Below are 55,843 nucleotides of genomic sequence, written 5' to 3'. Positions count from 1 at the left end.
GGGCATGGGGGAGGAGTCGGTCGCGGGACAGCCGATCGAACGGTTCGGCGAGCCGGAGGAGGTCGCCTCCATGGTGCTCTTCATCGCTGCGGATGCGACCTTCTCGACCGGCACCGAATTCGTCGTCGACGGCGGCGCGACCGCCGGCGTCGCGACGGTGCTGCCGGCGAGCGGCCGGGGACCGGACCGAGGGAGATGACACCGTGCCACTCGACGCGATGATCACGACGGCGCGACAGCTGGTGGCTCCCGGGAAGGGGATCCTCGCGGCCGACGAGAGCACGCCCACGATGACCAAGCGGCTGGCCGCGGTGGGCGTCGACTCCACCGACGACAACCGCCGCCGCTACCGGCAGCTGCTGTTCGCTGCGCCGGGACTCGCCGCCCACATCAGCGGGGTGATCCTGTTCGACGAGACGACCCGCCAGCAGGACGACGACGGACGGCCGCTCGCCGACCTGCTGCGCGACCAGGGCGTGATCGCCGGCATCAAGGTCGACCGGGGGACGACGCCGCTCGCCGGCTTCCCCGGCGAGGTGGTCACCGAGGGCCTCGACGGTCTCCGGGCGCGGCTCGAGGAGTACGCCGCGATGGGCCTCCGCTTCGCGAAGTGGCGCGCCGTCCTCCGCATCGCCGACGGACGGCCCACGTCCGCCGCGACGGAGGCCAACGCGCACGCGCTGGCCCGGTATGCGGCGCTCACCCAGGAGGCCGGGCTGGTGCCGATCGTCGAGCCCGAGGTGCTGATGGACGGCCCGCACACGCTCGAGCGGTGCGCCGAGGTCACGACCGCGGTGCTCCGGACCGTGTACGACCAGCTCGCCCGGCAGCGCGTCGTCCTGGAGGCCAGCCTCCTCAAGCCGAACATGGTCGTCTCGGGCACGGAGTGCCCCTCGCGGGCCGACCCGGCCGCGGTGGCGGAGGCGACGATCCGGGTGCTGCGCGACGCCGTGCCGGCTGCCGTCCCGGGGATCGTCTTCCTCTCCGGCGGGCAGACCGACGAGGAGGCGACGGCGAACCTGGACGCGCTGAACCGCACCGGGCCGCAGCCCTGGGAGCTGAGCTTCTCCTTCGGACGTGCGCTCCAGGCGCCGGTGCTGCGCGCCTGGGCCGGTGACGACGCGCACGCGGACGCCGCCCGGGCCGCGCTGCTCCACCGTGCCGCCATGAACGGCGTCGCCCGACGGGGCGCCTACCGCGCGGACCTGGAGATGCCCGCCGCGGTCGGGCGCTGAGCCGCGGGCGGCACCTCGGGCTCGCTCATCCGCGGGGATCTCACTCCTGGCGGATGAGCCGGGGACCCGGATGCCCGGGCAGGGTCGGCGGCGGCGTCCTCCCCCGAGGACGCGGGAGGAGGATTCGGATGGAAGCGCGGCCGGTCGACCTCGTGGTCGTCGCATGGTCGGAGGAGGCGGCGGCGGAGCGCGCGGTGCACGAGCTCCGGGTGACCGGGATGCCCGGGATCCTCGGGATGCTCGCGCTGGCCGTCACCGTCGACGGCGAGCTCCGGACGAGGGAGGCCCAGGGGCGGGTGGGCGCCGTCGGCGCGGTGCTCGACGCCGGCCTCGGCCTCATGACCTCCGGTATCGGCTGGCTGCCTCTCGACGGCGCGGCCGCGGCCCGTGCGGACGAGGCGCGGGACGGCGGGGTCCGGGGCGACGGGCTGCGGGCGCTGGGCGAGCGCATGGCCCGGCGCTCGTCGGTCCTCCTGGTGGTCGTCGTGGACGGACGGGGCGTCACCGTGTCGCAGGGGTGCGCGGGCCTGCCCCTGACCTCGGACCGGACGGCGATCGATCCGGGCCTCCTCACCCGGTGGGCCACCCCTCGTGCCCGGGTCCCGGCGCCGCGGCCACCGGTGGACTCGCCGGTCGCGATCCGGACGAGCGGCGCGGTCATGCGGCTGCGGGACAGCGTTCACGCGGGGTAGCGGGAACGATCCGGCCGTGACCCCGCCGGATCCGCGCCGCCACCCTGGACGGGACGTCCGCCTCTGCGCCGGGGCGCCGGCGGGGATCACCGTGGGATGACGGGCCGAGTCGCTCGGCCGATCGGGAGGAGCCGTCCATGACCGCGCCGCGCACGCTCCGAGCGGACGATGCCCGCGCACCGCAGCGGCCACGCGACCGCAGCGCGGCCGGGCTGCTGCTGCTCGTCTCGGGGGCGGCGGTGGTGCTCGGCATCATGACCGCCGAGGCGCTGTACCCGGCGCGCTACGAGGTCCACCGCAACACCGTCAGCGACCTCGCCGCCATGCGCCCCGAGGACGTCGTCCGCCAGCCCTCGGCGGCCATCTTCAACACGACGATGATCGTGTGCGGCGTGCTCATCGTGGCCGCCGCCGTCCTGCTGCACCGCTCCCGCGCGGGCCTGCTCCCGGTGCTCGCGGTCGCCGGTCTCGGCATCGGGATGGTCGGGGTCGGGCTGTTCCCCGGCAACACCGTGATGGCCGTCCACCAGCTGGTCTCCATCGCCACGTTCCTGTGCGGTGGCCTGGCCGCGATCCTCACCGCCCGGCTGTCGGCCCGGGCGCTGCGCCCGGTCCACCTGCTCCTCGGCGGCGTCGCGCTGGCGTTTCTGATCGGGTACCTCGTGCTCGGCGACGTGGGGCCCTTCGACCGGCTGGGGGAGGGCGGGGTGGAGCGCTGGATCGTCTATCCGGTGGTGCTCTGGATCGTCGTGTTCGGCGCCGGGCTGGCGGCGTCCCCCTCCGACCCGCCCGCGGCCTGATCGCTCCCGGGCACGCCCACCTCGACGAGGGCCTGGCCGAACTCGGCGTGCAACGCGGTCACCAGTGCGTCCGCGTCGGGCACGACCGCGGGGTCGGTGCCGAAACCGATGGTCACCTGCCCCGCGTAGCTGAAGATCGTGACGGTGAGCGCCTGGTTCATGCTGGTCGGCGCCCAGCCGACCACCCCGGCCACCGGGGCGCCCGCCAGGTCCATCGTCGTGCGCGGTCCGGGCACGTTGGTCAGCACCCCCACGGCCTTCGCCCCGAAGAAGCGGTTGACCAGCGTCCCGACGGGTGTCGGGCTCAGGGCGATGGTCCGGCTCAGCGCGTAGGTCACCTCCGGCTCCCAGGAGTCGCGGATGCGCGACACGGCGCGGTGCACGTCACGGAGCCGGTCCCGGAACCCGGCCGGCCCGTGCGGGAGCGGCACGAGCACCAGGGCGAAGTGGTTCCCCAGCTCGGCCCGCGGCTGCTGGTCGGCCGGTTGCAGGTTGACCGGGACCATCCAGGCGATCCGGTCGTCGGCCGGCGCCGGCGGACGTGTCCCCGGCACCTGCGCGAGGTGCCGGGCCAGTGCGCCGCAGACCAGGGCGGTGCAGACGTCGTTCACCGTCGTCCCGGTCTTCTTCGCCACCGCCTTGAGCGCCGGCAGGGGGAGCGGATCGCTCCAGGCGACCGCCTTGGCGATGCCCGGGTGCCCCTCGAGGGCCGACCGGGGATTGGTCCACAGCCCGACCGTCAGCACGCCCACCGCGGTGTTGAGCAGCGTGGCCACCGGCCCCACCCGTCGGCCCGGGAGCGGATGCAGGATGTCGGGACGCCCCACGCGCGCGGACAGCTCCGGCGGGTGACCGTCGGGGGCGTCGAGCAGCCCCAGGAGCAGTTGGGTCGAGCGGATGCCGTCGGCGATCGAATGGTGCATCCGTACCACCATCGCGCTGCCGCCCTGGTAGCCCTGGAGCAGGTGGATCCGCCACATCGGGTGCGCCGGGTCCAGCGGGGTGCTCCGCTGCTCGCCGACGAAGCGCTGGAGTGCGGCCCGGCTCCCTCCCTCGGGCGCGGGGGCGACGACGAGGTGCCGGTCGAGGTCGAAGGCTGCGTCGTCGACCCACGAGGCCCAGCGGAGGGGGCCGCCGTGCACGACGGGTCGTTGCCGCAGCACCGGGTGAGGGTCGAGCAGTCGCGCGCGGACCAGGGCGCGGAACCGGTCCGGGTCCACCTCGACGGTGGTCCAGAGCAGCGACGTGACCACCATCGGGTTCTCCGGCCGGTCGAGGGTCAGCCAGAACGAGTCCTCGACCGCCATCCGCCGGCCGGTCATCCGAAACCTCTCCCCACCACTCCGTCCATCCGTCGACAGTGCCCGTCGCGGCCGTTCCGCGGGCGGGGCGGGAGTCCCTGAGGCGGGGGACCTTGCGCCCTGCGCAGGGACGCACGGGAGGACCGACGCTGGGGGGACAGCCACCTCGAGGAGGCGTCATGAGCACGGAGGACCGAGCGCCGGGAACGTCGGACGCCGGACGGAGGCGGGTCGCCGCCGAGCCGCTGCAGATGACCGAGGCCGAGAAGGCGATCGCGGAGTGGGAGGCCCGCCACGACGTGGCGTCGCGGGGGCACCGGGCGGCGCCGGACCTGGTGCAGCACTACCTCGCCCACGAGCGGCTGGAGCACCCCGCCTCCCCGAAGCGGGACGCGGCCCGGGCGGCGAGTTCCCCGCAGCCCGCGCAGCCGGTGGCGCAGCCGGAGCCGGGTGCCCGGGACAGCCGGTTCCGCGGACTGCTCGGCAAGCTGTTCCGCCGGGGATGAGCCACGGCGCACCGGCCGGTCCTGACCGATCGGCCCGTGACGAAGGAGATCCCATGTCGCCCGATGCCCGCCGGCTCGGTCAGGTCTGCTGGATCGACCTGTCCACCCCGGACGTCGATGCCGCCGCCGTCTTCTACTCGAGCCTGCTGGGCTGGCGGCTGGAGTCGGCCGACACCCCGCTCGGCCGGTACGTCAGCGGGGTGACCGACGCAGGGCCCGTGGCGGGCATGATGGCGCCGCCCGCGGCGGACGGCGAGGGCGTGCCCCCGGCCTGGACCGTCTTCTTCGGGGTCGCCGATGCCGCCGCAGCCTTCGACCGGGCCGGGAGTCTCGGCGCCACGGGCCTGCAGCCTCCGACGGAGGTGCCCGGTGGCAGCCTGATCGCCGTGGTCTCGGATCCTGCGGGTGCGGTGGTCGGCCTGATGGAGTCCCGCGGGAGCGACCCCCTGGGGTGGGGCCGCCCCGGTGCAGCCGCGTGGGTGGAGCTGCAGAGCCGAGCGGTCGACGCGAGCGTGGCCTTCTACGGCGATCTGCTGGACTGGACGCCGGCGCCCGAGGACGACGGCTACCGGATCCTCCATCGGCAGGGGCAGCCGGTGGCCGGGGCGATGGCCATGCCCCCCGAGGTCCCGGCCGAGGTGCCCAGCTACTGGCTGGTGTACTTCGCGGTCGACGACGTCGACGCCGCCGTCCGCCGGGTGGAGGAACTCGGCGGCAGCGTGGTGGTGCCGACCATGACGGTGCAGGAGATGCGGTTCGCCGTGGTGGCCGACCCCGCCGGTGCGGTGTTCGCCCTGCTCCGGACGTCCGGCTGAGTTCGCCCGGCCCATCCCGCGGGACGGGCCCACCTGCCCTCTCGGACAGGGCCCTCGGTGCCCGCGACGTGCCCGTTGGCCTCCGGCGCCGCCGGCGGACGGGGCAGAAGCTGGGTACCTGGTCGCGAGACAGGAGGCAGCCCGTGACCGAGCCGACCGATCCGCTGTCCACGATCCCCCCTCCGCGGCCGGGCACCGAACCGCTGCGACGACGCGGGCTGGTGCTCGGCGCCGGTGCGGCGCTCGGCGGTGCCTGGGCTCTCGGGGTGCTGTGCGCGCTCCAGGACGTCGAGGGCTACGACCCCGCGGAGCAGGACGTGATCGTCGGCACCTCCGCCGGTTCGGTGCTGGCCGCGCTGATCGCCTGCGGTGTCCCGCCCCGGCGGCTGGCCGAGCGGCTCGCGGGCGGCGCGGCCGAGGTCGAGGGCACCGAGCCGGTGAACGCGCTGGACGTGGACGACCAGGTCCACCGGACCCTCGGCCACGTCCCGCTGCCCATCCCGCTCCCCGGCAACCTCGCCCTCGTGGCGCGCAGCCTGGGCCGCCCCGGCCGGCACACCCTCATGACGGCCGCCGCCGCGCTGGCTCCGCGGGGGCGCGGCAGCCTCGCCCCGGTGGGTGAGCTCGTGGCCGAGTTCCAGCCGGCCGGGGGCTGGCCGGTACGGCCCCGGACGTGGGTGGTGGCCATGGACTTCGACTCCGGCCGGCGGACGGTGTTCGGCCGGCCGGGTGCGCCGCCGGCGTCCCTCCCGGTCGCGGTCATGGCCTCGTGCGCGGCACCCGGCTACTTCCCGCCGGTCCCCGTCGCAGGGCGCCGCTACATCGACGGAGGAGGCGTGTCCGTCACGAACGCCGACGTGCTCGTGCGCGAACACCTCGACGAGGTGCTGGTGCTCGCCCCGATGGCCTGGAGTGGTTCCGACCCCCGGTGGGGACGGCTGGCCCGGCTCGACGGCGGGCTGCGCCGGTACGCCACGGGCCGCCTCGAGCGCGAGGTCCGCCGGCTGGAGGAAGCCGGCAGCCGGGTCCGGGTCGTCGTCCCGACGCCGGAGGACCTGATCGCCATGGGCCCGAACGTCATGAACCCGGAGCGCCGGACCGCCGTCTTCGAGACCGCGTTGCGCACCACCTCGGCGAGACTCCGTCAGCCCCGTGCGGTGAGGTACCCGGTCAAGCCCCCCACGGTCGCGACCTCGGCGTAGGCGTCCTCGGGGATGTCCACCGCAGTGCGAGCGGCGATGGTCTCCAGCACCCGGAGGAAGTCCAGGGAGTCGAGCTCGAGGTCCTCCCGCAGCCGCGCCCCCTCCGTGAGGTCCGTGGGATCGACGTCGGGCGCGATCTCCCCGATGGCGGCGCGCACGGTCTCCTGGGCTTCCTGCTCGGTCACAGTTCCTCCGGTTGCTGGAGCAGTTCGTCGATCCGGCCGAGGAAGCGGCCGCCCCCCAGCCCGTCGCTGACCCGGTGGTCGGCGGAGAGCGTGGCGGTCACCGCGTGCCGCACACCGAGCAGCCCGCGGTCCGCGAACGGCTGCTCGACCACCCGGCCGAATCCGACCATGGCGACCTGGGGCGGGTAGATCACGCCGAAGACGCTCTCCACGCCGAGGTCCCCGAGGTTCGTGACCGTGATCGTCGGCGCGCTCATCTCGGCGCGGGTCAGCCGTCCGCCGCGCGCCCGCGCGACCAGGTCGCGCAGCCGGTCCATGAGGACGTCGACCGGCAGCGTGTCCGCGTCCAGGATCGCCGGCGCGACCAGTCCGCCCGTGCGCAGCGACACGGCGACGGCGAGGTGCACCGACTCGCTGGGCCGGTACTCCCCGTCCTCGAAGCTGCCGTTCATCCCGGGGACCTCGTGCGCGGCCCGGGCCGTCGCCTTCAGCAGCAGGGCGGCGGGAACGAGCCGCTGGGTCACCGGCCGTCCGGCGTTGGCCGTCCGCATCCAGTCCATCGCCGCGCGCAGATCGATCGTGGTGGTCAGGTAGTAGTGCGGGATGGTCTGCTTCGACCGGGCCATCAGGTTGCCGATGGCCGTGCGCATGGTGGCGGCGCGATCCGGCGGAACCCGGACGGCGGCCTCCTCCGGGCTGTCCACCGCTGCGGCGGCCGGTGCAGCCGCGGTGGACGGGCCCGCAGCGGTCGCTGCCCCGCGCACGTCGGTCTCGGTGATCGCGCCGCCCGGCCCGGTCCCGTGGACGGCGGCGAGCTCCACCCCCAGCTCGGCGGCGAGGCGCCGGGCCAGGGGAGAGGAGCGGACCCGGTCCGGACCCGGCCCGGCCGCGACGGACACCGTGGCCGCCGGGGATGCGGGGGAGGCCGCTGCGGCCGCCCGTTCGACGTCGACCCGCCTGATCGCTCCGGCCTTTCCGGTGCCGCGCAGTTCGGCGAGGTCGACACCCAGCCGGTGGGCGAGGTGGCGCACCGGCGGCGTGGCGTTCGGCGCGTCGCCGGCGTGCGGCGTCAGCGGCGGAGACGGGGCCGGGAACGGCTCCGGCGGGGCGGGCTCGGGTGGGGGAGCGGGCAGCGGGGGAGGCGTCGGCTCGTCCGGAGTGCTCGGCTCGGGCGGTGGCGTGGGCACCGGTGGCGTCGTCGGGGCCGGCGGCACGGGTGGGATGGTCGCGGTTGCCGCCGCGTCGCCGATCAGGGCCAGGAGGGCGCCGACGGGGACGTCGGTACCCGCCTCCACGAGGAGTTCGGTGACGACCCCGTCGCTGAAGGACTCGACGTCCATCAGCGCCTTGTCGGTGTCGACGGTGGCGAGGACGTCGCCGCGGTGCACGGTGTCGCCGGGCTGGACCAGCCACTCGGTGATCCGCCCGTGCTCCATGTCGGCGCCCAGCGAGGGCATCCGGAACTCAGCCACCTGCGTGCACCGCCTCGCGGGCGGCGGCCACCACCCGCTCGGCGGTGGGCAGCGCGGCCAGTTCCAGGTGCCGGGCGTAGGGGATCGGGACCTCGGCGCTGCACACGCGCCCGACCGGGGCGTCCAGGTCGTAGAAGAACCGTTCGGTGATCCGCGCGCTGATCTCGGCCGAGAGGCTGCCGCTGCGCCAGCCCTCGTCGACGACGACGGCCCGGTGCGTCTTGGTGACGGTCGCCGCGATCGCGGCGTCGTCCAGCGGGCGCAGCGTCCGCAGGTCCAGCACCTCGGCGTCGATGCCGTCGGTCGCGAGCCGGTCGGCCGCCTCGAGCACCATGGGCAGGGTGCCCCCGTAGGTGATCAGGGAGACGTCGGCGCCGGGTCTGCGGACGGCGGCGGTGTCGATGTCGACCGCGCCGGCGTCGTCGTCCAGTTCGCCCGGGACGGCGTAGAGGGTGCCGTGCTCGAAGATCAGCACCGGGTCGGGGTCCTGCAGAGCGGTCCACAGCATGCCGCGGGCGTCGGCCACGGTGGCCGGGGCCAGGATCCGCAGCCCGGGGATGTGGGCGTACCAGCCCTCGAGGCTGTGCGAGTGCTGGGCGGCCAGCTGGCGGCCCGCGCCGGTGGTCATCCGGATCACCAGCGGCACGCTGAACTGGCCGCCGGACATGTGCCGCAGGGTCGCCGCGTTGTTGATGATCTGGTCCAGCGCCAGGAGGCTGAAGTTGACGGTCATGATCTCGACGATGGGGCGCATCCCGCCGAGGGCCGCACCGATGCCGGCGCCGGTGAACGCCGACTCCGACAGCGGCGTGTCCCGGATCCGCTCCGGCCCGAACTCCTCGAGCAGCCCCAGGCTGACCGCGTAGCAGCCGCCGTAGTGCCCGACGTCCTCTCCCATGAGGAAGACCCGCTCGTCACGCTGCATGGCCTCGCGGATCGCCGCCCGCATCGCCTCGCGGTAGGTGGTCTTCACGGCGTCGCCGGCTCGGTGTAGAGGAACCGGGTGAGCTCCTCGACCGGCTCCGGGGTGCCCGCCTCGGCGTAGGCCACCGCCTGCTCCATCTCCGCGTCCACCTCCTGCTGCATCGCGGTCCACTCCTCCTCGGAGAGCCGGTCCTCGGCCTGGAGGGTCGCGCGCAGGGTGGCGATCGGGTCCCGCTCCACCCAGCTCGCGACCTCCGCCTTGTCGCGGTACCGCTCCGGGTCGAACATCGAGTGCGCCCGGAACCGGTAGGTGCGCAGCTCCAGGAAGTGCGGTCCGCCGCCGCTCCGGACGGCGTCGACGGCCCGGCGGGCGGCCTCGGCGACGGCGAGGGCGTCCATGCCGTCGGCCGGCCAGGCGGGGATCTCGTAGGCGGCCGCCTTGAGCGCGAGGTCGGTCTGCGACTCGGTGTACCGCAGCGCGGTACCCATCGCGTACAGGTTGTTCTCGCAGACGAACAGCACGGGCAGCTGCCACAGCGCGGCCAGGTTGAGGCTCTCGTGGAACTCGCCCTCGGCGACCGCGCCCTCGCCGAAGAAGCACGCGGTGACCCGGCGGCGGCCCTGCATCCGGTCGGCCAGGGCGAGGCCCACCGCGACCGGCAGGCCACCGGCGACGATGGCGTTCCCGCCGTAGAAACGGGTGGCGGCGTCGAACAGGTGCATCGACCCGCCGCGGCCGCGGCAGCAACCTTCCTGCTTGCCGAACATCTCGGCGAGGATCGAGTCGGCGGACACGCCCCGCAGCAGCGCGTGGCCGTGCTCGCGGTAGGTGGCGACGACGGCGTCGTCCGGCTCGAGGGCGCTCATGACGCCGGCCGCCACGGCCTCCTCCCCGATCTGCACGTGCAGGAAGCCGCGGATCTTCGTCGCGCTGTAGAGCTCGACGCACGTCTCCTCCAGGCGCCGGACCCGGAGCATCCGCCGTAGCAGGTCGTGCGCCTGGTGCTGGTCGGTCATCGTCCGGCCTCCAACGTCGAGAGGTCGCCCTCGGGCAGCCCCAGCTCGCGGGCGCGCAGCAGGCGGCGCAGGATCTTGCCGCTCTTCGTCTTCGGCAGGCTCTCGGCGAAGGCGATCTCGCGCGGCGCGACGGCCGCACCCAGCCGCTTGCGGGCCAGCGCCAGGATGCTCAGGCGGAGCTCCTCGGACGGGACGTGCCCGGGACGCAGCAGCACGAACGCCTTGACCACCTGCCCGGCCACCGCGTCCGGGACGCCGATCACGCCGGCCTCCGCCACCGCCGGGTGCTCCATCAGGCAGCTCTCCACCTCGAACGGGCCGATGAGGTGGCCGGAGGACTTGATGACGTCGTCACCGCGGCCGACGAACCAGTAGTAGCCGTCGGCGTCCCGGCGGGCGAGGTCACCGGTGAGGTACCAGCCACCGGCGAAGCAGCGCCGGTAGCGCTCCTCCTCGTCCAGGTGGCCGCGGAACATCGACGGCCAGCCCGGCCGGAGCGCCAGCTCGCCCTCGACGTCGGGGTCGGTGACCAGCACCGCGACCCCGTCCTGGATCACCGGCGCGCCGTCGGCGTCGCGGGCCACCAGGCCCACCTCGACACCCGGCAGGGGACGCCCCATCGATCCGGGCCTGATCTCGGTGGCCACCAGGTTGGCGATCATGATCCCGCCGGTCTCGGTCTGCCACCAGTTGTCGTGCACCGGCAGCCCCCACGCCTCCTGGCCCCAGACGACCACCTCCGGGTTGAGCGGCTCGCCGACACTGGCGACGAACCGCAGCGCGGAGAGGTCGTGCGCGCGCGCCCGCTCCGTCCCGGCGCGCATCAGCATCCGCAGCGCCGTCGGGGCGGTGTACCAGACGGTGACCCGGTGCTCCGCGAGGAGCCGGTACCACCGGTCGGCGTCCATCTCGGCCTCGTCGACGAGCGCGGTCACGCCGTGCACCAGGGGGGCGATGACGCCGTAGGACATGCCGGTCACCCAGCCCGGATCGGCCGTGCACCAGTACACGTCGCCAGGGTGCAGGTCCAGGGCGTACAGCCCGGTCGCGTAGTGCGCCACGACGGCGTCGTGCACGTGGACCGCGCCCTTGGGGGTCCCCGTGGTGCCGCTGGTGAAGTGCAGCAACGCCGGGTCCTCCGGCCGCGTGGCCGCGATCTCCCGGCTCGGGACCGAGCGCTGGAGCAGCTCGGCGAGGTCGAGGGTGCCGGGCTCCGGCGAGCCGTCGGCGTCGACCAAGAGCACGTGCGCGAGATCGGGCAGGTCGTCCCGTACGGGCGCGACCTTCCTGCGGTACAGCGCCCGGGTCGTGAGCAGCACCCGGCCGCGGCCCAGGCGCAGCCGCTGGCTCACCGGCTCCGGACCGAACGCGGAGAACAGCGGGCAGAAGACGCTGCCGTTCTTGAAGGTGCCGAGGACGCCGGTGAACAACTCCGGGCACCGGCCGAGCAGGGAGAACACCCGCTCGCCGCGGCCGACGCCGAGGCCCTGCAGCACGGCGGCGAAGCGGGACGACGCCTCGGCGAGATCGGCGTAGGACAGCGACCGGGTGCTGCCGTCGGCCCGGACGAAGCGCAGCGCCTCGGCATCCCGCCGCGGGCCGCTGGCATGCCGGTCCACGGCCTCGTGGGCGATGTTCAGGCCGCCATCGGGCAGCCCGTCCAGCGCCGCCCGTGCCGCGTCCCACGTGAAGGAGGCGCAGGTCGCCTCGTAGTCGGTCAGGTTGGGCCGCACCGCCATGCGCGAGGGCGCCTTGGTGATCACAGGCCAGCGGGTGGCGGAGCCGGCGTCTACGGTCACCGGCTCATCCGACCGCCGGAGCCCGACGGCCGCACAGGGCCGAAGGTCGGCGGGCCGCACGGACATGCGGCTCTCGTCGCCCGGGATACCGGGACGTTGCGCCCTGCTCGCGCCCCGCCCGGGTGCCCGAGGGTGGGGCCGGGACGGCTGCGAGGAGGCGCGATGAGTACCGGTGCTGGAACGGCGCGGGCGATCTTCCCCGATCGCACCGAGGCCGGTCGGCAGCTGGCCGCGCGGCTGGCGCACCTGCGCGGTCAGGACGCGGTGGTGCTGGGCCTGCCACGCGGGGGAGTGCCCGTGGCCGTCGAGGTGGCGCGGCGGCTCGACCTGCCGCTGGACGTCATCGTGGTGCGCAAGCTCGGTCTGCCGGGCCGGTCCGAGCTGGCGATGGGCGCCGTGGGCGAGGACGGCGTGGTCGTGCTGAACCACGAGGTCCTCGCCCGGTCCGGCGTCGGCCGGCGAGAGGTCGCCGTCGCGGAGCAGCGGGAGCGTCGTGAGGTGGAGCTGCGTGCGTCGCGCTTCCGCGCGCACCGGCTCCGCGTGCCCCTCCGGGGCAGGACGGCGGTGATCGTCGACGACGGGATCGCCACCGGGGCGACGGCCCGGGCGGCCTGTCAGGTGGCCCGCGCGCAGGGCGCGTCGAGGGTGGTGCTCGCGGCGCCCGCGTGCGCGCCCAGCACCGCCGACGTGCTGCGCGGGGAGGTGGACGAACTGGTGGTCGTGACGACGCCCGCGGACTTCGTCGCGGTCGGGCAGGCCTACGACGACTTCCGCCCCGTTCCGGACGAGCAGGTCCTGACGCTGCTGGAGGAGGCCGCCACCGTCGATCCCCGGCCCCCGGCGGGCGACGACCCGGGGCGGGACGAGGAGGTCGAGGTCGTCGCCGGGAACGTGCGCCTGGGCGGGCGGCTGACCGTTCCGGCGCATCCGCTGGGCATCGTGGTCTTCGTCCACGGCAGCGGCAGCAGCCGGCACAGCCCCCGCAACGGCGCCGTCGCCCGGGTGCTGCAGGAGGCCGGACTGGCGACCCTGCTCTTCGACCTGCTCACTCCGGGCGAGGAGCAGGACCGCAGGAACGTCTTCGACGTCCCGCTCCTGGCCGGGCGGCTGTCGCAGGTCACCGCCTGGTTGCGCCGGCGACCCGGCTGCGCGCCCCTCCCCATGGGCTGGTTCGGCGCCAGCACGGGGGCGGCGGCGGCGCTGTGGGCCGCCGCGGAGCCGGGAGCGGACGTCGCGGCGGTGGTGTCCCGCGGTGGACGGCCGGATCTGGCGGGCCCGCGGCTGGAGGACGTCCGCGCCCCGACGCTGCTGCTGGTCGGCGGCCGGGACGACGTCGTCCTCGAGCTGAACGTGCGGGCCGCGGCCCGGCTGCGCTGCGAGCACCGCCTCGAGATCGTCCCGGGCGCCACGCACCTGTTCGAGGAGCCGGGCACCCTCGAGGCGGCGGCGCACCTGGCCCGCGACTGGTTCGTGTCCCACTTCCCCCGGGCGCCCCGGAGCGCCGCCTGACGGCGGTAGACGGGTTCGCCCGAACGTCCCTCAGTTCAGCCAGACGCCGCTGACCACGATCCAGATCCCGTCGGCGCCCTCCCGCGCGGGCTGGCGCAGCTGCAGGGTCACCATGCGGCCGTCCGCCCCGTTGGTCACCTCGGCGGTGTGCGGATCGGCGAGGGCGACCTGGGCGTCGGTCCAGCCGAGCTCGCCCCTGGTGAAGGCCTCGGCGACCGCGGCGATGTCGAGGCGCCAGGGCTGATGCCCCTCGTCGACCGCGTGCTGCAGCTCGGCGACCTGGGCGGCGCTGAGCGCCTCTCCGGGGATGGCCGTCCCCGCCGTCGGGCTCGGCGTGGGGGGCGGCGGCGGAGTCCGGGTCGTCGCCGGAGCGTTCGGGGTGGTCGACGGCTGCGCGCTCCCCGAGGACGTCTCGCCTGCCGACGTGCTCGTCGCCGGGGTGGTGGTGTCGTCGTCGTCGCCACAGCCGGTGAGCGCGACGGCCGCGACGACCAGGGCCGCGCACGACCGCGAGGCGCGCCGTCGGGGCGCACGGGGTGTCGTCATCATGCGCCGTGCGATCAGACGGACTGCGGGGAGCGCTGGGACGCCGACGTGTCCGACGTGGCCTGTTGCGGACGCCGGCCGGCGCGCCGGGCCAGCAGCAGCGCGGCCACCAGGAGCAGCAGGCCGAGCGCCACGGCGACGATCGGCAGCACGGTCCGGATGAGGTTGAGCTGCGTGGCGCTGTCCGCGGTGTCCGCCGCGCGGTCGGCGATGGAAGCGTCGGTCGAGGAGAGCTCGACCGTCGAGAACGGCACCTCGACGGTCTGCGGGCCGAGCGGCAGCTGGGCGGTGATGACCTGGTTGGACGTCCCGGCGATCGTCGCGCCCAGCTCGGCGTCGGCGGAGATGGTCACGTCGTAGACGGAGGTGTAGCTCAGCGGAATGGTGTCGGGCAGGAGCGGGACGACGGCGGGCAGCTGCCCGGCCAGGTCGGGCGGCAGCAGGTCGAGCAGCGCGGGCGCCAGCGCGATCAGCTGCTCCTTGGACACGGAGGTGGGCAGCCCCAGGGACTCCGGGTCGGCGACCGTCCCTTCCATCGTCGAGCCGTAGAGGTAGACGGTGCGGCCCTCCAGGGAGTCCTCGCCCTGGTAGGTCAGCGGGTAGGCCTCGGCCGTGTTCTGGTCCCAGAGCCGGTAGTCCTCGTCGGTGGAGGGGTTGATCGGCAGCGTGAAGACCAGGCCTTCGCTGTCGACGACGTCCCCGGCACCCTCGGGTGGCGTCGTCGATTCCTCGGTCGTCCGGTCGATGGCGTAGCGCAGCGAGCGCGACGGGTCCGCCACGCCGTCGATGCTGCGCTCGACGGTGCGGACGACGATCGCGGTGTCGCCGTCGACGGATTCGACGTCGATCCGCCGGCTGGCCTCGACCGGGGCGTCCTCCAGCAGGACGTCCTCGGAGCCGCCCGAGAGCGCGGCCGGGTCGAGCCCGGTGTAGGTGCCCTCGAACTCCTGGAGGATGTCGGTGTCGGCCGGCAGCTTGCTCACCGCCGGTACCACGACGAAGCGGACGACCGCGGCGACGGCGAGCAGGAGGACGCCCACGACGGCCAGGACGACGGAGGAGCGGGTGAGTCGCACGGTGGCTCCCGGGAGATCGGGTCTGGGACGGTTCCAGCCTGGGGATCCGCGTCGCGTCGCACCGCAGCCGTTGGGCCCCATCGCGCAGGGCCGGAGGGCGCGGCAGGGCACGAGGTCGGTGCAGGGGCCAATGGCCCTCCCGTCGTCCCCCGCTCGCATGACCTTCGCCCGTACCGCAGCGTGCGCGGGAACCGGAGGATCCATGGCGACCCACCGTGACGGAGGAGCCATGACGACGACGACCAGGACCAGCGAGACCGGCGCACTGCCCGTTCCGGCGGCATCGCTCGCCCGGCTGTTCCACGACCGGGTGGCGGCGAGCGGAAGCGCCGAGGCGTTCCGTCACCCGGACGGGGACGGCGGCTGGACGTCGGTGACCTGGGCGCAGGCCGGGGAGACCGTGACGGTCACCGCTGCCGGGCTGCTCGCCCTGGGGATCCGGCCCGAGGACCGGGTCGCCGTCGCGAGCGGCACCCGGATGGAATGGGTGTACGCAGACCTGGCGGTGATGTGCGCGGGCGGCGCGACGACCGCCGTCTACCCGACGACGAGCACGGCCGACGTGGGATTCATCCTCTCCGACAGCGGCGCGCGCATCGTCTTCGCCGAGGACGACGCGCAGGTCGCCAAGCTGCGGTCGCAGCGCGACCACCTGCCCGACGTGGTCCGCGTCGTCACGTTCGACGGTGAGCCGGACGGCGAATGGGTGATCAGCCTGGCCGACCTGCAGGCTCTGGGCGCCAGCCTCCTCGTGTCCGATCCGACCGCCGTCGACGAGGCGGTGGCCGCCATCCGGCCCGAGCACCTGGCCACGCTGATCTACACCTCGGGCACCACGGGTCGGCCCAAGGGCGTCGAACTGCCGCACCGGTGCTGGACCTACATCGGTGCGGCGGCGGAGTCCGTGCACCTCGTGCGCCCCGACGACCTGCAGTACCTGTGGCTCCCGATGGCGCACTCCTTCGGCAAGATGCTGGAGGCGGTGCAGCTGCAGATCGGGTTCCCCACGGCGATCGACGGTCGGCTCGACCGGATCGTGGACAACCTCGCCGTCGTCCGGCCCACGTTCATGGCCGGGCCACCGCGCATCTTCGAGAAGGTGCACGGGAGGGTCGTGCAGACCGTCGAGCAGGAGGGCGGCATCAAGCTGAGGCTCTTCTCCTGGGCCTTCGCCACGGGCGCCGAGGTCTGGCGCGCGCACCTGGAGGGGAGGCGCCCGAGCCCGTGGCTCCGCGCCCAGCACCTCGTGGCCGACCGACTGGTCCTGTCCAAGGTCCGGGACCGCCTCGGCGGCCGGATCCGGTTCCTCCTCTCGGGCAGCGCTGCCCTCTCCTCGGACATCGCCGACTGGTTCGGGGCGGCCGGCATGCCGGTCGTGGAGGGGTACGGGCTGACCGAGACCAGCGGCGGCGCCACCGTCGCGGACCTCGACCGACCCGGCGCCGGGGTCGTGGGGGCGCCCCTGCTGGGCTCGGAGATCCGGATCGCCGAGGACGGCGAGATCCTCATCCGCGGTCCCCACGTCATGCGCGGCTACCACAACCGGGCCGATGCCACGGCCGAGGTGCTCGCGCCCGACGGCTGGTTCTCGACCGGCGACGTCGGTGAGCTCGACCGCGAGGGCCGGCTCCGGGTGACGGACCGGAAGAAGGACCTGATCAAGACCAGCGGCGGGAAGTACATCGCTCCGCAGGCCATCGAGGGCCTGTTCAAGGCGGTCTGTCCGCTGGCCAGCCAGATGATCGTCCACGGCGACGGGCGCAACTACGCCACCGCGATCATCACCCTCGATCCCGACGCCCTCGTCCAATGGGCCAAGGCCCAGGGGCTGACGTCCACCGACTACGCGAGCCTGGTGACCGAACCGGCGGTGGTCTCCTACGTCCAGGAGTGCCTGGACGAGATGAACGCCCGGCTCAACCGCTGGGAGACGATCAAGGACTTCCGGCTCCTGGACCACGACATGTCGGTGGAGTCCGAGGAGCTGACGCCGAGCATGAAGGTCAAGCGCCGGCAGATCGAGACGCGGTACCGGTCGCTGCTGGATTCGATGTACGAGGGGGCGGCCGACTCCGACGTGTAGCGGGAGACCCGGCGGACGGGACGGTGCCGCCGGGACTCACCGGGGAGCGCGCAGCTCGACCACGACGACCTCGGGGCGGGCGCCGATCCGCACGGGCGGCCCCCAGGACCCGACGCCGGAGGTGACGAACAACTGCGTGCCGCCGTAGCGCCGGTAGCCCTCGATCACCGGCTGGTCCAGCCGGACGGCGTAGTCGAACGGCCACAGCTGCCCGCCGTGGGTGTGCCCCGACAGCTGCAGATCCACCCCGGCGGCCCGGGCGGCGTCGATCTGCAGGGGTTCGTGGGCGAGCAGGACGACCGGCCGCGACCGGTCCCGGCCCGCGAGGGCCGCGTCCAGGCCGGTTCCGCGGCCGGGCGGGTCCCCGCCGTCCGCGGCGTCGACGCCCGCGAGATCGAACGTCGCGCCGCCGCGACCCAGGGCGACCCGCTCGTTGCGCAGCACCCGGACACCGAGGTCGGAGAGGTGCCGCAGCCAGGCCTCGGTGTCGACGCGCTGCTCGTGGTTGCCCGCCACGAAGAAGACCCCCTGCTCGCTGACCAGGTCCTGCACCGGCGCCACCTGTTCGCGCAGCTGCTCCAGCCGGCCGTCGACGAGGTCCCCGACGATGGCGACGGCATCCGGTCGCTGGGCGTTGACCAGGTCGATCACCCGCTCGAACCGCCGCCCGCCGTAGCCGGGCGACAGGTGGGCGTCCGAGAACGTGACGATGCGGAAGCCGTCGAGCGCGGGGTCGAGCCCGGCCAGGGTCACCGGCAGCCGGCGGACGACGGGAGCACCGGTCGCCGTCCGCATGCCGACGCCGACCGTCCCGAGCGCGACCGCACCGGACCCGACCGCGAGGCCCCGGGCCAGGAACAGGCGGCGGGACGACTCCGGGACGACCGGCCGATCCTCCGACCCCTGGTCCGGCTCCGACCGCGCGGGCCCGCCGCGCCGGCGCAGCCACCAGCGTGCGCCGAGCCGGACCGGTTCCAGCACGAGCAGGCCGAGGATCACGTAGAAGGCCACGCCCAGCCAGACGAAGCCGGCCTCCTGGGCAGGCAGGAGCACCTCCGGCGGGTAGGGCACCGCCAGGGCGACGGTGATCAGGAGGGCGAGGACGGCGAGCAGCGCCGTCAGCCATCGCCGCCCACGTCCCGGACGCGTGGTGTCGTGCACCAGCCGCCACCACAGGTAGCCGTGCGCCAGGAGGACCGCGCCGAGCAGGACGGCGTCCCAGAACGACAGCTGGATCGCGGACAGGAGGTCCTCCTCGCTCACGGCATCAGGAGGTGCGGCCCCGTGCCCCGCCGACCCCTGCATCCCTACCACGGGTCGCAGTCATGAACGCATCCTCGGGTGGCTCCGTCGCCCGTCCCAGGACCTTCGTCGCTGCGGGACGGTTCCGACGACCCCGGTCGTGACCGGCCCGGTCCACGACACTCGGGAAGCCCTGACGGCCCGGCGACGCCGGGGCCGCGGGGTGTGGTCGGGAGGGCAGGTGTCGTGCGCGGGCTCCCGGACGTCCCACCCCTTCGCGGCGGCCCGCAGCGCACGGGCCTCGGCCCGCTGTGCCCGTTCTCGCTGGGTGTGTCACCGATCGCGCGCTTCCTGAACGTCGAGCTCGCCGACGATCCGACCTACGACGGTCTGGAGCTGCAGTGGTTCGACGACGACGTCCACGGCAGGGGCATGCTCGCCTTCCTGTCCCGCCGGGTCGACCGGCGCGTGGACTACTACCCGGAGCGGGGTCTCCGCCTGGACCCCGGTGGCTACGAGATCGGCGGGGGCACCGGGTCCTGGACCGAGACCGATTTCCGGGTCGCCCGGCTGGAGGTCACCGAGGACGGGGTCCGGGCCGAGGTGCGGTTCACCGACGTCGACGGGCGCCAGGTCGACGTCCTCGTGGACGACCGCGACGGCCGGCGGCGTCGCCGGGCGCAGCTGCTGGCGCCGGTCGGCGCCGGGATCGACCGGCCGAAGGCACTGCTGCTCGTGTGGCTGAGCGGGTTCGACCTGGTTCGCGTCACCGGCACACGTCCGACGATCCGCATCGGCGGGCGCGAGGCCTCGACGGGACGGCTCCCCGGCGCCCGCCTGCACCGGCGGCACCTGATCAAGTACGCGGCACCGCTCTGCGCCGTGGAGCTCAACTCCGACCACGACGGTGCCCTGCGCGCACCGGGTGCCGGGCAGCGTCTGGAGCTCACTCCCGACGGGACCGGTATCGAGGCCGTCGTGGCCGAGGGAGGCGGCCATGGCGCCCGGGTCGCGCTCGAGCCCGCCCTGCCGGATCTCCGACTCCTCGCCGACGGCGCGGTCGAAGCCGGGCGCTGGCACGTGTCGGTCGACGGCGCCCGGGTGACCGGTGGCGCGTGGTCGGGAACGCGACAGGGCGGGCGGGTGACCCTGGAGATGGATGTGACGGAACGGTGGCGGCCCGGTCCGCTGCCGTGGCTGATGCGGCTGGTCACGACCGTCGTGCCCGTCTTCCGCCGGTGGCCCACCACCTACCGCTGGCGAGCCGAGGTGCAGCTGGGCGCGGACCCGACGATGTCGTCCCGGTGGGAGCGCGTCGCCTCGGATGCCGCGCAGGGGTACCGCCGCTGGACCCGTTCCTGACGGGGTGCCCGGCCCGGCTCCGGTCGCCGGTCGTCGGCAGGGCAGGCTGACGAGCATGGCGCCCGACCGGACGACCGACCCGACCAGCCACGCGACGCACCTGGTCCCCACTCCGGACGGGCGCGTGCTGGAGGTGCTGACGACGGGACCGGAGGACGGGTTCCCGCTCGTCTTCCATCACGGAACCCCGCAGGCCGCCGTCCCGTACGGGATCCTGGAGCGGCCCGCATCGGCCCGGCAGCTGCGCACGATCGCCTACTCCCGGCCCGGCTACGGGCGGTCGACGCCGCGCTCCGACGCGGTGAGCACGGCCACCGTCGCCGACGACGCCCGTGACACCGCGACCATCCTGGACCACTTAGGCCTGGACGAGTTCATCACGCTGGGCTGGTCGGGAGGCGGTCCGCGCGCGCTGGCCTGCGCCGCGATGCTGCCGGGCCGATGCCGCGCGGCGACCTGCGGGGTGGGCATCGCGCCCCCGGATGCGGCCGGTCTGGACCTGCTCGCCGGGATGGCTCCGGAGAACGTCGCCGAGTACACCGCCGTGGGCCGAGGTGCGGACGCGCTGGCGGCGTACCTGGAGGAGCACGGCGCGCCGATGTTCTCGGTGACGGCCGATCTCATCGTCCTGGGGATGGGCGCGCTGCTCCCCGACGTCGACAAGGCCGCGCTGACCGGGGAACTCGCGGAGTACCTCGCTGCCTCGACGCGCAGGGCCGGGATGCAGGGCATCGTCGGCTGGCGCGACGACGACCTGACGCACAGCCGGCCGTGGGGCTTCGACATGGGCGAGATCGTCGTACCGGTGTCCATCTGGCAGGGGACGGAGGACCGCATGGTGCCGTTCGCGCACGCCGTGTGGCTCAGCCGGCATGTCGCCGGCGCACGCGCGCACCTCGTGGAGGGTGAGGGTCACGTGTCGCTCGTCATGCGGATGGACCGGGTCCTCGACGATCTCGTGCAGCAGGCAGGGCTCTAGCCTCGGGGTACCCCGAGGCCGCCGCTGGTCTCGTGGTCGAGGAGGTCATGGGATGTCGAAGGCCCTGCTGCTGGAGAACATCGATCCGGTCGCGGTCGACGCGTTGACCGCGGCCGGGTACGCGGTGGAGACGCGGCGTGGGGCGCTGGAGCCGGCCGAGCTGGTCGCCGCCCTCGACGGCGTGGCGCTGCTCGGCATCCGGTCGAAGACGCAGGTGACCGCCGAGGTGCTCCGGCAGTGTCCCGAGCTGGTCGCGGTGGGCGCCTTCTGCATCGGCACCAACCAGATCGACCTCGCCGCCGCCGCGGCCTCCGGCGTCGCCGTCTTCAACGCGCCGTACTCCAACACCCGGAGCGTGGTCGAGCTGGCGATCGCGGAGATCATCAGCCTGGCCCGGCGGCTGCTCGACCGGGACAAGGCCCTGCACGCCGGCACCTGGGACAAGTCGGCGTCGGGCAGCCACGAGATCCGCGGCCGGACCCTCGGCATCGTGGGCTACGGCAACATCGGCAGCCAGCTGTCGGTCCTGGCCGAGGCGCTGGGCATGCGGGTCCTCTACTACGACCTCGAGGACAAGCTCGCGCTCGGCAACGCCGAGCGCTGCGGCAGCCTCGACGAGCTGCTCGCGCGGGCCGAGGCGGTCACGCTGCACGTCGACGGCCGGGGCGGCAACGCCGGGCTGTTCGGCGCCGAGCAGTTCGCCCGCATGCGCCCGCGCAGCCTCTTCCTCAACCTCTCCCGCGGCTTCGTCGTCGACCACGAGGCGCTGCGCGAGCACATCCTCAGCGGCCACATCGCCGGCGCCGCGGTCGACGTCTTCCCCGAGGAGCCCGCCGAGCAGGGCGACGCCTTCGACTCGGTGCTCCGGGGGCTGCCCAACGTCATCCTCACCCCGCACGTCGGCGGGTCGACCCAGGAGGCCCAGCACGACATCGGCCGTTTCGTCGCCGGCAAGCTGGTCGACTACCTCGCCTCGGGGACGACGACGCTGAGCGTCAACCTGCCCACGGTCGCGCTGCACGGGCGCTCGGTGGAGCGGTTCGGGCTGCTGCACCGGAACGTCCCCGGCGTCCTGGCCCGGGTCGACGCCCTGGTGGGGGAGCACGGCCTCAACGTCGACGGCCAGGTGCTGGCCACCCGGGGACAGCTCGGCTACGTGGTGACCGACGTCAGCGCGGAGCTCCCACCCGGCCTGCTCGCGGCACTGCGGGCGCTGCCCGAGAGCGTCCGGCTGACGATCCACGGTCCGCTGCGGACCGCCTGATGGACGCCCCCGCGCCGCACCGGTTCGTCGCTTCCGTCGTCGAGGAGGCCGCGAACAAGATCCACGAGGACGGCGTCGCCCGGCAGCTCGGCTTCTCCGGTGCGCTGGTCCCCGGCGTGGAGCTCTTCGCCCGCATCACCACGCCGCTGGTGGCCGCCTGGGGCGAGCAGTGGCTGTCCGAGGGGCGGGTGGACGTGCGCTTCCGCCGCCCGGTGTACGACGGCGAGGAGCTGCTCGTCGAGCTGGCCGACGGCCGGCTCACCGCCACCGGCCCGGATGGCGAGGTCCGCTGCGTGGGCTCCGCCGACCGGACCGCCGACCCGGCCGACCTCGCCGGCTTCCCGGAGGTGGCGCGCGGGCCCGGATTGGTGGCGGACCCGGTCGTGGGGCCATTCGGCAGCGTCTCGGAGCTGTGCACCGTCGAGCGGAACGAGTGGTACCTCGACGCGATCGGTGAACCCCTGCCGCTGTACCGGGACAACGGGTGGGCGCACCCGGGGATGCTGATGAAGGCGGTGCACCGGCTGCTCATGCAGAACGTGGCCCTGGGGCCCTGGATCCACACCGCGAGCGACTGCCGCTTCCTCGGCGTCGCCCGCCTGCCCGTGGTGCTCACGACGCACGGTCGTGTCACGCACGTCGGCCGGCGGGGCCGGCACGACGAGGTCCGATACGACGCGCTGGTCCTCGCCGGCGACAAGCCGGTGTTCCAGGTCCACCACACCGCGCTGTACCGGCTGCACGCCGAGGGCTGACCCGACGGCTGCGATCAGCCGGCGCTGGCGCCGCCCTGGACCGCCCGCCATACGCGCATCGGCGTGGTCGGCATGTCGACGTGCCGCACGCCGAGGTGGGCCACGGCGTCGATGACCGCGTTCTGCACCGCGGGGGTCGCGCCGATGGTGCCGGCCTCGCCGATGCCCTTGGCGCCGAGCGGGTTGTAGCTGGTCGGGGTCTCGGTGGTCACCAGCTCGAAGGTGGGCAGCTCGGTGGCCGAGACGATCGGGTAGTCGGCGAACGTCGACGTCGTCGGGTTGCCGTCGGCGTCGTAGAGCACCTCCTCCAGCAGCGCCTGCGCCGCGCCCTGCGCCAGGCCGCCGTGCCGCTGCCCCTCGGCGAGCAGCGGGTTGATGATCACGCCCGCGTCGTCCAGTGCGATCAGCCGGACGAGCTCGGCCTTGCCCGACTCGACGTCGACCTCGACGACGGCGACGTGCGCGCCGAAGGGGTAGGTGGCGCCCGGGGCGGTGAAGACGCTGCGGACGAACAGCCGCTCCTTCTCCGCCAGCGCGGCGAACGAGACCGACGTGCCGGGGACGCCGGCCACCCGGAGGCCGGCGAGCTCGCGGTCGACCACCAGGTCGGCGGGGTCGACCTCCAGCTCCTCGGCGGCCCGCTGCCGGGCCAGCTCGATCAGCTCGCCCGCGGCCTGCCGCACGGCCGCGCCGCCCTGCTGCAGGCTGCGGGATCCGCCGGTGCCGCCGCCCTTCGGGACCAGGTCGGTGTCGCCCCACTTGAGGGTGATCCGCTCGACCGGGATGCCGAGCTCCTCGCTGGCCAGCATCGCCCACGCGGTCGCGTGCCCCTGCCCGTGCGGGGAGGTGCCGGTGAGGATGGTCGCCGACCCGTCGGGGTGCACCTCGACGACCGCGTTCTCGTTCGGGTCGCCGGCCTCGGAGCCGGCACCGGTGATCTCGACGTAGACGGACAACCCCAGCCCCAGCTGGCGGACGTCGCCACGCTCGCGTCGGGCTGCCTGCTCCGCGCGGAGCCCGGGGTAGTCCGCCGCCTCGAGCACGGCGTCCAGCGCCGCCGGGTAGTCGCCGGAGTCGTAGAGCGCGCCGCCCTTGCTCATCCACGGCTCGGTGAAGGGGGCGACCAGGTTCTTCCGCCGGACGTCGGCCGGGTCCAGCCCGATCTCGGCCGCGAACAGGTCCACGGCCCGCTCGATCGCCGCGGTCGCCTCCGGCCGGCCCGCACCGCGGTAGGCGCCGATCGGGGTCGTGTTGGTGACCACGCTCTGGAAGGAGGTCTCCAGCACGGGGATGTCGTAGACCCCGGGCGCCATCAGCAGGGTGAGCGACGGCAGCAGCGCGCCCATCTTCGGATAGGCGCCGGCGTCCTGGAGCACGTGCAGCCGGTAGGCCCGGATCCGGCCGTCCCGGTCGCCGCCGATGGTGACCGTCTGCACCTGGCCGCGGCCGTGCGTCATCGCCAGCATGTTCTCGGAGCGGGTCTCCACCCAGGTGGTGGGCCGGCCGACGTGCTTCGCGGCCAGGGCGACGACCACGTGCTCGACGTCGGCGCCGAACTTGCCACCGAAGGCGCCGCCGACGTCGGGGGTGATGACCCGGACCTGGTCGGCGGGGAGGCCGAGCATGCCGCGCGCCGCCCGCTTGCTGCCCTGGGCGCCCTGGTTGGGCAGCCACAGCGTCAGCCGCCCGTCCTCGCCCCACGCCGCGGCGGCCGCGCGCACCTCCAGGGGCGCCACGGCCACGCGCTGGTTGACGATCTCCTGGGTGACGACGACCTCGCAGTCGGCGAAGGCGTCCGTCGTGGCGGCCCCGCCGTCGTCGGTGGCGCCCTCGGCGGCGGCCAGGTCGTCGCCGGGCGCGGCCGTCGCCGCCTTCGCGGGGCCGGCGAAGCAGACGTTCGTGCCCGCCTCGGGGTACAGCAGCACCTCGCCGCTCAGCGCCCCCCGGGGGTCGACGACGACCGGCAGCGGCTCGTAGTCCACCGAGACCAGCTCGGCGGCGTCCTCGCCCTGGTACAGCTCCTCGGTGAGCACCACCGCGACGGGCTCGCCGACGAAGCGGACGACGTCGCGGGCGAGCAGCGGCTGGACCATGGGCTTCGGGTACATCGGCATCGCCGGTCGCTGGGCCGGCGCGTCGAGGTCGTCGGCGGTCAGGACGGCCACCACCCCGGGCATGCCGGCGGCGGCCGAGGTGTCGATCCCGGTGATCCGCGCGTGCGCAGCCGGGGAGCGCACGAAGGTCACGTGCAGGGCGCCGGCCAGCCGCTCGTCGACCAGGTCGTCGGTGTAGACGGCGCCGGTGGTCAGGAAGCCGGGGTCCTCGGTGCGCAGTACCCGGGTGCCCAGGATGCTGCCCCCGGGCAGCATCCCGCTGGTCGTGTCCGAGATCGCCATGCCCGGAACCTGGCATCCATTCCGCCCCGGTGCAAGGCCGGACACGCGCAACGGGCTGCCGGGGGGTCCCGTGGTGTGCGCAGCACCCGCACGGTGTAGACCTCGACCACCACTTGTCGGCAGAGGGGCATCCGATGCAGGTCACCATCACCGTGAACGGCGAACAGCACACCGACGACGTCGAGCCGCGGCTGCTGCTGGCGCACTACCTGCGCGAGGAGCGCGGGCTGAAGGCGACCAACATCGGCTGCGACACGACGTCCTGCGGCGCGTGCACGGTCATCGTCGACGGGCTCAGCGTGAAGTCCTGCACCGTGCTGGCCGTGCAGGCCGCCGGCGCGCAGGTCACCACGCTGGAGGGGCTGGCCGCCGCCGACGGCGAACTGCACCCGGTGCAAGCGGCCTTCCGGGAGGAGCACGGCCTGCAGTGCGGGTTCTGCACGCCGGGCATGGTCATGGCCTCGATCGGCCTGCTGGCCGACAACCCGGACCCGTCCGACCGCGAGGTCCGCGAGGGCCTGGAGGGCAACCTCTGCCGGTGCACGGGCTACCACAACATCGTGCGGGCGGTCCGCACCGCGGCGCAGGCAGGCCCTGCCGCCGGCCGCGTCCCGGGTGCGCAGGAGGTCGAGGCGTGATCCCGTCGCCGTTCGACTACGTCCGCGTCGGCTCGGTCGACGAGGCGCTGAGCGCGCTCGCCGAGCACGGCGAGGACGCCAAGCTGCTGGCCGGCGGGCACTCGCTGCTGCCGCTGATGAAGCTGCGGCTGGCCGTCCCGACGGTGCTGATCGACATCAGCGGCATCCCCGAGCTGTCCTACGTCCGGGTCGAGGGCGACGGCGCGGACGCGGTGGTCGCGATCGGCGCGGGCACCCGGCACCACGAGCTGGAGCGGGACGAGGTCGCCCGCGCCGAGGTGCCGCTGCTGCCGCACGTCGCCGGCCTGGTCGGCGATCCCCAGGTCCGCCACCGCGGCACGATCGGCGGGACGACGGCGCACAGCGACCCGGCCTCGGATCTGCCCACCGCGCTGCTGGCGCTGGGCGGGACCGTCGTCCTGCAGGGCCCCGGTGGGCGCCGGGAGGTGCCGGTGACCGAGTTCTGGACCGGGTTCTTCGAGACGGCGATGTCGCCCGACGAGCTCGTCGTCGAACTGCGGGTGCCGCGCACCGGAAGCCTCGGCTGGGGCTACGAGAAGTTCACCCGGCGGGCGAACGACTGGCCGATCGTCGCGGCGGCAGCCGTGGACGGCCGGGTGGCGCTGGCGAACATGGGCGGAGCGGTGCTGCGGGCGACCGCGACCGAGGAGGCCCTGGCCGCGGGCGCCTCGATCGCCGACGCCGCGGCGCTGGCCGACCAGGGCACCTCACCGGTGGCCGACATGCACGCCGACGCCGACTACCGCCGACACCTCGCCCGGCTGCTCACCCGCCGGGCCCTGGAGTCGGCGGCAGCCCCGAGGTGAGCCGGCGGATCAGCCGGCCTTGCGGAAGTCCCAGCTGACGAGCTTCTCCGGAACGACCCGCAGCCAGGCGTGCCGGCTGTCGGCCGGCAGGCGGCCACCGGCGTACTTGTCGCCGAACAGCCGCACCGGCTCGTCCAGCGCGGGGTCCGGAAGGCCCGTCCACGGCACGTCGCCGACTCCGACGGCGCGGCCCGACACCTCGACGCCCCGGAGCTCGGTGTACTCCACGCCGGCATCCACGAGCACGGTCACCCGGGGGTCCCGCTGCAGGTCCGCCCAGCGCTGCGCACGGACCAGGGAGTGCAGCCACAGCGCCGTCCCGTCCCAGACGAACCACAGCGGCGAGACGTGCGCGGCGCCGTCCGGACCGATGGTGCCCACGCGGCAGGTCCGCTCCTCGCGGAGGAAGGCGTCCACCTCCGAGGGGGACATCGCGATGCGGCGGCCCCGGCGTTGCCCGGCCGAGGACTCGTCGAGGGAACTGGACACGGGCTCTCCGGCTCGCACGTGGCCGACCCGGAGCGGGTCCGCCGAGGGCAGCACGGTATCCGCCGCCGGGGTCCACGGGTCGCCCCGACGGCCCGTCCGGGCGAGGCTGTGCCCATGAGGATCCTGGTGACCGGTGCGTCGGGGTTCGTGGGCAGCCGGCTGGCCACCGCGCTCGAGGAGGCAGGCCACGAGGTCCGGGCGATGACCCGGCGGCCCGAGCGGTACCGAGGAGCCGGCAGCCCGGTGGCCGGCGACGTCGGCGACGAGGCCTCGCTGCGGACGGCGCTCGAGGGATGCCAGGCCGCCTACTACCTGGTGCACTCCCTGGACGACCCCGACTTCGAGCGCAAGGACGCCGACGCCGCCCGCGCCTTCGCCCGCGCCGCCGCCGCGGCCGGGGTGGGCCGGATCGTCTACCTGGGCGGCCTCGGCCAGGACGGCGACCAGCTCTCCCGGCACCTGCGCAGCCGCCGCGAGGTCGAGACGCTCCTCGGCGCCACCGGCGTCCCGGTGACCGTGCTGCGCGCCGGCATCGTGGTCGGCCACGGCGGGGTGTCCTGGGAGATGACCCGCCAGCTGGTGGCCCACCTGCCGGCCATGGTCACGCCACGCTGGGTCAGCACCCGGACCCAGCCGATCGCGGTCGCCGACGTCGTCCGCTACCTGGTCGGCGTGCTCGACGCCCCCGAGGCAGAGGGCCGGGTGTTCGAGGTGGGCGGGCCGGAGGTGCTCACCTACCTGCAGATGCTCACCCGCATCGCCGACATCCAGAACCGGCACCTGTTCGTGATCCCCGTGCCGCTGCTCAGCCCGCAGCTGTCCTCGCGCTGGCTGGCGTTCGTCACCGACGTCGACGTGACCACGGGCCGGTCGCTGATCGACTCGATGACCAACGAGGTGGTCGTCACCGACGACGCCATCCGCTCGGTGGTCCCCTTCGAGCCCATGGGCTACGACGAGATGGTGATGACCGCGCTGGTCGAGCGGGCGCGGGAGCGCCGGCAGCAGGTGGGGGAGCGGCGCCGCGGCTGGCTGAGCCGCGGGGCGCGGCGGTGACCGGCCACCGGCCGCTCCGAGGGCTGCGGACCGCGATCGCGCGGGCCTCCGGACCGCTGGTGCGCAGCGTGCCCCGCCAGCACTGGGACAGCGACGAGGTCTTCCGGCGCCGGCGGCGGGTGACCGGCGTGGTCGCGGTGGCCGGCGCGTCGCTGCTCGGGGTCTCGCTGTCGACCCCGCCGGGCTCGCCGCGCTTCTACGGGCTGACCCTCGGCGTCGCCGGGACGTGGGTGGCCGGGGGGCTGGCGTCCGGGCCGCTGCACCTGGGGCGGATGTTCGGGCCGGGGGACACGCTGCGCCGGCCGGTGCTCACGCCGCTCGCCTCCGGCGTCGTCGCCTTCGGGGCCTTCTACGCCGCGGCGCTGGTCGCCCGCCGCATCCCCGTCCTGGATCGCGCGATCGGCTCCGTGCTCAGCTACGCCGACCAGGGATCCGATCCCCTCGTGCTCACCACCGCGCTCGCCAACGGGATCGCGGAGGAGGTGTTCTTCCGCGGCGCGCTGTACGCGGCAGCCGGCCCCCACAGCCCGGTGCTGGCGTCGACGGCCGTGTACGGGCTGGCCACCACGGCCACCCGCAACCCGGCGCTCGTCCTGGCCAGCGTGCCGATGGGCCTGCTCTTCGCGCAGCAGCGCCGGATCACCGGCGGCATCCAGGCGTCGATGATCACGCACGCGGTGTGGTCGGCCCTGATGCTGCGCTACCTGCCGCCGCTGTTCGCCGGGCGGCTCGCGGAGGAGCGGCAGCCGCTCCGGGGGTGAGCCGGGCCGGTCGCTGGCACAGTGGCGGCATGACCGAGCAGACCCCCGTCGTCGTGGTGACCGGTGCGAACGGCCTGGTGGGCAGCGCGGTGTGCCGGGCACTCGCCGAGCGGGGGGCGCGGGTGCGCGCCGTCGTCCGCCGGGCCGGCAGCGCACCCGCCCTCGCCGGGGTGGAGGAGCAGGTCGGCGACTTCGCCGACGAGCCCTTCGCGCGCGAGGTGGCCCGAGGCGCCGACGCCGTCGTCACGACCGTCCACCCGATGGGCTCGTCCCGGGAGGTGCAGCAGCGGGTGGGCGCCGAGGGGACGGCGGTCCTCGCCCGGGCCGCGCGGGACGCCGGCGTCGCCCGCCTGGTGCACGTGTCCACGGCCGCGGTGTACGACCGCTCGGCCGGGCTCGGGGACGTGGCCGAGGACGGGGCCCTGGCGCCCGAGGGGAGCGGGGCCTACGCCGACACCAAGAACGCCGCCGACGCCGCGCTCGCGGAGGTGGGTGGGCTCACGGTCGTGCTGGTCCGCCCGCCGGCGATCATCGGCGCCGGCGAGACGTCGGTCTGGAACACGCTGCGACCGCGGGCGATCCGGGACGGCGACCGCGGGGCGAACCCGGCCCAGACCTGGTCCTGGGTGCACGTCGACGACCTCGCGGCACTGATCGCGGACGTCGCCTCGGGCGCGGTCCCGACTGCCGACGACGCGGCGCGGGGCCCGGTGGCCGGGGCGACCACCCCGGTGATCGTCGCGGGGGAGCCGGCGACGTGGCGCGACTACCTCGGCACGGTCACCGACGCACTGGGCGTCGAGCCCGAGTGGACCGACGAGCCCGTCTGGACCGGGCGGCTGCTGGCCGACCGCGCGCGGGGGTGGGGCTGGTCGCCGCGGGTGGGCCTCACGCAGGCCCTGGACGAGGTACGGCGCGGCCTGCGTCCCTGAGCCGCGGTTCCCGCCGGAACGGGCAGGGCCCGGTCACCGTGGTGACCGGGCCCTGCCGTTCCTCGCTCGGTTCGCTGGGGGACGGATCCCTCAGGGGCCGGCGAACACGCCCTCGCCGCGGGACTCCGACCGGCCGGGGGCCGGCTCGCTGTAGCGGCCGGCCTCGTGCCGGGCGACGACGAAGTGGTGCACCTCGTCGGGGCCGTCGGCCAGCCGGAGGGTGCGCTGGCTGGCGTACATGCCGGCCAGCGGCGTCCACTGCGAGACCCCGGTGGCGCCGTGGATCTGGATGGCCTGGTCGATGATCTGGCAGACCTTCTCCGGGACCATCGCCTTGACCGCGGAGACGTAGACGCGGGCCTGGGCGTTGCCGAGCACGTCCATCGCCTTGGCCGCCTTCAGCACCATGAGCCGGCAGGCGTCGAGCTCGATCCGCGCCCGCGACACCGTCTCCATGTTCTTGCCGAGGTTCAGGATCGGCTTGCCGAACGCCTCGCGGAACTTGCCGCGACGGACCATCAGCTCGAGGGCCTTCTCGCCCTGGCCGATGGCGCGCATGCAGTGGTGGATGCGACCGGGGCCCAGGCGGACCTGGCTGATCTCGAAGCCCCGGCCCTCGCCGAGCAGGATGTTGGCGACCGGCACCCGCACGTCGGTGAAGCGGATCCGCATGTGGCCGTGCGGGGCGTCGTCACGGCCGAAGACCTCCATCGGCTCCATCACCTGGACGCCCGGGGTGTCCATCGGCACCAGGATCTGCGACTGCTGCTGGTGCACCGGTGCCTCGGGGTTCGTCTGGCACATGACGATCATGATCTTGCAGCGCGGGTCGCCGGCTCCGGAGATGTAGTACTTCTCGCCGTTGAGCACGTAGTCGTCGCCGTCACGCAGGGCCTGGAGCCGGACGTTCTTGGCATCCGAGCTGCCGACGTCGGGCTCGGTCATGGCGAAGGCCGAGCGGATCTCGCCGTTGAGGAGCGGCTCGAGCCAGCGGGCCTTCTGCTCGGGGGTGCCGACGCGCTCGAGCACCTCCATGTTGCCGGTGTCGGGAGCCGAGCAGTTGAGCGACTCCGAACCCAGCGGGTACTTGCCGAGCTCGACGGCGATGTAGGCGTAGTCGAGGTTGGTCAGGCCGCCGACCTCGGAGTTCGGGAGGAAGAAGTTCCACAGGCCGGCTTCCTTGGCCTTGTTCTTGGCGCCCTCCAGCGCCTCCAGCTGGCCCGGAGCGTACGACCAGCGGTCGGCGCGGCCCTCGCCGAGCCGGTGAAACTCCTCCTGCATCGGCGCGACCACGTCCTCGAGGAACCGGACGACGCGGTCGTACAGCGGCCGGGCCTCCTCGCTCATCCGCAGGTCGAACAGCTCCGTTGGCTCGGCTCTCTGCATCAGGTGTCCCTCTCAGCTGGCTCTTCTGGCGGCGGGGTGGTCCCCGCCGGGGCTCGGCGCATGCGGCACACGCGGTCCCGGCGGGAGGACTGCCCCCTGAGCGTGGCATGCGATCGGTCAGCCGCTCGACCCGGATCCGCAACCGCATGCACTCAGGGGTCGAGCCTCAGGTCATGTCGATGGAGATCTTCAGCTGTCCCGGGCGGGGGGCGAGCGCGGTGGCGAAGGCTGCCTGCACGTCGGAGACCGGGTGGACGTGGGTGACGTAGCCGTCCCGCAGTTCGGGGTGCGCCGCGAGGTACCGGTCGGCGTCTGCGAGCACCCGGCGCCGCTCCAGGGCCACGCCGGAGCGCAGGGTCAGGTTCTTGCGCAGGAAGGTCATCATGTCGAACGGGTAGATCGGGTCGTCCGGCACGCCGAAGTAGAAGACCTGGCCGCCGAACGCCACGGCGTCCAGCGCCGGCTGGAGCGTGGAGATCTGGTGGCCCACCGCCTCCACGACCACCGACGGCCGGTCGGCGTCGGACAGGCGGCCCGCCCACCGCTCGGCGCGGGCGGTGACCACGTCGTCCACACCGAACACCGACGCGACGTCGGTGCGGTCCACGGGGTCCACGCCCGTCACGCGGGCCGCGCCGCGGGCCTTCAGGACGTGGCTGAAGAGCAGGCCGATGGGGCCCTGTCCGAGCACGGCCACGCTCTTCCCCGTGATGTCGCCGAGCTGCTCGACGGCGTAGAGCACGCACGCCAGGGGCTGCAGCATCACCGCGGTGGTGGTCGGCAGGGCGGTGTCGTAGCCGGCCAGACCGTCGCCGTCGGTGACCACGAGCTCGGCGATGCCGTCGAACATCGACGCCCAGCCGACGACAAGGTCACCGGGGGCGTGGTCGGGATGCCGGCTGGCGACGACCTCCCCGACGATCTCGTGCAGAGGGAAGCCCGGCGCCCGCGTGGCACCCCACCCGTCCGCGGCGGCCGGGTGGGGCCACAGCCCGCCGCGGAAGTTGGGCAGGTCGCTGCCGCAGATGGCGCCGGCGCGGGTGGCCAGCAGCACCTGCCGGGGGGTGAGCTGCGCGGGGTCAGGGGCGGCGAGCTCGACCTGCTCGAACCGGAAGGGGCCGCTGAGCGTCTGTGCCCACATGGGAGTTCTCCGTCCTGCTGGGGCCGATACCTGGACCTCGCCGACGGCCCTGGGGCCTGCGGTCACGTCCGGCCGACGATCCCCCTCAGCCTGCCCGACATCGTCACGGTGCGCGGCGCGGGACGCGCCCACGAGGAGCCCGCTGGGTGGACGGCCGGGCCTGCGGCGCCTGCGCCCGGAGCGCCTCGAGGGTCGCCCGGTGGCCGGCGAGCATGAACTCCGGCCACTCCGACACATCGATGAACTGCTTGTAGAAGCCCGTGCCGTGGACCCTCCGGTACGGGACCGGCTCGAGGAGCAGCACCTCGGCGTGCGCGCGCAGCCGATCGAGGTTCTCCCGCGCCAGTTGCACCTGCTGGCTGGTGCGCACCTGGCTGCCGATCTGCAGGACGCTCAGTCGCCGTCGCTCCCAACCGGATGCGTCCTCACCACCGAACTCGTGCGGGTAGAAGGCGTTGACCGCGATCGCGGTGTCGACGGGCGGCTCGATGTCGAGGACCGGGTGGACGGGGAAGATGTCGACGATGCCGCCGTCGCACCACGACCGGCCGTCCAGCACCGCCGGCTGCACGAACAACGGCAGCGACACCGCCATCCGGATGGCCCGGGCGACCGTCATCTCCGGGTGGGTCCTGGGGCCGAGGTACTCGACGGTGTTGCTCTCGATGTTCCAGATCGGCGCGTACGCCGGTGTGGCCAGCTCGCCGAGCGTCCGGTCCCCGAGCCGGTCGCGGTAGAACGCCTCGAGCCTGTCCCCGCGGAGCAGTCCGGCCCAGCCACGGCCCGCGGTGGTCACCGCCCCGGCCAGGTCGCGCCACGACACGTCGAGGTAGTCACGGGGATCCATCGAGGACACCATCTCGGCCACCTCGTCGGCGCCGAGCCCGGCGGCCAGCGGAAAGCCGAACATCGCCCCGCCGGAGCACAGCGACCACACCGACACCGTGGTGCCGGACTCCTCCAGGGCGCGGGCGACGCCCACCAGCGACGCGAGCGCCCCGCTCCCGCCGGTGCTCACGACGCCGACCCGGCCCCGGAGAGGCGCCACACCGTCGGCGTGCTGCTGGGGGAAGGGTGAGCCCGTCGGCTGCCGCCGCCTCGTCGTCCCGGGCAACATCGCGCGCCGGACGTCGTCGACGAAGCCCAGGTCCCGTCGCACGCCGGTGAGGAGATCGCGGCTGCGGGCGAGCACGTTGAAGTACTGCCGCACGCGGAAGACATCGAGCGCACTGTCCAGCGGACTCGCGCCGGTCGGCGGGCTGGCTGTCATCAGGCTCACCTCGGGTCACGGTCCGGGCCAGGAGTCGCCCGAAGCGTGCGGCTCCGGCCCTGCCCGACGCAGAGTCCAACGACCCGACTCCAGGCCTCCGGTGCGCCCCGGACCTACCCGGGACCGACCCCGCGGACGCCGAAAGCCGGGTCACGCTTCTCGACGAAGGCGCGTGCGGCCTCCGCGTGGTCGTCCGTGGCGAACGACGCGAGGTGGTGTGTCACCTCGACGTCCATGTACTCGTCGAGCGGAGTGGTCAGCGCCAGCGCGACGTTCGCCTTCATCGACGCCAGCGCCGTGCGCGGCCCGTTCGCCAGTCGCTGCGCCACCGCCAACGCCTCCTGCTCGAGGGCGTCCGGCGGCACGACCGCGTTGACCAGCCCCAGCCGCAGGGCGTCGTCGGCCGTCAGCCGCGGCGAGAGGTACAGCAGCTCGCGGGCGCGCGCCGGACCCACGAGGCGCACGAGGAACCAGGCGCTGCCGTAGTCGCCGGCGAGCGCGACGCGGGCGAACGCCGTGGTCAGCACGGCGGACGACGCCGCGTAGCGCAGGTCGCACGCCAGGGCGAGCGACAGGCCCGCACCCGCTGCGGCCCCGGGCAGCACCGCGATGGTCGGCTTGGGCATCCGCCACAGGCGCCCGCTGGTGGCGCGCTGGTTGGCGCGCTGCAGCCGCGCCGCCGACGCACCGGGCGCACCGGGGGTGCGCTCGGCGAAGCCCTTGACGTCACCGCCCGCGCAGAACGCGCCACCCGCCCCTGTCAACACCACCGCACCGACCGCGTCGTCCGCCTCCACCTGCGCGAGCGTCGTGCCCAGGGCGGCGAGCATCTGCTCGGACAGCGCGTTCCGGCGCTGGGGTCGGTTCATCGTGAGCACGGCGACGCCGTCCTCGACGCGGGCGAGCAGGTGGTCGGTGCCGGTCTGGATCTCGGTCACGTCTTCTCCTCCAGCGGGACGACCTCGAAGCGGACGCCACCGACGTCGGCGGCGCGACGCTCGGCACCCGGCAACGCCAGTCGCGCCGCGGTCACGGCGGCGACATCGCCTGCACCGGGGACGAAGGAGAGGTGCTGGCGGCCGTGGTCGAGCTGCAGCCGGCAGTCGCTGCCGGCCGCCGCGACGTCCAGCAGCGCCGCCCATCGCCGGACCACCTCGCCCGGGTCGGGGACCGCGACGGTGACCTCCAGCAACCCCCCGGCGCACGTCGGGCTGCCACCGGTCCATGCCGGACCCGCCCATCGCCACGACCCGGCCGGGTCGACGGCGTCGAGGGCGAGGAGCACGCCTCCGGTGTCCCTGGGGTGCAGGTGCACGTCGACGACGTCGGGCAGCTCGACGCGGTGCACCTCGCGCACGCCGAGCGACGCGAGACGGTCGGGCGCCGTGATGGTCGGTGGTCCGTCGACCATGAGCATGTAGCCGCCGTCGCCGCCGTTCCGCGTGAGCCACCGGCCGACCGCCGTGCCGGGTGCTGACGGCGAGACGACCTCGACGAAGTCGCAGCCCGCGGCGAGGACGGCGTTGGTGAGGCCGAACCGACCGACGCCGGGGTCGTGGTGCGCCGAGGGCGCGGCGAGGAGCTGCCGCAGCGCCTGCTCCACCGGCGCGCGCTCGTGCGCGGCGAGCACGAGCTGGCGCAGGCGGAGCACGTGCACAGTCCAGCACGCGCGCGGGCCGCGCTACAACGTGCCGGGGCCCGGCACATCCCTCATCGTCGGGCGCCTCGTGTGGCAAGGTCGGGGCTGCGCCCGCTCGCTCGGGAGGTGTGCTGGACGGTCAGGTCGCCCCGTACGGGCGCCGGACGAGGGGAGCCATGAGCGGGAAAGCCATCCGGCCCATCGACGCGCGGCGCGACCGGACCGGATGGACACCGGCCGCATCGGAGCCGGCCCCGCTGTCCGAGGTGCCGGTTCCGGCGGTCCCGGTGCCCGGGGAGACCGTCCTTCCGGTACCGCCCGAGACCGCCCAGCTCGGCGCGATGGCGATCCTGCGGATCGGCGGGTTCCTGGTCCTGTACCTCAACGCCGCTGCGGTGTTCCTCGGTGTCATGGCGCAGGCGATCGCCCGGGGCTGGCTCGCCTTCGAACTCACCGGGTCGAACGCTGCGCTGGGCGGCATCCTGCTGGCGTTCGGCGTGGCCCTCCTGCTGGCAACCCCCTGGGGTGGCGTGGCCGCCGACCGGTTGCCCAAGCGGCTGGTGCTGCAGCTCTCGGTGCTCCTGCTGGCGGTGTCGAGCGCCGGGATCGGGCTCGCCGTCGTCTTCGACGTCATCGCCTACTGGATGCTGCTGGTCGCCAGCGTGCTGCAGGCCGTGGGGTTCGCCCTGTTCGGCCCCGCCCGGATGGCCTTCCTCGCCGAACTCGTCCCGCGCAGTTCCCTGCCCCAGGCCGTCTCGCTGCTGCTGGTCAACGCCGAGGTGAACCGGGTCGTCGGTCCCGCGCTGGCCGGCGTGGTCATCGGTGCGGTGACCTGGGGGATCGAGGCGATCTTCCTGTTCAGTGCGGCCCTGGCGATCGTCGGCGTGCTCCTCACCGCCGCGCTGCCGGCCGGGCGGCCGGGGGAGCCCTCCGGCCGGTCCCCGCTCGGGGAACTGGCCGACGGCGTGCGCTACGTCCACCGGCACCGCGAGCTGAACGCCCTGGTGTGGTGCGGCATCGGCGTCACGATGCTGGGGATGCCGTACCTGGCCTTCATGCCGACGATCGCCAGCGACCTGTTCGGCCTCGGCTCCGTCGGTTACGGGGTGCTGTCCGCGACGTCTGCGGTCGGCGGCGTCGCGGCAGGTGTGTTCCTGGGCCGGCGCGGCTCGTGGGTACGGCGCCGGCGGGTCTTCGTGGCGGCGGGCGCCGTCTTCGGGCTGGCGGTGTGCGCGCTGGCGATCGCGCCGACCGCCGCCGTCGCGGTGATCGTGCTCCTGGCCGTCGGCGCGGCGATGCTCGCCTTCCAGACCAGCAACCAGTCGCAGCTGCTCGACCTGGCGGAGCCGGAGTACCACGGGCGGGTGCAGGGCCTGGTCATGCTGAGCTTCGGCGCGTTCGGCATCGCCGCACTCCCGCTGGGCCTGCTCGCCGACCTGATCGGGCTGCGCTGGACGCTGTGCGGGATGGGTGCCGGCGTGATCGCCGTCGTGGCCGGGTACGCGCTCGCCGGCCGCTACCGCGCGGCGGGCAAGCCCGCGAGCCGCCGCGCGAGGTAGGGCGCGGTGGCGCTCCCCGGGGCCGTGGCGATCTCGGACGGGGTGCCGGAGGCGACGACGCGCCCACCCGCGTCCCCGCCGCCCGGGCCCAGGTCGAGAACCCAGTCGGCGGAGACGATCGTGTCGAGGTCGTGCTCGACCAGGACGACGGTGTTGCCGGCGTCGACGAGCCGGTGCAGCTGGGCGAGCAGCAGCCTGATGTCGGCCGGGTGCAGGCCCGCCGTCGGCTCGTCGAGCAGGTAGAGGGCATGGCCGCGGCTCGCGCGCTGGAGCTCGGTGGCGAGCTTGATGCGCTGGGCCTCACCACCACTGAGCTCGGTCGCCGGCTGGCCCAGCCGCAGGTACCCCAGTCCGACGTCCCGGAGGGTCCGCAGGCTCCGCGCCGCGGCCGGGACGTCGGCGAGGAACGCAGCGGCGTCGTCGACCGACATGGCCAGCACGTCCGCGATGCTCGCGCCGCGGTGGCGGACCTCGAGGGTCTCGGCGTTGTAGCGGGCACCGGAGCAGGTCGGGCACGGCGCGTAGGTGCCGGGGAGGAAGAGCAGCTCGACGGCGACGAAGCCCTCTCCCTGGCAGGTCTCGCAGCGCCCCTCGGCGACGTTGAAGGAGAACCGGCCGGCCGTGTAGCCGCGGGCCTTCGCCTCGTCGGTGGAGGCGAACAGCTTCCGCACGGCGTCGAACAGACCGGTGTACGTGGCCAGGTTGGACCGGGGCGTGCGGCCGATGGGCCGCTGGTCGACGCGGACGAGCCGGTCGAACGCCTCCTGCCCGGACGCGTCCCGCAGGTCGACCTCGAGGCCGGGATCGTCCGGGTCCTCCGCTGCCGGACCGAGGTGCCGGCGCACGACCTCGGCCAGCACCTGCGTGACCAGCGTCGACTTGCCGGAGCCCGAGACCCCGGTCACCGCCGTCAGCACCCCGAGCGGCACGTCGACGGACACGTTCCGCAGGTTGTGCCGGGAGATGCCGCGCAGGTGCAGCCAGCCCTGCGGAGCCCGGCTGCGGCGCTCGATCGGCTCAGCGCGACCGAACAGGTACCGGCCGGTGGGGGAGTCCTCCACCTGCTCGAGGCCGGCGACCGGGCCGCTGTAGAGCACCCGCCCGCCGCCGGCGCCCGCGCCGGGGCCGATGTCGACGACCCAGTCGGCGCGGCGGACGACGTCCATGTCGTGCTCGACGACGAACAGCGAGTTGCCCGACGCCTTGAGCCGGTCCAGCACGTCCAGCAGCGGCTCCGCGTCCGCGGGGTGCAGGCCCGCGGAGGGCTCGTCCAGGACGTAGACGACGCCGAACAACCCCGACCGCAACTGGGTGGCGATCCGCAGGCGCTGGGCCTCGCCGGGCGACAGGGTGGTCGAGGACCGTCCGAGGCCGAGGTAGCCCAGGCCGAGGTCGAGCAGCACCTCGATGCGCGTGACCAGGTCGGCGCTGATCCGCACCGCGACCTCGGTCGACTCCCCGGACTGCGCGGTCGGCGTGGCGGCACCGGGCTCGGCGAGCAGCGCCACGGGCCGCAGCAGCGCCGCGACCTCGACGAGCGACAGCGCGTTGATCTCGGCGATCGAGTGGCCGGCGAAGGTCACCGCCAGCGCCTCCGGCCGCAGGCGGGTGCCGTGGCACTCCGGGCAGGGGATGCTCTGGACGAACCGCATCGCCCGGTCGCGCATCCGCTCGCTCTGGGAGTCGGCGAGCACGTGCATGACGTGCTTGCGGGCGCTCCAGAACTTGCCGTGGTAACCGTGGTCGATGCGGTCCCGTTCGGGCTTGATGAGGACGGACGGCTGCTCGTCGGTGTAGAGCAGCCAGTCCCGGTCCTTGCGGCTGAGCTTCCGCCACGGCCGGTCGACGTCGATGCCGAGCCCGGTCACGATGCTGCGCAGGTTGGCGCCCTGCCAGGCTCCCGGCCACGCCGCGATGGCGCCGTCGCGGATGCTCAGCGACGGGTCGGGCACCAGGAGGTCCTCGGTGACGTCGTGCACCACCCCGAGCCCCTGGCAGCGGGGGCAGGCGCCCGCCGCGGTGTTGGGGGAGAACGCGTCGGCCTCCAGGCGGCGGGCTCCCGGCGGGTAGGTCCCTGCGCGCGAGTAGAGCATCCGCAGCAGGTTGGACAGCGTGGTCAGGGTGCCCACCGTCGACCGTGAGCTCGGCGCTCCGCGCCGCTGCTGGAGGGCCACGGCCGGCGGCAGCCCGGTGATCTCCCGTACGTGCGGTGCACCCGTCTGCTGCAGGAGCCGGCGCGCGTACGGCGCGACCGACTCGAAGTACCGCCGCTGTGCCTCGGCGTAGAGCGTGCCGAACGCGAGCGAGGACTTCCCGGAACCGGAGACGCCGGTGAAGGCGACCATCGCGTCCCGGGGGATGTCGACGTCGACGTTGCGCAGGTTGTGCTCGCCGGCTCCGCGGACACGAACGAAGTGATCGGTGCCCGCGTCTCCCACCTCCGCAGGCTAGCCACGGTCGGCGACACGACGAACTGCCGGGGACGGTCAGGGAGCGGCGAGGTGCCCTGCGGACGGATGACCTTCGTCCGTGCCGGCGCCGGACACCCGGATCCCAGGATGGAGCCGTGGCAGCGGCGAGTCCACGTGGAGGGGCCATGAGCATCACCGCCCAGGCGATCGAGCCGCGCCGCGAGCCTGCCCCGACGGCGCCCCGCGATCGTGCGGTGGTGCCGGTGCAGCGCGATCAGGGGAGTGTCGATCCCGTCGATGCCCAGCTCGCGACGCTGGAGGCACGCCTGCTGGGTGAGGTCGAGGGGAACGCGATGGCGTCGATGCAGGTGCGGTTCCACCTGGCGGCCGCCCGCAGACGCTTCGCCGACGCCAGGATCCGGGAGTTCCTGCCCATTCTCGTGGAGCGGGAGGTCCGCCGGGGCATGCGGACGGGAGCGCAGCCCCGCTGAGCGCCGCGCGGGTCCGCCGATCCGTGCTGCGTGGAGGAGGTGCCGGTGCGGGGGGCGTCAGGCCGGCGCGCCGGCCTCGGCCGCCGCCGCCCGGACCCAGCCGGCGACCTCGTCGTCGATGTCCTGCGGGGCGTGCACCTCCAGGTGGTGCATCCAGTGCGCCGGGGCGGGGTGCACGACCTCCTTCCATCGAGGCGAGGTGTCCCGCCGGCCGAGCACCACCGACAGGACCACCTCGGCCGTCGGGCGGTGGAGGTACCGCCCCGGGCACCAGAGGTAGGCGAAGCCCCGGCGGCGGGAGAAGGCCACCTGGCTGACCGATGCTCGTATCCGGACGTCGTCGACGTCCTGCAGCAGCTCGGAGACGCGGGCGAGCACGGCCAGCCCGAGCGGCGATCCGGCGAAGAACTCCTCCGGCGTCACGGGGCGGGCGGGCCCGTGGCCCCTGCACCCCGGGAGGGATCGGGGACCAGCCGCACGAGCGGGATCCGTCGGTCGGTGCGCTTCGGATAGCGGGCGTAGTCCGGCGCTGCGTCCAGCACGTGCGGCCACCACGCCGCAGCCTCCTCGGGCGTCATCGGGACGGCGCGGACCTGGCGGGTGCGCCCGTCCACCTCGACCGTGGCCCGGGGATCGGCCGTGAGGTTGAGGTACCAGGCGGGGTCGCTCGGCATCCCGCTGTTGGCGGCCACGACGACCAGGTCCTGCCCGTCGGGGAAGTACTGCACGACGACCGTGCGGGGCAGCCCCGACCGGCGCCCGCGCGTGGTCAGCACGAGCGCCCGCCGGCGCCACAGCCGCACGATCCGGCCGTGGGTCCGCCGCAGCAACCACGCGCCCAGCCGGACCGAGTGCCGGTCGACGGCGTTCTCGAGGCGGGCCGCGAACACGGGCAGGCTCAGGTTCGCCCGGCCGGTTCGGCCGCCAGCGCCCGGGCGAGCGTCGCACCCCAGCGCCGGGCCCGGTCCTCCTCGCCGGCGACGAGGGGACCCTTGGTGTCGGTGACGGAGAAGTGCTCGGCGGGCGCGAGGAGGGCCAGGCCGTGGCCCCGCAGCAGCTTCTCCTCGGTCCGGGCGGCGTGGTCCATCTTCACCAGCAGCTTGGGGTGGTCGCTGCGGGTGTCGAACGCGGCGGCCCGGGCGCCGGTCGCGTCGAGGCGGACGGCGTCGAGCCACTCGTGCAGCCCACGGTCCGGATCGGCGATCTCTGCCCCGTGCTGCGTCACCGCTCCCTCGCGGCTGGACGGCCGGGGCATGGAGAAGCCGTGGTTGGGGGCGCCCACGACGAGCAGGTCCACGTCGGGCCCGACCTCGGCGGGGCCCTGGTCGGCGGCGACCACGTCGACTCCCAGCCCGCCGTCGGACAGTCCCTCGGCGATGGCGTGCGCGATCGCCCGTGCGTCGCCGAACACGGATTCGTAGACGACCAGGGCACGGCTCACGACTGCCTCCTCCTTCGCGATCTCGCTGTCCCGGCCGACGCTAGGCGCGGGCCGGCGGCGACGGGACGGACGAAGGGCCCGGCCGGGAGGGTCGGAAGTAGCCCACGGCTCGCAGCGCGGCCCCGGAACCGGGCTGCTTCAGCAGCCGCGGACGGCGTAGTCGCGCAGTGGCGGCCAGGATGCCGCCGGGGTGGTGGCCCAGTCCCAGACCGACACCCCGATCGCGCCCTGATCGGCCGCCGCACGCGCCATGGCGGTGTAGTCCGAGGCGGGGATCCCGACGCCGAACCCGCCGATGACCGACACCGCCGCGCACGGCTCGCCGAGGTTGCCACGCACCCGGGCGACGTTCTCGCTGGTGTACCGGTAGGCGTCCCGCCACCCCGACGCCGCGGTCCGGTTGCTCCAGTAGGCCATCGGCAGCCACACCTGGTAGTGCGGCGCGAGCTGGCGCCACGGGAACCGCGGCCAGTACGAGGTGTTGAGCACGTCGGTGACCACGGGCGGGAGCACGATCGCCCCCAGCGTGGTGGTCGGTGCGTACGCCGCCAGGCGGGCGGAGAGGTCGACCAGACGGGCGTTGCGCAGGTCGACGTCGGCGACCGTCAGGTCCTCGATGTCCACCGCGACGGCGTCGAACGCCTGCCCGGAGGCGCGGAAGTCGACCATGCCACGCAGCCGCCGCAGGTCGGCCTCGACGTCGGTGAGCTCGGGCAGGTACCAGGCCACCACCTGCATGCCGTGCGCGTGGGCGCGGGTGAGGAACTGGGCGAGCAGGTCGGGGCTGATCAGGTCGGGGAAGCGGGGGTCCTTGGACGCCGCCTGCAGGTAGATCGTGTCCACCCCGGCTGCGGCCATGGCATCGACGGCCGTGGGAGCGATCGGGGGAGTCGGGCCGCCGAACTCGCGGCTGAACCCGTATCGGGACACCCAGGTGCCGGACCGGTCGTAGGGGCCCAGCACGGCGGTGCGCACGATGCCGGTCGCCGCCGTCCAGCGCAGGAAACCACCCTGGAAGTCGCTCTGCCGCCCGGCGTTCACGTCGTACTCGTCGGAGATGGGATAGCCCAGCGCGCTGCGCTCCCACCCCATCGCGCCCCACGTCGAGAGGATCGCGCCGTGCACCTCGTGTGCGCCGGTCGCAGGGGTCCAGTAGATGGCCCCACCCTGGAAGAAGCTGGCGCGCCCGACGCCGTCGGGCATGGAGAACTCGTCGGTGACCGGGTAGCCCAGGACGCTGCGCTCCAGGCCCATCGACCGCCACTTGGCGTAGATGGCGCCGTGCACCTCGTGCGCACCCGTGGACGGGGTCCAGTAGACCGCTCCGCCCTGGAAGAAGGAGCCGCGGCCCACACGGTCGGGCGCGGTGAGCTCGTCGGTGAGGGGGTAGCCGAGGAAGCTCCGCTCCCAGCCCAGCGACCCCCACTTGGCGAGGATGTCGCCGTGCACCTCGCGGGCGCCCGTGGCCGCGGTCCAGTAGATGGAGCCGCCGGTGTAGTACTGGAAGCGACCGATCCGGTCGGGGGTGGGCAGCACCCCGGTGGTCGGAGCTCCGAGGAAGCCGCTCGACCCGCCGAGTTCGCAGTGCCGCCGCACCACCGGATCGGCCTGGGTGCACACCGCTGCGCCCGCCACGGTGGGGATGTGGACCAGCCCCGCGGTGAGCAGAGCGATCAGCAGCACCGTCACGACCCCGCCGCGAGCCCGGATCGCCATGGGAACCACCTCTCGCCGGCGGCACCGTGACCACGGTGGTCCGGCGCCGGCCCGTCACCGAAGGGTCGCGATCCGGGGTCGCCGGGGCCAGGGTCGCTCGGCTCCGGTGCTCGGGTCCTTGGGGCCCTCCGGCACCGGTGGTCCGCCGTCGCTCAGCCGGAGGGTCGGTCCTGGTGCTCCGTCCGGCGCAGCAGGCCCAGCACCGTCGTCGTCCCGGACGCGTCGGTGATCCGTACCGCCGCGCCCTGGGGGATCACGTCGGCGAGGATCTCCCGCGGGCGCTGGATCACGTGCCGGAGCACGACGGGCTGATCGGGCGTCCGCCCCGCGACCGTGACCACGACGACGTCGTCCTTGTCGTCGTAGGTGATGCCCTCGAACGGCTCCCGTTCGACCACGGAGGCGTCCCCGCCGTCCGGGTCGAGCACCTCGATGGTGACGTCGTGGTCGTGGAGCGCGATGCTGAGCCGGTCGGTGAGCGCCGCCCACTCGTGGCGTTGCTCGGGCGTGGGGTCGGACATGGCGCGCTCCGTTCGGTCCGGGGGCGGGACGCCGCCGATGCTGCGCCGCGATCCGGGCGGCCGATACCGGCGGAGGGCCGCCGGGGCAGGGACCTCGGACCCTCCCTCCGCGTTCCCGGCCGGCCGGCGACGGGTGGCGGGCGGCGGGCGTGCAGAGACGATCGTCCCGCCGCCCGTGGCCGCCGGACCCTGCCGCCACGACCGTCCCGGGGCAGATGCTGGGGCGATGGGATCCCCGGCGACGGAGGCGAACGGCCCGGCACCGGCCGGGACGCGGCGTGCGACGCCGGTGAGCTCGGTGGCCCGCCTGTTCCGCGACCGGGTGGCGGCCAGCCCGGACGTCGAGGCCTACCGGTTCCCCCGCGACGGCGGGTGGACCTCGATGACGTGGCGCGAGACGCAGGCGACGGTCGACGTCCTCGCCGCCGGTCTGCTCGCGATGGGTATCGGGCCGGAGGACCGGGTGGGCATCGCCAGCGGCACGCGGATCGAGTGGATCCACGCGGACCTGGCGACCATGTGCGCCGGTGGGGCGACGACGGCCGTCTACCCCACGAGCGGCGCCGACGACATCGGCTTCATCCTGGCCGACAGCGGTTCCCGTGTCGTCTTCGCCGAGGACGACGTCCAGGTCGCCAAGCTGCGCGCCCAGCGGGACCGGCTGCCGGACGTGCTGCGAGTGGTCACCTTCGACGGCACGGCCGACGGCGACTGGGTGATCGGCCTGGACGACCTGGCGGCCCTGGGGGCGGACCACCTCGCCAGGACGCCGACCGCGGTGGACGAGGCGGTGGCTGCCGTCGGACCCGAGCAGCTGGCGACGCTGATCTACACCTCGGGCACGACGGGGCGTCCCAAGGGCGTCGAGCTGCCGCACCGCTGCTGGACCTACATCGCGGGCGCGGCCGATGCGCTGGACATCCTCGGCCCGGACGACCTGCAGTACCTCTGGCTGCCACTGGCGCACGCGTTCGGCAAGATGCTCGAGGCGGCGCAGTTGCAGGTCGGCTTTCCCACGGTCGTGGACGGCCGCGTCGACCAGATCGTGGCGAACCTGCCCGTGATCCGCCCGACGTTCATGGCGGGGCCCCCGCGGATCTTCGAGAAGGTGCACGCGGCCGTCGAGCAGACCGTCGAGGCCGAGGGCGGCATCCGGTTGCGGCTCTACAGGTGGTCGTTCGAGGTCGGTGGCCGGGCCTGGCGTGCCCGCCTCGACGGCCGCCGCGTCGGCCCGCTGCTGCAGGTGCAGCAGGCGGTGGCCGACCGGCTGGTGCTGTCGAGGATCCGCGCCCGGCTGGGCGGGCGGATGCGCTTCCTCGTCTCGGGCAGCGCCGCCCTGTCCTCGGATGTCTCCACGTGGTTCGGCACGGCCGGCATGCCGATCCTCGAGGGGTACGGGCTGACCGAGACCGCCGGCGGCGCGTGCCTGGGAGACCTGGCGCGCCCCGTGCCGGGCCTGGTCGGGGCACCGGTGGTCGGCACCGAGGTCAGGATCGCCGAGGACGGCGAGATCCTGATCCGCGGCCCGCTGGTGATGCGCGGCTATCACCACCGGCCCGACGCCACGGCTGAGGCGCTGAGCTCCGACGGGTGGTTCCGGACGGGCGACGTCGGCGAACTCGACGCGGAAGGCAGGCTGCGCGTCACGGACCGGAAGAAGGACCTGATCAAGACCTCGGGCGGCAAGTACATCGCCCCCCAGGGCATCGAGAGCCTGTTCAAGGCGATCTGCCCGCTGGCCAGCCAGATGGTCGTGCACGGCGAGGGCCGCCACTACGCGACCGCGCTGATCGCGCTCGACGCCGAAGCGCTCGCCCGGTGGGCCGCCGCCGAGGGTCGCGCGACGACGGACTATCCGAGCCTCGCTGCCGACGCCGCCGTCCACGACCTCGTCCGAGGCTGCGTCGCGGAGCTCAACGACCGGCTCAACCGCTGGGAGACGATCAAGGACTTCCGGATCCTCGACCACGACCTCACGGTCGAGGGCGGGGAGTTGACGCCGAGCATGAAGCTGAAGCGGAAGACCGTCGAGGCGTCGTACGCCGCTCTGCTCGACTCGATGTACGAGACCCGGCGGGCCGCCACCGGGTAGGCGTCGTGAGCATCTCGGTGCTCAGACGAGCCCGAGTTCCCTGGCCTTCCGCACGGCGTCGTTGCGCCGGGAGACGGCGAGCTTCCGGTAGATGCCGCGCTGGTGGGTCTTGACGGTGTTGACCGACAGGAACAGGTCGTTGGCGATGTCCTCGGCCGACATGGCCTGCGCCATCCGGACGAGCACGGTCGTCTCCCGATTGGTCAAGGGTTCGATCGGCATCTCCGACGTCCCGGCCACCGGTGCGTCCCTCGGTCCCGAAGCGCGCCCAGCCGCCGGGGGAGCCAGGCCGAGCCAGGCGTGCGCCCCCACCAGGTCCGGAAAGGCGGCCAGCAGGCTCCTGCCCGAAGGTCCGGGACGCAGGAACGGCCGACGACGGCGCTCCGGCTCGGCGAGCGACAGTGCGCGGGCCAGCGCGTCGCGCGCGAGCGGCCGGGCGCCGTTGACCAGGTGCATGCGGGCAGCGAGCAGCGACGCCTCGATCCGGCTGCCGGAGCCGTCCGCCAGTTCGCCGGGCCAGCGGAAGGACGCCGGCGACCACAGGAAGCGGGCGCCTGCGGCGACGAGGACGAGCCCTCCCAGGGCGACGAGCACGACCGCCAGGTCGACCGCCGCCGCGAGCAGCCGAGTGACGACCCCCGCGGTCGCGGTGGGGGAGGCGGCCGGTACCCGGTTCATGGCAGGACCGGCGCGCCGCGTCCGGGCGGGCGGCGCAGCAGCCGGTCGACGAAGCCGGCGACCGCGTCGTCGGCCCGCATGGTCTCCGATCGCACCGACCGCACCGCGTCCGTGGCCATCGTTCCGGTGGAGGAGCGGACGATCTCGGGGAGGTCGACGGCATCGATGACCTCGCGGGCGAGGGCCACGAGATCGATCCGGGCGATCACGGCATCGAGGTCGACCCGGGCGACGACGGTGTCCGGGTCGACTCGGGCCAGCAGCCGCTCGAGGTCCAGGCGAGCCGCGACGGCGTCCAGGTCGACGCGGGCCACCACCTCGTCGAGGTCGATCCGCGCGACCACGGGGGCGGGATCCACCCGGGCGACGACGGCGGCGACGTCGAGTTCGGCGGCGAGGGCGTCCAGATCCACGCGGCGGACGAGCGCCTCGACGTCCAGGTGACCGGCCAGGGCGTCGAGGTCCACGTGCCGGCGGACCAGGTCGGTCAGATCGACCGAAGCGACGAGCGCGTCGACCACTCTCGGGACGAGCGCTCGGAGGGCGGTCTCCAGCCATCCGTCGAGCGTCGACACCACCGCCCGGCCCTGCCCAGCCAGCGCGGATCCGCTGCGTGTGCCCGTGTCCCCGAGAGCGGCGAGCAGGGAACCTGCGGCGCTCCGGAGCGGCTCCCCGGCCCTCCATGCCTGCTCGGCCAGGGCACTGCCACGGGCCAGGAGACCATCGGCAACAGCCGACGGCGCGCCGGTCCTCATGCTGCCGCCGGGGTCACACGGTCGAGCGGTCGCCGACGACGGGCGCGACGGTCGGCAGGCCCGGCTGGTGGGAGCTCGGCCGCACGCGGCCCACGGCGATCAGGGTCACGCCCTCGATGAGCGTCTGCAGAGCCAGGAGCGTGCCCAGGAGGGTGAGCGTGGCGGTGGTCAGGTTGAGCAGCACCCACACGCCCAGCCCCGCCGACACCAGTCCGCTGACGAGCAGCAGTGCCCGCGCCTCCGGCACGACCGACGCACCGAACATGCGGACGAGCCCGGTGGTCAGGAACATCGATCCGGCGATCAGCGTCAGGGTCAGCGCGCCGATCGCGGAGTTCCGGAGGATGAACAGGCCCAGGACCGCGAGGACCACCCCGCCCAGGGCCACAGTCCACGACGCGCCGGAGCGGAGCCGGAGGAGTGTCCCGACGACCAGCGCGATCCCCGAGATCAGCGCCGTCCAGCCGAGGAGCAGCACGGAGACGACGGTCGCGAAGACCACGTTCCCGAGCAGGATCACCCCCGCGATGAGGAGGAGGACACCCACTGCGATGTCGACACCCGTGCGCCGTCGCTCCAGGGTCATGGTCATGGCCACTCCTTCCGCCGGTTCCGGTTTCGGCGAAGCCTGTCGAGGCAGGGGACCGGCCGGCTCATCCGCCGGGGATGAGATGGCGCGGACGAGTCGTCGCAGTGAGCCGGTTCAGCCGGCGTCCTCCGACACCTCGGCGACCTTCCGATCCAGGAAGCCGGTGACCGCCTGCTGCCCGTAGCCGAAGATGAAGGCGAGGAGCAGCGCGGACGCCACCGACGTGTAGGCACCGACCAGCAACCCGCTCCCGACGGCGACGATGCCGATGACCGCCGTCCAGATGCCCATCACGAACTTCGCCGCGACGAGCATCGGTCGGGGATCGAACCAGATGGCGTCGGAGAAATCGGTCTGCCTGATGTAGAGGGAGACCAGGCCGCTGACCAGGCCGCCGAGGGCTCCGAAGATCATGACCAGCACGAGCAGGAAACGGGGCGAGATGCCCATGCCGTCGGCCGGCGGCTGGATGAAGGGCTCGGAGCTGAACGCCTGGAGCAGCGCGACGAGCAGTGCCATGAACAGCAGCGCCGCCGAGATGGAGTAGATCCCGCGCCGCCGCTGACGTTCCCCGTCGTGCCGCGCCTCGGCTGCCCGGTGCGACCGTCGAATGGCATCCAGGGCCAGGACGCGACGCGCCTCCTGGTCGAGTCCTGCCGCGCGCAGCCGCTCCTCGAACTGCTTCCACGCCGCCTTGGGCAGTTCCTTGGCGACATGACCCCGCGCGTCGAGGACGATCTCCGCCACGTCAGGGTCCTTGGTGCGGAGGTCCAGCTCGATCTCGTGCAGCTGGTACCACGCCGAGTGCAGGAGCTCGTCCCCCCGCCACCAGGTGCGGAGACGGTGACGCAGAGAGGTCGAGTCCGTCGTCCGCGGCGCCAGGCACTGCTCGCCCACGTGAGCCAGCCGCCGGCTCACCTGTGCCCGCTCCTCCGTCGTCAACGCGCCATCGAGCCGATGGAGCTCGAGGGCGAGTGCGTCGGCACGTTCCCGAGCCAGTACGAGCCCGTCAGTCATCCTGACCTCCCTTGCGGCCATGGCGAGACGCCGACCGGTACGTGCACGCCGAGGTGGTCATCCGAACAAGGCGTCGAGGGTGACGAAGCCGTACCCGGCGGCTCGCATCCGGGCGATCATGTCCGGGAGGGCATCCGCGTCGAGCGTCGAGCCGTCGTCGGGGTTGCTGCCGATGTGCATCAGCACGATCTCCCCGGGGCGCAGCCCCGCCAGGGCGCGGTCCGTGACCTCCTGGGCGCTGCGGCCGCCACTGATGCCCTGCCAGCCCAGCGTGTCCACCGTCCAGCGGACCGCGACGTAGCCGTCGGCGTTCACCGCGGCGATGGTGCGCGCGTCACGATCACCGGACGGGAACCGGAACAGCGGACGCGGGTCCGCGCCGGCGGCCAGGATCGCCTGCTGCCCGGCGAGCACCTCCTCGCTGACGGCGGCGTCGGACAGCCCGGTGAACGCCGGGTGGGTCATCGAGTGGTTGCCGATGCGGTGCCCGCCGGCGCCGATGGCGGTCACGCCCGCGGGGTTGGCCGCAGCCCAGCGGCCGGTGAGGAAGAACGTGGCGCGGACCCCCTCGCGGGCCAGTGTGGCCAGGATGCTGGGCAGCGCCGCGGCGTTCGCACCGGCGTCGAAGGTCAGCGCGACCACCCGCTGGGAGGTCGGCAGCACCGTGAGGTCCTGGCCCCGCAGTGCCGGCGGCACCGCGACCGGTGCGGCCGTCGTCGGGGCCGTCGGTGCCGGCGTGCCGGGCTCCTGCGTGGTCGTCTCCGGGCTGGTGGTCGTCGCCCCGGCGCTCGTCGGCGCTGCGCTCGTCGAGGGGACGGGGGACGTCGTCCCGCGGGCCTGGGGAGGAGTGTCGTCCTCGCCGCCGGTGGCCACGAGCACGCCCACCGCCGTCACCACCGCGATGAGGACCGCGGCGGCGATCGCCCACCACCCCCGTCTCCCCGAAAGCCTCATGGCGGTCAGTCCAGCCGCGCCGGGGGAGGGCGGGCAAGTGGCGCACGGCTTCCCACGACGGGACCAACGGCACCGCGCGGTCGCGCCGGGACCGCCGTTCCGCCCGAAGGGAGCCGGATCAGCGGTCGGTGCGCTTCTGGTAGCGGGCGGCGCGCTTGGCCGCGGCAGCGCGCTTGCGCTCGCTCTCCTGCTGCTGACGCACGAGACCGGCACGGTCACGGTGGGCCAGGGCGGTACCCACGGGGTAGCCGGCCTTCTTGACGCGGGTCTCGGCGGACTCGGCGATGTAGGCGACCGAGTAGATCAGCGCGAGGAAGATCCCCAGGAGGCACATGCCGACGCGCAGACCCCATCCGGCGGGCACGAAGATCATGATCAGCGCGATCGGGACCGCCAGATGCACCATCGCTCGGGCGATGTGGCGCAACCACCAGGTGCCGGTCGTGGTGTCGAAGAGCACCCAGCTCCGGTGTCGTCGTGGCAGCCGGCCACCCAGGGCGTACCAGAGCCACCAGTGCGGGGCCGGGCGGACGATCGGGTCGGCGGGAGTCACGCGCTCTTCCGGGAGTGCCCTGCCGACTCGCTCGTGGTCGCTGATGCTCACGGACTCATCCTCCCCGAGGACGGTGGGCACAAAAGGTTGGGGCACAAACTGATGGCGAGGTCACATCGGACCGCGTGCTCCGGAGTGGTCCTCGGCGATGTCGTCCCGGGCGACGGTGGGGACGCGACCGCCGTCGGCCGGCCCGCTGCGCCGCCCGACGCGGCACTCAGGCGACCGTCGCCTCCGGGATCGCGTCCTGCGCCGGACTCCTGAGCGCCCGCTGGGAGGCGCCGATCACCTGGGTGAGCGTCTCGTGCAGGCTGATCAACTGGTCGATCGGCAGGCCCAGCCGCTCCACGATCCCGGCGGGGATCCTCTCCGCCTCCGCGCGCAGCGCAATGCCCTGGTCGGTCAGTGTCAACGCCAGGTTCCGCTGATCCCTCGGATCCCGCTCCCGGCGCAGCAGTCCGGCCGCCTCCAGCCGCTTCAGCAGTGGCGAGAGCGTGCCCGGATCCAGCTGCAGCAGACCCGACAGCTCCTTGACCGACAGCTGCCCGTGCTGCCACAGCGCCAGCATCACGAGGTACTGCGGATGGGTGAGCCCGAGCGGCTCGAGCACCGGTCGGTAGATCGCGACCACGTTGCGGGCAGCCACCGACAGCGCGAAGCACACCTGTCGATCCAGGGCCAGCACGTCGTCGGACGCGAGGCCGGGCTCGGCCGTCGTCTTCGTGGTCGTCACCGACCCAGGCTAGAACCTGTGGCCCAAGAGTTGGACCGCCAACCGTTTCGGGGGACGGAGGCGTGCGCCGTGCGCGAGGGCGGGCCGGGTCGTCAGCCGTCCACCTGCCGTCGCGACGATTCACGGTCGCCCGCCGGACCCGAGTCGGCACGGGGACCGGAAGCGGTCGGCTGCAGCGGGGAGAAACTCGTCGTCGGCCGGGACGTCGCGCCGTGCTCGGCGTGGCGCTTCATGGAGACCAGCGCGCCACGCAGCATCTGTCGTACGAAGGGGCGGAGGACCAACCAGTAGGCGGCGAACCGCCGGCGTGCCGCGGCGTCGGTGCAGACCGTGCGGCTCTCGTAGGTCAGCAGCGTCCGGCCCTCGCCGTGCGGGTGCAACGCGAACCCGGCCACGGTCTTGGCGTAGCCGGGGCGGTCGAACGAGGCGAACTCCCCGGGCGCGACCTTCACGATGCCGAAGTCCCGGCGCCAGAACTGCCCGACGAGGCCCGCGAGCATCTCCACGCCCGGCTCGTCACGAAGGCCCACCCAGCCGGACTCCTCCCCGGCCGCGTCCCGCATCCGGAACGTCGGGCGCCGGCTCGACCGGGCGTTCGACCGACGTGTCTCCGTGTCCGACGTCCTCGGGCGCAGGCGGTTCGGCAGGTCTCGCGCGGTGACCATCAGGCGGGTCAGCTGGTTGTCCATCAGGTCGGCATCCAGCACAGCCTGATAGGTCTCCCGGGGATCAGCGTTGACGACGATGTGCTGCACGACGTTGACATCGAAACGCGGCATCACCTCGTCGATGCGCAGGGCGATCGGACGTGGGGACCTGCCGGCCTGGGGGAACTGGTCCTCGTTCGTGGTCATGCCTCCAGGCAAGCCGCGCGGCCGCGGGAGCGACAGAGCCGACCGACCCGCGGGCCGAAGGCGCGGGTCCCTGCCGCACCCGCACGACGCGGAGGCGGATCAGCCGGCCAGCGAGCCGGCGAAGATCTGCCAGGCGAGGGCGCTCTTGGCGACCAGGCTCAGCACCAGGTAGGCCTTCTCGCCGTAGGCGTAACTGCGCCACGGGCCGATCTCCCGGTACTGCAGCCACTGGTTGAGCGCAAAGCTCGCGAAGAACACGAAGAGCGATCCGAAGATCCCGTAGACGAAGCCGGGGATCTGCTCGGCCCCGACGATGTTGGCGGTGACCGCCACCCAGGGCGCCGCCCCGGCAACGCAGCCGAACCAGAACGGCTGCATGGTCGTCCGGGTGCGGCCGGGCGGGTTCATCAGCTCCTGCAGCCAACCGAAGAGGATCATCGCGACGTTGGCACCGGCGATGCCGATCAGCGCGCTCAGCCCGGTGATGCCGGTGTAGGCGCAGATCAGCAGCACCATGATCGTCGAGCTGACCGAGTACTCCAGCCAGCGGAACCGGTTGATGCCGCGGCGCAGGTCCTCCTCGTAACGCCGGCGCAGCACCGTGGCGGTCAGCAGGTGGTCCAGCGCGGCAAGCCCGAGGAAGACCGCGATCGCGGCCCCCACGCCGACGTCGACCAGGGCTTCCGGCGCCGGTACCGCAGTCCCGGGCGGACCGGCCGGGAACGACGACGTCACGGGGATCGCGAAGCCGCTGGCCAGCAGCAGGACCGCTACGGCCTGGGCCACATGCAGCACCGTCAGCGCCAGGTTCCAGCGCCGGAGGCCGGCAAGGCGCCCGTCGTCCACCCCCGTCGCGACCGGTGCGGGCCCGGAACGGGTGTGCCTGGTCACGGCGACCTCCTGGATGGGCACGTGGCGGCCGCGCCGTGCCACCACGGTGCCTCGCCGCCGGCGTTCACACGCCCGGACGTTAGCGCGTGCAGGTTCGGGCAGGTCGGGGTCAGTTCGTCGTCAGGAAGGGCGCGAGCGCCCGCCGGGCCAGGTGGAGGGTCTCGACGTCATGGCGCCGTCCGTCGCCCTGGCTGACGAGCTCGCCCGTGAGCCGCTCGGGGCCACCCGTCGGCGTCGACGTGCGCCACGTCCTGTAGCTGCAGCCGAGGACGTCGCAGCGTGCCCGGGACCGAGGGGAGCGCTACGTCCATGGTCTCCAGGAAGCCTCGGGGCCGTGCAGGAATAGCAGGCGCCCGCCCCCTCCCACGTGTGCGGTGGGTACGACAGCCTCGGACGACCAGGGCGGAATGCTCTGGAGGACGCCGCGCTCGTCGTCGAGGTTGGGGCGCATGCGCACCGTGATCCACCATCGCCCGGTGGCCACGGAGGCCGTCCGACGGGCCCTCATGACTGTGCAGCGGGGGAGGACGCGCCGGACGTGGCTGCTCCGCGCCGGGATGGCGTCGGTGGCGGTGTACGCCGCCGGCGACCTGCATTCGGGGCGGTCGTACGAGGGCTACAGCTTCCGGGACCAGGCGATCAGCGAGCTGTCGGCCTACGGGTCTCCCGTGCGGTCGGGGGCGGTGAGGTGGATCGCCATCCACGGACTGCTGGAGAGTGCGTTCGGCGTGGGGGTGTGGCAGTCGGCCGGTGGGAGTCGGTCACTCCGGTGGACGGCGGGCCTCTCGCTCGCCGCAGGCGTGGTCACGGCGCCGCTCCATCCCTTCTTCCCGATGAGCACCCGCGGGATGGAGCCCGGGTTCAACGACACGATGCACCAGATCCTGACGTTGGCTTTCGTTCCGCTCACTTGTGGTGCGGTGGCGGCCTCCGCGGTCGCCCGCCCGGGCTGGTTCCGGCGGTACGCCACCGCATCCCTGGCGGTCATCGTGGGATCCGGCGGGCTCATGGCGCCCCTGATGAGCGCCCTCGCGGAGAACCGGCCGACGCCCTGGCTCGGCGCCCTGGAGAGAGTCAACGCCTACACCATGCACGCCTGGACGGTCGTGCTGGCCGGGGTGCTGATGCATCGCCCCCTCACCGCGGCCGGCGCGGGACCCGTCGGAGGCGTCGGAGGTGGTCACCGCCGAGGCGTCGGCGTCGCGCAGGAGGCCTGAGGCGCCCACCGGCCGCTACGTCCGGCTGATCGCCGCGACTACTCCCGCGACCACTCCTTCGAGCGGTAGCCGTGTGCCGGTCACTCTGCGCCGCGTGCAAGCCGGTGCTGCTCGCACCGTGGAGGATGACCGGCACCCATCGTGGCCCTTCGAACCCGCCGGCGGCCTACGGCCGCCACCGGCCGTCGGATCGACGTCGAGGGCGTGGACATGTACGTCTTCCGCGGCGACCGGGTCTGCCGCTACCAGGCGAGCTACGACACCGGCACCGTCGCGCGGCAGCTCGGATTGCTGCCCGCACACGACAGCCGCACGGAGCGGGTGCTGGTCCTCCTCCAGCGCCTGCTCACCGCGGTCAGGGCCGTCCGTCCCTGACTGCTGGTGGGGTCGGGGCCCCGCCGGCCGCCCCCCAGCAGGAGCACCCCCGCCGGCCCGAAAGCCGTGGGGGTCTACTCGGTGTCCGAGGGGGCGCCACGCTTCCTGCGCACACGCTGCGGGCCTCGCGATCGTCGGTCCGGGTGCCGGCGTGGCGGGTGAGGGACCGGCGGCCCGAGGCCGAGGACATTCGTCCCTGACCGGCACTGCGCGCGCGGGCCAGGGTGAGCCGATGACGTCGATCCGCGTCGGGTGGATCGGTCACTGGCTCCGGAGCTGTCATGACCACCGAAGAGGCCGGCTCGGCCCCGCTGCTGGACGCCGTCCTGAACCTGTCCCGGTTCCACAAGGAGCATGAGCGCTTCTATTCGACCGCTCCGCTGGAGACCGCGGTCAGGCTGCAGCGGCACGCCCGGACCCTGCAGGCGTTGGCCGACCGGTGGGCCAACGCTCAACCTGTGACGCGGCCTGCATCGAGCCCGTACGAGGGGGCGGAGGACCTCAACAGCGAGGCTGCCATCGCGCTCGACGGGGTGCTGTTCCTGGAGGGCGAGGGGCGCCCGGCGGAGATCACCGCGATGATCGACGAACTACGTGCCGACGCCGACGGGTTCGCGCGGATCGGAGCCTGGCTGGACCAGGCGATGAAGGCGTCCTGGAACATGGCCGCCGCCTTGCTCGACATCGAGGAACTCGCCGCCGTCATGGGCGAACGGCACCGGATCATCGGCAACGACTGGCTCTCGGCACACATGCAGGCCCTGACGGCGGAGCTCCTGGCGCGTGCCGCGGAGATGCTCGAGCGCATCGACCTCACCCCCGCGGCGGTGCGCGCCGACCTGGGCGCCGGCCGTGTCGCCCCCCGGCGGCTGTACTCGGCGGCCGAGGTGATCTCCCGCGCGGCGGACCTGTGTTGTGAGTCGGCCGGGTTGGTCCATGACAACGAGCGTCGCTGGCGGGTCTTCCGGGAGAGGGTCGACGAAGTCGTGCACGGCACCCCCCGCGGGGATCGCAGCAGCCACCCGGGCCCGCCCATCCCGGAGGTGCCGCGGTGAGCGATGCTGCAGTCCGGCCCCCGAGGATGCCGCCACCGTGGTTCGTGCACACGGCCTGGCGGGTGCACCGCCTCCTCTACCGGCTCAGCGGAGGCCGGTTCCTGTGGACGCCGGCCGGCAAGCGGGGCTGGGGGGCACTGCGCCTGACGATCACCGGGCGGAGGTCCGGCCGGCAGCGCAGCGTGATCGTCGGCTACCTGGAGGACGGCACCGATCTCGTCACCCTGGCGATGAACGGGTTCGAGGAGGGGTATCCGTCCTGGTGGCTCAACCTCGAGGAGCACCCGGACGCCGTCGTCCGCCTGGCCCACCAGGCGCCGCGCCCGGTGCGCGCCCGGCGGGCGACGGGGGAGGAGCGCGACCGGCTGTGGCAGCGCTGGGTCGCGGTCGATCCGAGCCACGACGTCTTCGCGGCACGACGCTCGACCGAGATCCCCGTCGTCGTCCTCGCCCCCCGGGACGGACAGGTGACGTGAACCGGTGATCGCCGGCTGTCCGGTCGAACGCCGAGCGGTGATGAACGCGCGCCGCGACGGGGCGGCCCCGGCCCGCACACGCCTCGGTCTCGGCCGGCCAGAGCCGCCGAACCGGCCACCCCCGCGTCGAGGGTGCTGCGCTCGCTCGGGCGGAGCCTGGAGGACC

The 55,843-nt window shown here is 74.0% G+C and carries 56 protein-coding genes (1 of these 56 only partly in view); 25 read left to right on the top strand and 31 right to left on the bottom strand.

All coding sequences use genetic code 11. The features are described from left to right. The 4 genes from CRP29_RS11255 to CRP29_RS11240 form a co-directional block, all read left to right on the top strand. On the top strand, positions 1 to 199 hold the 3' portion of the coding sequence (locus CRP29_RS11255) for an SDR family oxidoreductase (RefSeq protein WP_097195135.1). It extends 581 nt beyond the left edge of the window; the window shows 199 of its 780 coding nt (coding positions 582–780); its start codon lies off the left edge, out of view; its stop codon occupies positions 197 to 199. Positions 200 to 203: 4 nt separating this feature from the next. After that, positions 204 to 1,235, top strand: coding sequence for a class I fructose-bisphosphate aldolase (locus CRP29_RS11250; RefSeq protein ID WP_217991547.1), 1,032 nt, complete (start codon positions 204 to 206; stop codon positions 1,233 to 1,235). A gap of 128 nt (positions 1,236 to 1,363) precedes the next feature. After that, the gene (locus CRP29_RS11245; RefSeq protein ID WP_097195134.1) at positions 1,364 to 1,927 is read left to right on the top strand and encodes a hypothetical protein; all 564 of its coding nucleotides are present in this window, start codon (positions 1,364 to 1,366) and stop codon (positions 1,925 to 1,927) included. Between the two features lie 137 nt (positions 1,928 to 2,064). Further along, positions 2,065 to 2,727, top strand: coding sequence for a DUF998 domain-containing protein (locus tag CRP29_RS11240; RefSeq protein ID WP_097195133.1), 663 nt, complete (start codon positions 2,065 to 2,067; stop codon positions 2,725 to 2,727). Here the strand turns inward: CRP29_RS11240 and CRP29_RS11235 are convergent. After that, on the bottom strand, positions 2,652 to 4,049 hold the full coding sequence (locus tag CRP29_RS11235; protein WP_097195132.1) for a WS/DGAT domain-containing protein: 1,398 nt from the start codon (positions 4,047 to 4,049) through the stop codon (positions 2,652 to 2,654). The genes CRP29_RS11240 and CRP29_RS11235 overlap by 76 nt on opposite strands. Positions 4,050 to 4,207: 158 nt before the next feature. Here CRP29_RS11235 and CRP29_RS11230 point away from each other — a divergent pair, with 158 nt between their 5' ends. The 3 genes from CRP29_RS11230 (at position 4,208) to CRP29_RS11220 (ending at position 6,551) form a co-directional block, all read left to right on the top strand. After that, complete coding sequence (locus CRP29_RS11230) at positions 4,208 to 4,534, top strand: hypothetical protein (RefSeq protein WP_097195131.1); 327 nt, start codon at positions 4,208 to 4,210, stop codon at positions 4,532 to 4,534. Between the two features lie 53 nt (positions 4,535 to 4,587). Beyond that, positions 4,588 to 5,349, top strand: coding sequence for a VOC family protein (locus CRP29_RS11225; protein ID WP_101541086.1), 762 nt, complete (start codon positions 4,588 to 4,590; stop codon positions 5,347 to 5,349). A gap of 143 nt (positions 5,350 to 5,492) precedes the next feature. Beyond that, complete coding sequence (locus CRP29_RS11220) at positions 5,493 to 6,551, top strand: patatin-like phospholipase family protein (protein WP_176522927.1); 1,059 nt, start codon at positions 5,493 to 5,495, stop codon at positions 6,549 to 6,551. Here CRP29_RS11220 and CRP29_RS11215 read toward each other — a convergent pair. From CRP29_RS11215 to acsA, 5 genes are read right to left on the bottom strand one after another with little or no spacing between them, the layout of a single operon-like run. Continuing rightward, positions 6,494 to 6,736 carry an acyl carrier protein gene (locus CRP29_RS11215; RefSeq protein ID WP_097195128.1) on the bottom strand — a complete coding sequence of 81 codons (243 nt, stop codon included), beginning with the start codon at positions 6,734 to 6,736 and terminating at the stop codon, positions 6,494 to 6,496. The genes CRP29_RS11220 and CRP29_RS11215 overlap by 58 nt on opposite strands. Next, the gene (locus CRP29_RS11210) at positions 6,733 to 8,208 is read right to left on the bottom strand and encodes a 2-oxo acid dehydrogenase subunit E2 (protein ID WP_217991546.1); all 1,476 of its coding nucleotides are present in this window, start codon (positions 8,206 to 8,208) and stop codon (positions 6,733 to 6,735) included. The genes CRP29_RS11215 and CRP29_RS11210 overlap by 4 nt, the downstream gene beginning before the upstream one ends. Further along, the gene (locus CRP29_RS11205) at positions 8,201 to 9,181 is read right to left on the bottom strand and encodes an alpha-ketoacid dehydrogenase subunit beta (RefSeq protein WP_097195127.1); all 981 of its coding nucleotides are present in this window, start codon (positions 9,179 to 9,181) and stop codon (positions 8,201 to 8,203) included. The genes CRP29_RS11210 and CRP29_RS11205 overlap by 8 nt, the downstream gene beginning before the upstream one ends. Then, entirely contained in the window at positions 9,178 to 10,149 is a 972-nt protein-coding gene (pdhA, locus tag CRP29_RS11200; RefSeq protein ID WP_097195126.1) for a pyruvate dehydrogenase (acetyl-transferring) E1 component subunit alpha, read from the bottom strand. The genes CRP29_RS11205 and pdhA overlap by 4 nt, the downstream gene beginning before the upstream one ends. Next, the gene (gene acsA / locus CRP29_RS11195) at positions 10,146 to 11,948 is read right to left on the bottom strand and encodes an acetate--CoA ligase (RefSeq protein ID WP_217991545.1); all 1,803 of its coding nucleotides are present in this window, start codon (positions 11,946 to 11,948) and stop codon (positions 10,146 to 10,148) included. The genes pdhA and acsA overlap by 4 nt, the downstream gene beginning before the upstream one ends. Positions 11,949 to 12,110: 162 nt before the next feature. On the opposite strand from acsA, the gene CRP29_RS11190 reads away from it, so the two are divergent. Beyond that, positions 12,111 to 13,457 (top strand): phosphoribosyltransferase family protein, encoded by a 1,347-nt coding sequence (locus CRP29_RS11190; protein WP_097195124.1) that lies wholly within the window; start codon positions 12,111 to 12,113, stop codon positions 13,455 to 13,457. A gap of 30 nt (positions 13,458 to 13,487) precedes the next feature. On the opposite strand, the gene CRP29_RS11185 is transcribed toward CRP29_RS11190, so the two are convergent. Beyond that, positions 13,488 to 14,006: an acyl transferase gene (locus tag CRP29_RS11185; RefSeq protein ID WP_097195123.1), complete on the bottom strand. Its 519-nt coding sequence runs from the start codon at positions 14,004 to 14,006 to the stop codon at positions 13,488 to 13,490. Positions 14,007 to 14,017: 11 nt separating this feature from the next. Then, positions 14,018 to 15,079, bottom strand: coding sequence for a porin PorA family protein (locus CRP29_RS11180; RefSeq protein WP_176522926.1), 1,062 nt, complete (start codon positions 15,077 to 15,079; stop codon positions 14,018 to 14,020). A 229-nt stretch (positions 15,080 to 15,308) separates the two neighbouring features. Between CRP29_RS11180 and CRP29_RS11175 the strand changes: the two genes are divergently transcribed. Continuing rightward, complete coding sequence (locus CRP29_RS11175) at positions 15,309 to 17,162, top strand: AMP-dependent synthetase/ligase (RefSeq protein ID WP_097195121.1); 1,854 nt, start codon at positions 15,309 to 15,311, stop codon at positions 17,160 to 17,162. Positions 17,163 to 17,198: 36 nt separating this feature from the next. Here the strand turns inward: CRP29_RS11175 and CRP29_RS11170 are convergent, their stop codons facing one another. Then, positions 17,199 to 18,425, bottom strand: a complete 1,227-nt coding sequence (locus CRP29_RS11170) for a metallophosphoesterase (protein ID WP_245852742.1) — start codon at positions 18,423 to 18,425, stop codon at positions 17,199 to 17,201. Positions 18,426 to 18,650: 225 nt separating this feature from the next. Between CRP29_RS11170 and CRP29_RS11165 the strand changes: the two genes are divergently transcribed. The 4 genes from CRP29_RS11165 to CRP29_RS11150 are packed head-to-tail and all read left to right on the top strand — an operon-like array spanning position 18,651 to position 22,764. Then, positions 18,651 to 19,766 carry a hypothetical protein gene (locus CRP29_RS11165; protein WP_097195119.1) on the top strand — a complete coding sequence of 372 codons (1,116 nt, stop codon included), beginning with the start codon at positions 18,651 to 18,653 and terminating at the stop codon, positions 19,764 to 19,766. 55 nt (positions 19,767 to 19,821) lie between these two features. Continuing rightward, complete coding sequence (locus tag CRP29_RS11160; protein WP_097195118.1) at positions 19,822 to 20,745, top strand: alpha/beta fold hydrolase; 924 nt, start codon at positions 19,822 to 19,824, stop codon at positions 20,743 to 20,745. A gap of 52 nt (positions 20,746 to 20,797) precedes the next feature. Further along, complete coding sequence (serA, locus tag CRP29_RS11155; RefSeq protein ID WP_097195117.1) at positions 20,798 to 22,009, top strand: phosphoglycerate dehydrogenase; 1,212 nt, start codon at positions 20,798 to 20,800, stop codon at positions 22,007 to 22,009. Further along, a complete protein-coding gene (locus CRP29_RS11150; RefSeq protein ID WP_097195116.1) occupies positions 22,009 to 22,764 on the top strand; it encodes a hypothetical protein in 756 nt (251 codons plus the stop codon). Before serA ends, CRP29_RS11150 begins: the two co-directional genes overlap by 1 nt. Before the next feature lie 14 nt (positions 22,765 to 22,778). Here the strand turns inward: CRP29_RS11150 and CRP29_RS11145 are convergent, their stop codons facing one another. Beyond that, complete coding sequence (locus CRP29_RS11145) at positions 22,779 to 25,160, bottom strand: xanthine dehydrogenase family protein molybdopterin-binding subunit (protein WP_245852741.1); 2,382 nt, start codon at positions 25,158 to 25,160, stop codon at positions 22,779 to 22,781. Positions 25,161 to 25,294: 134 nt separating this feature from the next. Here CRP29_RS11145 and CRP29_RS11140 point away from each other — a divergent pair, with 134 nt between their 5' ends. Next, positions 25,295 to 25,798 (top strand): (2Fe-2S)-binding protein, encoded by a 504-nt coding sequence (locus CRP29_RS11140; RefSeq protein ID WP_097195115.1) that lies wholly within the window; start codon positions 25,295 to 25,297, stop codon positions 25,796 to 25,798. After that, the gene (locus CRP29_RS11135; protein WP_097195114.1) at positions 25,795 to 26,625 is read left to right on the top strand and encodes an FAD binding domain-containing protein; all 831 of its coding nucleotides are present in this window, start codon (positions 25,795 to 25,797) and stop codon (positions 26,623 to 26,625) included. Before CRP29_RS11140 ends, CRP29_RS11135 begins: the two co-directional genes overlap by 4 nt. A gap of 9 nt (positions 26,626 to 26,634) precedes the next feature. Here CRP29_RS11135 and CRP29_RS11130 read toward each other — a convergent pair whose 3' ends face one another. Then, on the bottom strand, positions 26,635 to 27,114 hold the full coding sequence (locus tag CRP29_RS11130) for a pyridoxamine 5'-phosphate oxidase family protein (protein WP_217991544.1): 480 nt from the start codon (positions 27,112 to 27,114) through the stop codon (positions 26,635 to 26,637). A gap of 114 nt (positions 27,115 to 27,228) precedes the next feature. Here CRP29_RS11130 and CRP29_RS11125 point away from each other — a divergent pair, with 114 nt between their 5' ends. From CRP29_RS11125 to CRP29_RS11115, 3 genes are read left to right on the top strand one after another with little or no spacing between them, the layout of a single operon-like run. Further along, positions 27,229 to 28,170, top strand: coding sequence for an NAD(P)H-binding protein (locus tag CRP29_RS11125; protein ID WP_097195113.1), 942 nt, complete (start codon positions 27,229 to 27,231; stop codon positions 28,168 to 28,170). Continuing rightward, complete coding sequence (locus CRP29_RS11120; RefSeq protein ID WP_245852740.1) at positions 28,167 to 28,931, top strand: CPBP family intramembrane glutamic endopeptidase; 765 nt, start codon at positions 28,167 to 28,169, stop codon at positions 28,929 to 28,931. The genes CRP29_RS11125 and CRP29_RS11120 overlap by 4 nt, the downstream gene beginning before the upstream one ends. Before the next feature lie 29 nt (positions 28,932 to 28,960). Beyond that, positions 28,961 to 29,863, top strand: coding sequence for an NAD-dependent epimerase/dehydratase family protein (locus tag CRP29_RS11115; protein WP_097195524.1), 903 nt, complete (start codon positions 28,961 to 28,963; stop codon positions 29,861 to 29,863). 90 nt (positions 29,864 to 29,953) lie between these two features. Here CRP29_RS11115 and CRP29_RS11110 read toward each other — a convergent pair whose 3' ends face one another. The 5 genes from CRP29_RS11110 to CRP29_RS23005 form a co-directional block, all read right to left on the bottom strand. After that, on the bottom strand, positions 29,954 to 31,249 hold the full coding sequence (locus CRP29_RS11110; RefSeq protein ID WP_097195112.1) for an acyl-CoA dehydrogenase family protein: 1,296 nt from the start codon (positions 31,247 to 31,249) through the stop codon (positions 29,954 to 29,956). Positions 31,250 to 31,415: 166 nt separating this feature from the next. After that, positions 31,416 to 32,390, bottom strand: a complete 975-nt coding sequence (locus tag CRP29_RS11105; RefSeq protein ID WP_097195111.1) for a zinc-binding dehydrogenase — start codon at positions 32,388 to 32,390, stop codon at positions 31,416 to 31,418. A gap of 103 nt (positions 32,391 to 32,493) precedes the next feature. After that, positions 32,494 to 33,660 carry a patatin-like phospholipase family protein gene (locus CRP29_RS11100; protein WP_097195110.1) on the bottom strand — a complete coding sequence of 389 codons (1,167 nt, stop codon included), beginning with the start codon at positions 33,658 to 33,660 and terminating at the stop codon, positions 32,494 to 32,496. A gap of 113 nt (positions 33,661 to 33,773) precedes the next feature. Further along, positions 33,774 to 34,598, bottom strand: a complete 825-nt coding sequence (locus CRP29_RS11095; RefSeq protein ID WP_217991543.1) for an enoyl-CoA hydratase-related protein — start codon at positions 34,596 to 34,598, stop codon at positions 33,774 to 33,776. Then, entirely contained in the window at positions 34,595 to 35,311 is a 717-nt protein-coding gene (locus tag CRP29_RS23005; protein WP_217991542.1) for a VOC family protein, read from the bottom strand. The genes CRP29_RS11095 and CRP29_RS23005 overlap by 4 nt, the downstream gene beginning before the upstream one ends. Before the next feature lie 164 nt (positions 35,312 to 35,475). Here CRP29_RS23005 and CRP29_RS11090 point away from each other — a divergent pair, with 164 nt between their 5' ends. Further along, on the top strand, positions 35,476 to 36,858 hold the full coding sequence (locus CRP29_RS11090; RefSeq protein WP_097195109.1) for an MFS transporter: 1,383 nt from the start codon (positions 35,476 to 35,478) through the stop codon (positions 36,856 to 36,858). Here CRP29_RS11090 and uvrA read toward each other — a convergent pair. Further along, positions 36,816 to 39,296, bottom strand: coding sequence for an excinuclease ABC subunit UvrA (gene uvrA / locus CRP29_RS11085; protein ID WP_097195108.1), 2,481 nt, complete (start codon positions 39,294 to 39,296; stop codon positions 36,816 to 36,818). The genes CRP29_RS11090 and uvrA overlap by 43 nt on opposite strands. Positions 39,297 to 39,454: 158 nt before the next feature. Between uvrA and CRP29_RS11080 the strand changes: the two genes are divergently transcribed. Then, on the top strand, positions 39,455 to 39,760 hold the full coding sequence (locus CRP29_RS11080; RefSeq protein WP_097195107.1) for a three-helix bundle dimerization domain-containing protein: 306 nt from the start codon (positions 39,455 to 39,457) through the stop codon (positions 39,758 to 39,760). Between the two features lie 57 nt (positions 39,761 to 39,817). Here CRP29_RS11080 and CRP29_RS11075 read toward each other — a convergent pair whose 3' ends face one another. The 5 genes from CRP29_RS11075 to CRP29_RS11060 form a co-directional block, all read right to left on the bottom strand. Continuing rightward, positions 39,818 to 40,183: a DUF5655 domain-containing protein gene (locus CRP29_RS11075; protein ID WP_217991541.1), complete on the bottom strand. Its 366-nt coding sequence runs from the start codon at positions 40,181 to 40,183 to the stop codon at positions 39,818 to 39,820. Continuing rightward, positions 40,180 to 40,650 carry a nitroreductase/quinone reductase family protein gene (locus tag CRP29_RS11070; protein WP_217991540.1) on the bottom strand — a complete coding sequence of 157 codons (471 nt, stop codon included), beginning with the start codon at positions 40,648 to 40,650 and terminating at the stop codon, positions 40,180 to 40,182. Before CRP29_RS11070 ends, CRP29_RS11075 begins: the two co-directional genes overlap by 4 nt. A gap of 8 nt (positions 40,651 to 40,658) precedes the next feature. Next, the gene (locus tag CRP29_RS22410; RefSeq protein ID WP_141437105.1) at positions 40,659 to 41,201 is read right to left on the bottom strand and encodes a flavodoxin family protein; all 543 of its coding nucleotides are present in this window, start codon (positions 41,199 to 41,201) and stop codon (positions 40,659 to 40,661) included. A 138-nt stretch (positions 41,202 to 41,339) separates the two neighbouring features. Further along, on the bottom strand, positions 41,340 to 42,917 hold the full coding sequence (locus CRP29_RS11065; protein WP_097195106.1) for a hypothetical protein: 1,578 nt from the start codon (positions 42,915 to 42,917) through the stop codon (positions 41,340 to 41,342). A 152-nt stretch (positions 42,918 to 43,069) separates the two neighbouring features. Further along, positions 43,070 to 43,438 (bottom strand): DUF5335 family protein, encoded by a 369-nt coding sequence (locus CRP29_RS11060; RefSeq protein ID WP_097195105.1) that lies wholly within the window; start codon positions 43,436 to 43,438, stop codon positions 43,070 to 43,072. Between the two features lie 226 nt (positions 43,439 to 43,664). Here CRP29_RS11060 and CRP29_RS11055 point away from each other — a divergent pair, with 226 nt between their 5' ends. Next, entirely contained in the window at positions 43,665 to 45,530 is a 1,866-nt protein-coding gene (locus CRP29_RS11055; protein ID WP_097195104.1) for an AMP-dependent synthetase/ligase, read from the top strand. A 21-nt stretch (positions 45,531 to 45,551) separates the two neighbouring features. Here CRP29_RS11055 and CRP29_RS11050 read toward each other — a convergent pair whose 3' ends face one another. From CRP29_RS11050 to heR, 9 genes are all read right to left on the bottom strand, one after another. Next, the gene (locus CRP29_RS11050) at positions 45,552 to 46,208 is read right to left on the bottom strand and encodes a helix-turn-helix transcriptional regulator (protein WP_097195103.1); all 657 of its coding nucleotides are present in this window, start codon (positions 46,206 to 46,208) and stop codon (positions 45,552 to 45,554) included. Further along, positions 46,205 to 46,786: a hypothetical protein gene (locus CRP29_RS11045; protein ID WP_217991539.1), complete on the bottom strand. Its 582-nt coding sequence runs from the start codon at positions 46,784 to 46,786 to the stop codon at positions 46,205 to 46,207. Before CRP29_RS11045 ends, CRP29_RS11050 begins: the two co-directional genes overlap by 4 nt. Positions 46,787 to 46,976: 190 nt before the next feature. Then, positions 46,977 to 47,555 carry an HdeD family acid-resistance protein gene (locus tag CRP29_RS11040; protein WP_097195102.1) on the bottom strand — a complete coding sequence of 193 codons (579 nt, stop codon included), beginning with the start codon at positions 47,553 to 47,555 and terminating at the stop codon, positions 46,977 to 46,979. Between the two features lie 111 nt (positions 47,556 to 47,666). Continuing rightward, on the bottom strand, positions 47,667 to 48,569 hold the full coding sequence (locus CRP29_RS11035) for a hypothetical protein (protein ID WP_141437104.1): 903 nt from the start codon (positions 48,567 to 48,569) through the stop codon (positions 47,667 to 47,669). A 57-nt stretch (positions 48,570 to 48,626) separates the two neighbouring features. Next, positions 48,627 to 49,523 carry a polysaccharide deacetylase family protein gene (locus CRP29_RS11030; protein WP_097195100.1) on the bottom strand — a complete coding sequence of 299 codons (897 nt, stop codon included), beginning with the start codon at positions 49,521 to 49,523 and terminating at the stop codon, positions 48,627 to 48,629. A gap of 118 nt (positions 49,524 to 49,641) precedes the next feature. After that, positions 49,642 to 50,127 (bottom strand): DUF5313 family protein, encoded by a 486-nt coding sequence (locus CRP29_RS11025; protein WP_245852739.1) that lies wholly within the window; start codon positions 50,125 to 50,127, stop codon positions 49,642 to 49,644. A 166-nt stretch (positions 50,128 to 50,293) separates the two neighbouring features. Further along, positions 50,294 to 50,809, bottom strand: a complete 516-nt coding sequence (locus CRP29_RS11020; RefSeq protein WP_097195098.1) for a MarR family winged helix-turn-helix transcriptional regulator — start codon at positions 50,807 to 50,809, stop codon at positions 50,294 to 50,296. A 92-nt stretch (positions 50,810 to 50,901) separates the two neighbouring features. After that, positions 50,902 to 51,663, bottom strand: coding sequence for a hypothetical protein (locus CRP29_RS11015; RefSeq protein WP_097195097.1), 762 nt, complete (start codon positions 51,661 to 51,663; stop codon positions 50,902 to 50,904). 99 nt (positions 51,664 to 51,762) lie between these two features. After that, positions 51,763 to 52,554 carry a heliorhodopsin HeR gene (gene heR / locus CRP29_RS11010; protein WP_097195519.1) on the bottom strand — a complete coding sequence of 264 codons (792 nt, stop codon included), beginning with the start codon at positions 52,552 to 52,554 and terminating at the stop codon, positions 51,763 to 51,765. Positions 52,555 to 53,003: 449 nt separating this feature from the next. Between heR and CRP29_RS11005 the strand changes: the two genes are divergently transcribed. From CRP29_RS11005 to CRP29_RS10990, 4 genes are all read left to right on the top strand, one after another. Beyond that, positions 53,004 to 53,771 carry a DUF998 domain-containing protein gene (locus CRP29_RS11005; protein WP_176522925.1) on the top strand — a complete coding sequence of 256 codons (768 nt, stop codon included), beginning with the start codon at positions 53,004 to 53,006 and terminating at the stop codon, positions 53,769 to 53,771. Positions 53,772 to 53,912: 141 nt separating this feature from the next. Beyond that, positions 53,913 to 54,146, top strand: coding sequence for a hypothetical protein (locus tag CRP29_RS11000; RefSeq protein WP_097195095.1), 234 nt, complete (start codon positions 53,913 to 53,915; stop codon positions 54,144 to 54,146). Positions 54,147 to 54,427: 281 nt separating this feature from the next. Next, a complete protein-coding gene (locus CRP29_RS10995) occupies positions 54,428 to 55,201 on the top strand; it encodes a hypothetical protein (RefSeq protein WP_097195094.1) in 774 nt (257 codons plus the stop codon). Beyond that, complete coding sequence (locus CRP29_RS10990; protein ID WP_217991538.1) at positions 55,198 to 55,677, top strand: nitroreductase/quinone reductase family protein; 480 nt, start codon at positions 55,198 to 55,200, stop codon at positions 55,675 to 55,677. Before CRP29_RS10995 ends, CRP29_RS10990 begins: the two co-directional genes overlap by 4 nt. The last annotated feature ends 166 nt before the right edge of the window (positions 55,678 to 55,843 follow it).

Source organism: Blastococcus aggregatus (genome assembly GCF_900221005.1).
Lineage (GTDB): Bacteria > Actinomycetota > Actinomycetes > Mycobacteriales > Geodermatophilaceae > Blastococcus > Blastococcus aggregatus.
The sequence above is the reverse complement of the archived record's forward strand: the minus strand, read 5'-3'. Positions and strand labels throughout refer to the sequence as shown.

Excerpts from the sequence above, each read along its gene's own strand:
- CRP29_RS11185 (WP_097195123.1), bottom strand. The coding sequence starts at position 14,006 with ATGATGACGACACCCCGTGCGCCCCGACGGCGCGCCTCGCGGTCGTGC.
- CRP29_RS11060 (WP_097195105.1), bottom strand. The coding sequence starts at position 43,438 with ATGTCCGACCCCACGCCCGAGCAACGCCACGAGTGGGCGGCGCTCACC.
- CRP29_RS11160 (WP_097195118.1), top strand. The coding sequence starts at position 19,822 with ATGGCGCCCGACCGGACGACCGACCCGACCAGCCACGCGACGCACCTG.
- CRP29_RS11125 (WP_097195113.1), top strand. The coding sequence starts at position 27,229 with ATGAGGATCCTGGTGACCGGTGCGTCGGGGTTCGTGGGCAGCCGGCTG.
- CRP29_RS11245 (WP_097195134.1), top strand. The coding sequence starts at position 1,364 with ATGGAAGCGCGGCCGGTCGACCTCGTGGTCGTCGCATGGTCGGAGGAG.
- CRP29_RS11175 (WP_097195121.1), top strand. The coding sequence starts at position 15,309 with ATGACGACGACGACCAGGACCAGCGAGACCGGCGCACTGCCCGTTCCG.
- CRP29_RS11150 (WP_097195116.1), top strand. The coding sequence starts at position 22,009 with ATGGACGCCCCCGCGCCGCACCGGTTCGTCGCTTCCGTCGTCGAGGAG.
- CRP29_RS11030 (WP_097195100.1), bottom strand. The coding sequence starts at position 49,523 with ATGAGGCTTTCGGGGAGACGGGGGTGGTGGGCGATCGCCGCCGCGGTC.
- CRP29_RS11055 (WP_097195104.1), top strand. The coding sequence starts at position 43,665 with ATGGGATCCCCGGCGACGGAGGCGAACGGCCCGGCACCGGCCGGGACG.
- CRP29_RS11050 (WP_097195103.1), bottom strand. The coding sequence starts at position 46,208 with ATGAACCGGGTACCGGCCGCCTCCCCCACCGCGACCGCGGGGGTCGTC.
- CRP29_RS11105 (WP_097195111.1), bottom strand. The coding sequence starts at position 32,390 with ATGTGGGCACAGACGCTCAGCGGCCCCTTCCGGTTCGAGCAGGTCGAG.
- CRP29_RS11015 (WP_097195097.1), bottom strand. The coding sequence starts at position 51,663 with ATGACCACGAACGAGGACCAGTTCCCCCAGGCCGGCAGGTCCCCACGT.
- CRP29_RS11035 (WP_141437104.1), bottom strand. The coding sequence starts at position 48,569 with ATGACTGACGGGCTCGTACTGGCTCGGGAACGTGCCGACGCACTCGCC.
- serA (WP_097195117.1), top strand. The coding sequence starts at position 20,798 with ATGTCGAAGGCCCTGCTGCTGGAGAACATCGATCCGGTCGCGGTCGAC.
- CRP29_RS11110 (WP_097195112.1), bottom strand. The coding sequence starts at position 31,249 with ATGCAGAGAGCCGAGCCAACGGAGCTGTTCGACCTGCGGATGAGCGAG.
- CRP29_RS11090 (WP_097195109.1), top strand. The coding sequence starts at position 35,476 with ATGAGCGGGAAAGCCATCCGGCCCATCGACGCGCGGCGCGACCGGACC.
- CRP29_RS11100 (WP_097195110.1), bottom strand. The coding sequence starts at position 33,660 with ATGACAGCCAGCCCGCCGACCGGCGCGAGTCCGCTGGACAGTGCGCTC.
- CRP29_RS11005 (WP_176522925.1), top strand. The coding sequence starts at position 53,004 with ATGCGCACCGTGATCCACCATCGCCCGGTGGCCACGGAGGCCGTCCGA.
- CRP29_RS11115 (WP_097195524.1), top strand. The coding sequence starts at position 28,961 with ATGACCGAGCAGACCCCCGTCGTCGTGGTGACCGGTGCGAACGGCCTG.
- CRP29_RS11145 (WP_245852741.1), bottom strand. The coding sequence starts at position 25,160 with ATGGCGATCTCGGACACGACCAGCGGGATGCTGCCCGGGGGCAGCATC.
- CRP29_RS11040 (WP_097195102.1), bottom strand. The coding sequence starts at position 47,555 with ATGACCATGACCCTGGAGCGACGGCGCACGGGTGTCGACATCGCAGTG.
- CRP29_RS11190 (WP_097195124.1), top strand. The coding sequence starts at position 12,111 with ATGAGTACCGGTGCTGGAACGGCGCGGGCGATCTTCCCCGATCGCACC.
- CRP29_RS11065 (WP_097195106.1), bottom strand. The coding sequence starts at position 42,917 with ATGGCGATCCGGGCTCGCGGCGGGGTCGTGACGGTGCTGCTGATCGCT.
- CRP29_RS11225 (WP_101541086.1), top strand. The coding sequence starts at position 4,588 with ATGTCGCCCGATGCCCGCCGGCTCGGTCAGGTCTGCTGGATCGACCTG.
- CRP29_RS11235 (WP_097195132.1), bottom strand. The coding sequence starts at position 4,049 with ATGACCGGCCGGCGGATGGCGGTCGAGGACTCGTTCTGGCTGACCCTC.
- pdhA (WP_097195126.1), bottom strand. The coding sequence starts at position 10,149 with ATGACCGACCAGCACCAGGCGCACGACCTGCTACGGCGGATGCTCCGG.
- CRP29_RS11240 (WP_097195133.1), top strand. The coding sequence starts at position 2,065 with ATGACCGCGCCGCGCACGCTCCGAGCGGACGATGCCCGCGCACCGCAG.
- CRP29_RS11140 (WP_097195115.1), top strand. The coding sequence starts at position 25,295 with ATGCAGGTCACCATCACCGTGAACGGCGAACAGCACACCGACGACGTC.
- CRP29_RS10995 (WP_097195094.1), top strand. The coding sequence starts at position 54,428 with ATGACCACCGAAGAGGCCGGCTCGGCCCCGCTGCTGGACGCCGTCCTG.
- CRP29_RS11080 (WP_097195107.1), top strand. The coding sequence starts at position 39,455 with ATGAGCATCACCGCCCAGGCGATCGAGCCGCGCCGCGAGCCTGCCCCG.
- CRP29_RS11230 (WP_097195131.1), top strand. The coding sequence starts at position 4,208 with ATGAGCACGGAGGACCGAGCGCCGGGAACGTCGGACGCCGGACGGAGG.